Below are 47,415 nucleotides of genomic sequence, written 5' to 3'. Positions count from 1 at the left end.
GGTCGTTAACCTGATCTTCAACTTCTCCGTCACTCAGACCATACCAGGTGCGGAGTAATTCAATCTTGAATAAAACAAGGCTGTCATAGCTGAGCCGGCCAGTAGACTTATAGCCTTTTGTATAAGCCACTTCTATTATAGCACGAATAGGTCCCCAATCAATGATTGTATTTATTTGTGAAAAGAATGTCTGCTTGACCTTTCTTTGCGCAAGGAACATATCAACAAAACTGGGAGAGGGCAACTTCTGTTTCATACAATAAAGGTACAAAAAATATTTAAGAAAGACAAATTATAAGAGGGGTTTTGCAGAGGTCTCATATTATTTCTTGATAATAGCATGCAAATCATAAAGTAATATGGTGCAGATTATCCCGCAATATACCCTTGATTACATCAGCATTCCACTTTCTTCTTGCAGCAAAACTATGCAAACATCCATCCCATAAGAAGTTACTCTTTCATGCATCTCAAGCCCCTCACCGGCACAAGAAACAGCCTAAATCGACTATTGAGCAAAAAAAGTTAGCCAAAAAGTTGTTGTTTTATCAGATAAACACTACCTTTGAGACAGCGAAAAAGAAAAGGACGAGTCGCCCCGCCCTGTTTGTTTTCACAACGGAAAAATCCTTATTGTGACTTGCTTAAATAATATCTGAGTGCAAATATTGGAGTTTTTTACTAAAGAACCAAACAAAATAAAGAAAATATATGAAAACAATTCTTGGCTTAGATTTAGGAACCAACAGCATTGGTTGGGCCAAAGTCATCGTTGATGACAATGAGAATTATTTAAGAGACATTCAACTTGGCAGTCGTATCATCCCCATGAGCCAAGATGTTCTTGGCAAGTTTGACAAAGGAGTAACAGAGTCCCAAACCGCCATCCGAACGAACTTCCGAGGCATTCGACGCCTTAGAGAGCGCACTTTGCAACGCCGCGAGCGCCTCCATCGCGTGCTACACACGTTGCATTGCTTACCTCCTCACTACGATTCGGCCATAGGATGGGACAGGAAGACGCCCACTACTTATGGTAAATTTTTAAATCATGGTGAACCTAAATTGGCATGGGAACGCCGAGGAGACGGCACAATGCAATTTCTTTTCATGGATGCTTTCCATGAGATGATAGCAGACTTCGCTAAATATCAGCCCGCACTCGTTGCTAACGGCAAGAAGGTGCCGCTTGATTGGACGATTTATTACCTGCGTAAGAAAGCACTTACGCAACCCATCAAGAAAGAGGAGCTTGCATGGATTTTGCTCAACTTCAACCAAAAGCGTGGCTATTACCAACTTCGTGGCGAAGAGGATGAAGAGAATGCCGCAAAACATGAAGAATATCATGAGTTGAAAGTGGTTGGCGTTGAAGCCGATGAAGCAGGAAAAGGTGACAACACCTGGTATAATGTAAAGTTAGAGAATGGCTGGATATATCGTCGTCAAAGTAAAATACCCTTAAACGACTGGGTGGGTAAAGTCAGGCCTTTCATTGTGACAACCGAATATGAAAAAGACGGAACAACACCCAAAAAAGATAAAGAAGGCAACGTGAAACATTCCTTCCGCTCACCAGATGAGAAGGATTGGGGGCTGCGAAAGAAACAAACGGAGCACTCATTAGAAGCATCGGGCACGCCTGTTGGCGCTTTTATCTATGACCACCTCTTAAAAGAACCCTCTGATAAAATCCGCGGAAAATTCATCCATACCATCGAGCGTAAATATTACAAACAGGAATTAACAGGCATTCTTCGTGAGCAAAGCAAACACCATGAGGAACTACGCAGCAAGGACATGTTAAAAGCATGCGTCGAAGAGTTATATCCAAACAACCCGCTTCATCGTGAAAGTCTGTTGAAAAAGGACATGCCTTACTTGCTCATAGAGGATCTTATCTTCTACCAACGCCCGCTGAAGAGCAAGAAATCGCTGATTGCAGAGTGCCCCTATGAGGCCTATTCCTATGTGGACAAGGAAACAGGAGAAATGAAACGGCAAGGCATTAAATGTATAGCAAAGTCCAACCCCTACTACCAAGAATTCCGTTTGTGGCAGTTTATAGCCAACTTACGCCTACGCAATCGAGCCGATGATCGCAACGTAACAGCCGAGTATCTGCCTCATCAAGAAGACTATGTTCGCTTGTTTACCTATTTGAACGATAGGAAGGAAATCAATCAAGAGACGCTGTTGAAGGACTTTTTCAAGTTGAAAAAGGTAACGATAGGTGGTGAAAAGGTGTTTCCTATTCGCTGGAACTACATCGAAGACAAAGAAAAGAAATATCCTTGTAATGCAACACGCCACGAACTTCTCTTTGCACTCGACAGAGCTGGCATAGAACATAACTGGTTAAATGATCGAGATTTGGCTTATCGATTGTGGCACTTGCTCTATTCTGTCGACTCTAAAGACGAAACAGAGCGTGCATTGCGCAAGTTAAAAGATGACGATGCTTTCGTTGAATCATTCTTAAAAATTAAGCCCTTCGAGAAAGAATATGGTGCCTATTCAGAGAAAGCCATCAAAAAACTGCTGCCCGTTATGCGGAGAGGAAGTTTATGGAACGAGGCAGACCTCTGTCCTTCTACAAAAGAGAGGATTGCTAATATCTTGCAAGGTACCATTGATGAGAAACTCAAAAAGAAGATAGGCGTGTTTATTTCGTCTTGTCAACAGGTGTCAGACTTTCAAGGACTGCCCGAATGGTTGGCGTGTTATGTGGTATATGGACGCCGTTCTGAAGCTACAGACATACAGCGTTGGGAAACACCCGAACAGCTTTTAGATTATATTCATAAGTTTAAACAATATTCCTTACGCAACCCTATCGTGGAACAATGCATCCTTGAAACCCTCCGTACGGTATATGACATTTGGAAAGAAGCGGGACATATTGATGAAATCCATGTAGAATTAGGCCGAGAAATGAAAAAGACGGCCGAACAACGTGCACATCTCACAGAGAAGGTGCTGCGCAATGAGAACACGAATCTCCGCATCAAGAGTCTGTTGATGGAATTGAAAAACAATGCTGATATAAAGGACGTTCGCCCCCATTCACCGATGCAACAAGAAATCTTACGCATTTATGAGGAAGGCGCTTTGCAAACATTATCGAAGGAAGACGCAGCATTTACCGAGATCACGAAGATTTCAAAAATGGCACAACCCTCCGCAAGTGAGTTGAAAAGGTATCGATTGTGGCTCGAACAAAAATATCGTTCGCCATATACGGGGAAACCGATTGCACTTTCAAAACTTTTCACTTCAGCCTATCAGATTGAGCATATCATTCCTAAAAAACGCTATTTTGACGACTCGTTCTCCAACAAAGTTATCTGTGAAGCAGAAGTAAATAGAGAGAAAGGCAGCATGTTAGCCTATGAATTTATTAAGAAACGTGGTGGCGATGTAATACATTGTACGACTTTAGGTGATGTTACTATCTTGAGCGAAGCTGAATACAAAGCCTTGGTAACAGAATTGTATGCGAATAACACATCGAAGAAAGAGAAGCTACTGATGGAGGATATTCCTCAGGAATTTGTCAACCGACAACTGAATGACAGCCGCTATATCAGCAGGGTGGTGATGACTTTGCTTTCTAATATTGTGCGCATTGAAGGCGAAGAAGAGACCACTTCCAAATTTGTTATTCCGTGTTCGGGAGGCATTACCGACAAACTCAAGAAGGATTGGGGTTTAAATGATGTTTGGAACAATATTGTTTATCCGCGTTTTGAACGCTTGAATGCACTCACCAACACCACTGACTTTGGCCAATGGGAGAACAAAGAAGGGAAACGGGTGTTCCAAACTTCGGTTCCACTTGAGCTGCAACGTGGCTATCAAAAGAAGCGCATCGACCACCGACACCATGCTATGGATGCATTGGTGATTGCCTGTGCCTCACGCAATATCATTAACTATTTGAACAACAAAGAAGCTAATGACCCCACGAAGCAAGAAAATGCGCGAAAACAACTTTGCATTAAAAATCGCATTATCCGCAAACCTTGGGAAACCTTTACGCAGGATGCCTACAAGGCTTTAGATAACATTGTGGTGAGTTTCAAAAACTATGTTCGTGTGATCAATAAAGCCACCAATTATTATGAACGGTATAATGCCAACGGAAAGAAAGTCGTTGACGAACAAAAGGGAGAAGCGATGTGGGCTATTCGAAAGCCTATGCACCAAGGCACAGCCTATGGTCATGTCAACTTGCGGCGCAAAGCTGTCGTTAAGTTGAAAGATGCGTTAGAGAATATTCCTACGATTTGTGATAAGACGCTCCGCCATTATATTCAAGACTTACAGAAAAAGCACTTCAACACCAAGCAATTGCTGGCACATTTTAAAAGCATTAATTACCGCTTAAATAAGCAAGCGGTTGATAAAGTTGAAGTTTGGCAGTATAGTGATGATAAAGAAAAGCTGGCAGCAACGCGGAAACCATTAGACACTTCATTTGATGCAAAGCGCATTGCCACAATCACCGACACAGGCATTCAGAAGATTCTGTTGAACTATCTTCAAGCAAAAGGTGGCGACCCTGCCATCGCTTTTACACCCGAAGGAATTGCCGAAATGAATCAAAACATAGCGATTTATAATGAGGGCAAGCAGCATCAGCCCATCCTAAAGGTAAGGATTGCAAAGCCAATGGGAAAGAAGTTCCCTATAGGACAAACGGGAAATAAAGCCTTTCAATATGTAATAGCAGAAGAAGGTACAAACCTTTACTTTGCTATCTATGAAGATGAAGAGGGCAATAGAACCTATGACACTATTGCACTAAGAGAGGTTGTAGAACGATTGAAGCAGGGACTTACTCCTGTTCCAGAGAAGAGTGAAAAGGGGGTTGCATTGAAATTTTATCTCTCACCCAACGACTTGGTGTATGTACCCACCGCGGATGAACTACTTTCTAAAGCATGTAGTTTAGACAAAAATAGAATTTATAAGATGGTAAGTGCAACAATGAACCGATGTCTCTTCCTACCTCATCGTGTGGCAAAGACGATTTATGACAAGGTTGAGTTCGAGGCTTTAAACAAGATGGAAAGAGCTTTGACTGGAGAAATGATTAAGCCAATTTGCTGGAAAATGGAAGTTGACCGCTTAGGTCACATCGTCAACATCATCAAATAGCCCCCTTAGCTTATGATTAAGAAAACACTTTGCTTTAGCAATCCCATCTATTTGAGCCTACGCCATGCGCAATTAGTGCTCCATCTGCCTGAAGTGGTGCAGAATAACACGCTACCCGAAGCAATGAAAAAAGAAGCTGAGCGTACCATCCCAATAGAAGATATTGGGGTGGTGGTGCTCGATAACCCTCGTATCACGGTAACTTCGGGTGTGTTGGAGGCTCTATTAGACAACAATTGTGCAGTGATTACATGCGACCAAAAGAGTATGCCTGTGGGGTTACTTCTGCCTTTATGCGGCAACAACACGCAAAATGAGCGATTTCGTGCACAAGTAGATGCCTCACTCCCCTTGCGTAAACAACTATGGCAACAAACCATCAAACAGAAAATCTTAAATCAAGAGCATGTTTTACGTACTACTACGGACAAGGAAACCAACTGCATGCGCGTATGGGCAAACGAGGTACGCAGCGGTGATCCGGACAATCTTGAGGCACGAGCAGCCGCCCACTATTGGCGCAATCTATTTCTTGATTATCCTCATTTTGTTCGCGATCGGGAGGGGACTCCGCCCAATAACCTCCTGAATTATGGCTATGCTATCCTGCGTGCTGTCATTGCTCGTGCCTTGGTTGGAAGCGGTTTGTTGCCAACTTTAGGTATCCACCACCACAATCGTTATAATGCTTATTGTTTGGCTGATGATATCATGGAGCCTTATCGCCCATATGTTGATCAACTTGTTATTCAGATACTGAATAAACATAAAGAGGCTTCAGTGCTTACAAAAGAACTAAAAATGGAACTCTTAGGCATTCCGATGCTCGATGTTGTAATGAATGGAAAAAGAAGTCCTCTTATGATTGCTGCACAACAGACAACAGCCTCGTTAGCAAAATGCTTCTCTGGAGAAATACGCCACATCAGTTATCCTGAGCTGTAACCCCACTTATGGTCGACTTTAAACGCTTCAGTGAGTATCGCATTATGTGGATTCTCGTATTCTTTGACTTGCCTACAGAAACCAAGAAGGAAAAGAAAGCCTATATGGATTTTCGGAAAATGCTGATAAAAGATGGTTTTACCATGTTCCAATTCTCTATCTATATTCGCCACTGTGCAAGTATAGAAAATGCAGAAGTGCACATGAAGCGCGTGCAAGTCAGCCTTCCCCAACATGGAATGGTGGGAATGTTATGCATCACCGATAAACAGTTTGCCAACATTCGTCTTTTCTTTGGCGAGAAACCTAAAGCGCCTAACGCACCCGGACAACAATTGGAATTATTCTAAAGGACGTAGGATGGCAAAGATAAAAGCTATCCATCTCCCGATAAAAAAGCTCTGTTAAAAAAGAAAAAATATTTTTATCGCTTACGAACAATCTACCATGCAACCAAGAAATATGGAAAGAAGGCTTCATAAGAAGTTACCTTAATAGAAAACAAAAATCCCACTTCAATGAAGTGGGATTTCGTTTTGTGGTACCATTTTTTATTTTCTTCAACAACCTTATATCCTTTTGATAAACAATAAATTACAAAGAATCAATTGTTGTTGCTACCACAAAGATAGATATTTTTAAGCAAATCACAACCCAGGTGAATAGTGGTAATCAGCAATCTATATTGTTGTTGCTACCACAAAGATAGATATTTTTAAGCAAATCACAACCAATGTTTCAATCATTTCTGCAATATCCTATTGTTGTTGCTACCACAAAGATAGATATTTTTAAGCAAATCACAACGTTTGAAGGACACGATTAATAACTGCACCTATTGTTGTTGCTACCACAAAGATAGATATTTTTAAGCAAATCACAACTAGTTTTTTTACTCATAATCTTTGTTGCTTGTTGTTGTTGCTACCACAAAGATAGATATTTTTAAGCAAATCACAACGCTGCTGATAAGGTTTATGAGCGCGGTAAAGTTGTTGTTGCTACCACAAAGATAGATATTTTTAAGCAAATCACAACCGGTGCAACCGTCGAAAATCTCGTTTTTGTGTTGTTGTTGCTACCACAAAGATAGATATTTTTAAGCAAATCACAACCCACAATAGCCGCTAATGATGTGCGCATTGGTTGTTGTTGCTACCACAAAGATAGATATTTTTAAGCAAATCACAACAGTTCTCGTTCTTCTATATCTACGAGATAAATGTAATTATTACACCATGGGACGAGAGAAAGAATTACAAAAGACAACTGGAGCGTACACCACTGATGCCACACTCTCATCATTATACCCATCACGCGAAGGATTATCTATACTTAGATAGACTCTTAACATGAGAGGCCAGAGAAAACAAAGCTCAGTTGCGGAAAAAGGAAAATGGAAAAGAAGTTCTCAGAGAGCATTGCAAATGTATTATAACCCACCCATCCACCATGGTGTGTTTGGCGCATACCACCAAGGGTAGTCCCCAGTTTCCTCTGCTATCATTAATCTAAGTTCCGCCTTTATCGAGCTTCGTAAGAGAAAAATAAAAAAGCTAATGAGTAACAAGGCTACACCAACAACAAACCGGAAAGCTGTTAGTTCAAAGAAAGGGATAATAAGGAATGAAGGGAATGTAATCCAAAGAATAATGGTGAGCAAAATTCTTGCGCGCACTAACGCCCTCATATAAGCCCCCCTGGACATTTTGTTTTTGTTTATTGTTCTCATATTCTGTTATTTTATAAATGCAAAAATAGCTATTGTTGCTACCACAAAGATAAATCTTTTTAAGCAAATCACAACATAAACTTAGTTGCTTTTCCGTCATCTTGTGTTGTTATTGCAACCACAAAGGTATGATGTGGCAAGCTAAGATAGTCCTTTATAGGAAAGCGTCTACAGCACACACACATCACTTATTGATTATATTTTTCTAAATGGAGTAAGTATTTTCTTAACTATGCTTGTTATAATGATAGCACTGCTGATAGGATGAGTTGCATAACGCAATTGATTTTCAAGAGACTCATGCCACGATGGTGCCCTTATAAATTGTGCGAAAGAAGTGTGTTGTGGTTTATAACTCTCTAAAGTTTTATGCCTACCGAATCACAAGTTACATTGATTGTAGCACAACCTAAGCTATAAGAGATTACTACTTAAATGAGGCATTTTATAATAACACGGAATGAAGATGGCATTTACCATACCTTTCATCACAAGAAAAGGTGTAAGTGGATGCCTTAAAAGCTATATTGATTATTAATTTTCATATTCTAAATATTACTTGATTCAAACAACATGAAATCAACTGTACAAAAGAAAACAAGTCGAAACATACCCTGGAAGAAGTCGCTTTGCGTGGGTATGCTCTTCATTTCGGCCACTCATGTGTGGGCTGAAAATCCACTTCTTCTGGCAGCTTCACTGCCCAGTACGCTTCGTTTTGAAACGATTCTCCCAGCGCCACAACAAACTCATGTTGTAGAGGGAAATGTAACCGACGTGAAAGGCGAGCCGCTTTTGGGGGTTACCGTACGCGTGAAAGGAACGAAAAATGCCGTTGTCACAGATTTAGACGGCCATTTTAAGATTCAAGCATCACGCGATGCCGTATTGGAACTTTCCTATGTGGGCTACACTTCGAAAGAGATCAAGGCCAATACCATCAACAAGCCTATTATTTTGGAAGAAAATTCAAAAGTGCTTAATGAAGTGGTTGTCACTGCCTTAGGTATTAAACGCGCAGAAAAGGCTCTGAGCTATAATGTTCAAAAGGTTACTGCCGACGAACTGACACGCAACAAAGATGCCAACTTTGTGAACTCGTTAGTAGGTAAAGTGGCTGGTGTGCAAATCAATGCGGGTGCTGGAGGTGCAGGAAGTGCTGTCCGTGTTGTGATGCGTGGTACAAAATCTATTGAGAAAAGCAACAATGTCTTGTATGTGATTGATGGTATACCGATGTACAATCATGCTTTTGGTGGTGGTGAAGGTGCCTATTCAACACCTATGGGTTCGGAAAGTTCTGCAGACATCAACCCTGAAGATATTGAAAGCGTGAATATGCTTACTGGTCCATCGGCTGCTGCATTATATGGCAGTGATGCTGCAAATGGTGTTGTCATCATCAACACCAAGCGCGGTAGTAAAGATAAGACGAGTGTCACAGTGAGCAATAGTAGTACTTTCTCTCGTGCTACGTTCCTACCAAAGATACAGAACAGCTATGGTACAAGTTCTGGACTGATGAGTTGGGGAGCCCAGCAAGTGGGTGACTTTGATATTGCGAAATTCTTCAATACAGGTTCCAATATCATTAATTCGATATCGTTGTCAACGGGGAATAGCAAGAACCAGACCTATTTATCCATGTCAACCACAAATGCGAAAGGTATCGTTCCGAAGAACACTTATTCGCGTTATAACTTCACAGCCCGCAATACCACATCGTTCTTAGATGACAAATTGGTATTAGACTTCGGTGCAAACTATATTCTACAGAAGGATGCAAATATGGTGTCGCAGGGTAAATATAACAACCCCTTGCCTGCATTATACCTCTTCCCTCGTGGCGATGACTTTAATGAAATTCGCAACTATGAGCGCTGGGATCCAGTATTGGGCTACATGACGCAGTACTGGCCTTATGGGGAAGGCGTTCATTCACTGCAAAATCCCTACTGGATTCAGAACCGAATGGAGCGCACAACAGACAAGCATCGCTATATGTTGAACGCATCGTTAAAGTGGAACGTATATGACTGGCTAAACGTTGTAGGGCGCGTTCGGGTTGACAATTCTGAATACCGACTACTGAACAAGAACTATGCTTCTACCTTATTAACCATTTCGGATGTGAATGGTGGTTACGGAGATCAGACACAACACGATCGGACACTTTATGGAGACGTGATGGTGAACATCAACAAACGGTTTGGAGAGCACTATAATCTCACGGCTAATATCGGAACATCGATAAAAGACCAGGTGTTTGAAGCTGCTGGAGGTGCAGGTAATCTCCTCCTTGTGAACTTCTTTGCAATGAACAACATCAACTATGCCAACAAGTACAAAACGATACAAGAGGGTTGGCACGATCAGACACAATCTGTCTTCGGGTCGGTAGAGCTCGGCTATAAGGACATGCTTTACCTCACCGTTACTGGACGTAATGACTGGGCATCACAATTGGCCTATTCCGACCAATCATCGTTCTTCTATCCATCTGTCGGCTTATCGGCTGTTGTCTCGAACATGACCAAGCTGCCTGAATGGATAACCTTTGCCAAGGTTCGCGCGTCTTATTCCAACGTAGCATCCGCCTTTGACCGCTTTTTGTCAAACCCCAGTTACCACTTTAACAATCAAACCCACTTGTGGGAGAAGTCCAACGTTGCACCATTAGCACACATGAAGCCTGAGAACACTCGTTCATGGGAGCTTGGTTTGAACACGAAGTTCTTAAAGAACACCATTAACTTGGATGTTACCCTCTACCGCTCCAATACGTACCATCAAACTATTTATGGAAAGACAAGCACATCATCGCTTTACTCTGAGCAGATTGTGCAGAGTGGTAACGTGCAAAACCAAGGAATCGAGCTATCATTAGGATACCGCAACACATTTGGCAGGATAGGTGTTTCCTCGGTTCTCACATATACTTTAAACCAAAATGAAATCAAAGAGTTGTCGAAGGCCAGTGTCAACCAGCAAGGCATTCCAGAGATACAAAAGGCATATCTTGGTGCCAGTTCTGTCGCTCCGCAAGTTATTTTGCGTGAAGGAGGTTCAATGAGTGACATTTATATCAAACATGAACTGAAACGAGATCCAAACGGTAGCATTGCCATCGATCCCTCTTCTGGTAATTTAAGTATGCAGGAGGTGGCACAACATAAGGCTGGCCATTTAGCTCCCAACTATAATATGGGTTGGAACAACTCTATCTCCTATCAAGGTCTCACGCTTGGCTTTGTGCTTTCTGCGCGCGTTGGCGGACTGGCTTACTCTGCCACGCAGGGTATTCTCGACTATTATGGCGGTTCAAAAGCTACTGCCGACGCACGTGATAATGGTGGTATTCCCGTAAACTTTGGCAAGGTTGACGCTAAGAAATACTATCAAACTATCTCCACTGCAGAGGGTGGTTATGGCGCTTATTATCTATATAGCGCTACCAATGTGCGTTTGCAAGAGCTAAGTTTAAGCTATGACCTACCTAAGAAGTGGTTTAGCAATAAGCTCAACCTATCTATAGGCTTATTGGCACGCAATCTATGGATGATTTACTGCAAGGCGCCTTTCGATCCCGAACTGTCGGCTTCTACCAGCAGCAACTATTATCAAGGCGTGGACTATTTCATGCTTCCTTCAACCCGCAACATTGGTTTCAATGTTAAAGTTCAATTCTAATCACAGCATATCCTTATGAAACCTATAAAAAGAATAACCAGCATTGCTCTCCTCATCTTAGGCTTGGCAAGCTGTACAAGCAATTTTGAAGATTATAACACCAATCATTACGCCATTTATAAAGGTGATCCTTCTGTATTACTCCCAGCCATGATGGAGCCTTTGATGTTTGTCCAGCAAAACAATTCACAAATGGTAGACCAAATGGTCGGCGCATTGGGTGGCTATATGACTTGTTCAAACCGCTGGGGCGGCCAAAACTTTGACACATTCAACGCCTCAGAGGGATGGAACGCCTTACCCTTTAACATACCCTTCAAAGGGCTCGTTAACCTCTATAGCATAGAGGAATCAACGCATAAATCGGGGCATTACTGGGCAATGGCCACCCTATTAAAGGCAGCAGTGCTCATGAGAGTAGCTGATTGTTATGGACCTATTCCATACAGTAGCATTGCCAATGGTCAGTTCAATACGGCCTATGAGTCCGTAGAGGATGTTTATACGCACATCATTACCGATCTCACCTCTGCAGCCAACACGCTCTATCAGTATAGCCGTCAATATCCATCATCACGACCCTTGGCTGCCAATGATTTGCTCTATGCAGGTGATTACAGCAAATGGGCACGCTTAGCTAACTCCATTGCCTTACGTGCCGCTGTGCGTATTGGCAACCAAACAGCAGCAGAGCAGATCTGTAATAGCGCCGCGGGGCTCATAGATGCCAATCAATACAATGCATTAATGTCCCCTGGCGTACAAGGTAACCCCTACCAACTGGCATCCACCAGCTGGGGCGACTTGCGTGCAAGCTCATCGATTGTCGACTATATGAATGGTTACAATGACCCACGCTGTAGCGCTTACTTCACAGCGTCGGCATTCGACCCCTCACGTTATATTGGCATGCGAACGGGCGAAGCGTCGTTCCAGAAGAACGATGTAGCCAACTATTCATTGCCCAAGTTTCAAGCTACTTCACCATTACCCATTTGCGTCGCTGCTGAGGTTTCGTTCTTAAAAGCTGAATGTGCGTTGCGCGGTTGGAACGTTGGCGGAACGGCACAAGCCTTTTATGAGCAAGGCATCAAGCTGTCGATGGAGCAATATGGTGTAGACGCAGCAACCATTCAGGCTTATATCCATAATAACACTGCTACCCCTGACGGACATGCCAACGATCCGCGTGGCTCGAAGTATAACTATCACCGCAATACAACGGTTAAGATTGAATGGGATGCCGATGGTAGCGACCATAATTTGGAACGCATTATTACACAGAAATGGATTGCCATCTATCCCATGGGGCTCGAGGCATGGGCTGAATACCGCCGCACAGGGTTCCCCGAGTTAGCACCATCTTTGGATAATCTCAATCCACAAGTCATCACTAACACACAGCGTGGCATGCGACGCTTGCGTTATCCCGACACGGAGCGCGACCTTAACAAGCAGAACTACGAAGCGGCTGTAGGGTTACTAAATGGCACTGATAACGAAGCAACAGACCTGCCATGGGCTAAGAGAAATTAAATCAAAGCACTTGCTTCGCTGCAGCCTGTCGCAACAGCTTTAACCGAAGCAATGCTCACATTTTATCAATAAATAACAGTTTATATTATGCATCATATTTTCAAAGCATTAGGTTTGACAAGTCTTGTGCTATTGACAGCCGCATGTAGCGACTGGACAGAGACCGAAGCACTACAGATGACCCAATACACCAACACGGAGATAGCGAAAAAAGAAACCTATTACCAAGCGCTCAGAGAGTGGAAAAAGAGTCCACACTCCATATCGTTTGGATGGTTCGGTGGCTGGAGTAATCCAGCTGCATCAACTACAAACATGCTGGCCGGACTACCTGATTCCATGGATGTTGTGTCATTATGGGACAACTCCACCAATCTTTCAGAAGGACAAAAGCGCGACCTTGAGTTTGTGCAAAAGGTAAAAGGCACAAAAGTGTTGTACTGCAGTTTCACCAGCTATGTTGGACAAGGAGCAACACCTAAAGCCCACAATGCCGACGAAGCTACCCGACATAAATTCTGGGGATGGGAAGCTGGCAACGCTGAAAAGCAAGAAGCTGCTGTGCGCAAGTACGCCAATGCCATTATCGACACCCTTAGCAAATACAACTATGATGGCTTCGACATCGATTTTGAACCCAATTATGGTTACGGCGGCGAACTGGCGAGCAACTATGAACTCATGCATGTCTTCATCACCGAACTGGCGAAACACATTGGGCCAATGTCGCCTCATCCCGAGAAACTGCTCATCGTGGATGGAGAACCGCAAACGCTTCTGGCCAAGACGGGGCCTTTCATCAGCTATTATGTCATTCAAGCTTACTTCGCGAAGGAAGGGAATTTGGATGGGCGCTTGCTCAATGGCATCGATAAGTTTAAGTCTGTAATGAGTGAAGAGGAAATCACTAACCGTTATGTCATGACCGAAAACTTAGAGAGTGCCATCGATTGCCTGAACGGAGGGTATTCGTATTCTACCCGCGACGGACAGCCCACCCCCTATCGTTCATTAGAAGGCTTTGCACGATGGCAACCGCTCAATGGTTACAGAAAGGGAGGCTTCGGAGCTTATCACATTGACGGCGAAGCTGTTAACACGCCTGCATACAAATACTTCAGGCAAGCCATACAAGCGCAAAACCCCGCAGTGAGATAAAACATTTAACCCGCATGCAACGGCTCTGTCTACATCATGTCGCTACCTGCACAGGGTTGACAGGCCTTAGCATCGCACATCAACAACAATTAAAAGATTAGTTTATGAAATTCATTCGATACATCTTATTATGCAACCTGTTGGCATTCATCGCATGTAATGATGCCGATTATAAGACCATCGACAACAGTGCGTTCATCAATGAGAGCCGCACAAGCACAAGTGCAAAAGTAATCATCACCGATGATGGTGCAACAGCCGAACTCACGCCATGCCTCACAAGAGAGGCACCGCACGACTGCAAACTGAAGTTAGTGGTCGACACAACGCTCCTCCACCAATACAACGAGCAGCAAGGCACAAGCTACGTACCATTGCCCGATGGAGCCTTTTCGATGCCTTCCGAAGTTATTATTCCCAAAGGCGAGTACTCGGTTGACCCTATCAAGATTAATATTCATCCACTCACGCAGGCTATGATTGGTGAAAGCTACGCTATACCCGTGCGACTGGTCAGCGAAGACACTGCTATTCCTGCTATGGCTAAAACAGGTTCCTTTGTCATCACTACCGAGGCTATCATCACTTCAAAACTGCCCCAGTTTACCGGTGCTGCAATGCTCGAAGCTGCAATGCCCAAAGGGGATGAAACCTATAATGAGTATACCATTGAAGTAAAGTTCCAGGTGAGCAACACCTATAATCGCGACCGTGCCGTCTTCATCAACAATGGCAACGGCGAATCCAATTTTGTGTTACTCCGTTTCGAAGATCCGCAGACCGATACTGGCGAGCATAAGGCTCACTCCTTAGTGCAGATTGTAGGACGCAACCGCATCTACATGAACCCTGCCTTTTCATTTGTGCCTAACAAGTGGCAACATTTAGCCCTCACCTGTGACGGCTCTCATTATCGTCTATACATCAATGGCGCCTTTGCGGGCATCAAAGATATTCCTGCAGGAGCGACAACCTTTAAAACGTTCAAATGGTTTACAAAGGGAGACGATCCTTACAGCCGCTGGGGCGCATGTAAAATACTCCTAACAGAGGCACGCGTGTGGTCGGTTTGCCGTACGGAGACGCAAATACAAAAAAACCAGTCAACGGTTAGCCCTAAATCAAAAGGATTAGAGGCTTATTGGCGCTTTAATGAAGGTTCGGGCAACACGTTCAACGACGCCACGGGACATGGACACACGCTCACAACCCATGCCACTCCTATCTGGGTGGATGGTATTAAATCAACTGATGAACAAACCAACTGGCAATAAAACAAAATGACAATGAAACATTTTTATCATATCCTCACTGCAGCTACTTTTGCCTTCACAGGCTTGTCGTTACTCAGTAGCTGCCACAGCGACGACAAAGCTATTGAAGATGAATGGACAGCCACCTACGTTTATTTGCAACGTGTAGACTATCTCACGCCATCACCTAAAACGTTTCGCATTGATCACTCCAGTGAAGGGCTTTCAACAGGCATTGACATGCCGTTTGTAGTGAAAACACAGAAGCCCACCTCACAGGATGTGCGTGTTAATCTTGAATTGCGTGACACCCATGCGCCCAATATAGGGTTACAAATTCAAGACAAGGCAGGCAATAGGCTCACGTCATCACAGGTTGTTATCAAGGCTGGCCAACAATGCTCCGATACACTACGCATCGTAGCCACCAATCTTGAAACACTGAAGACTAACGAACAAAAGGTGAACTTAGCTTTTGATGTAGTGCTCACGGGCATTGAAACCTCGCAAAGCAACACTTTCATCTCGCCACGCACAACAATGAGCGACCTTGCCGCGAAGATTGAAAAAGGTGCACTGCAAAATATGAAGATGGGTACACCTGCTGTCAATGATTTACTTGACCGCACAGATTGGGTCATCACACTGGGAGCTGGAGCCGAGAATAGTGCTGCTAACCTCGTCGATGGCAATTATTGGAGCGATGTTGCACGTAGTGGACAAGGATTTACCATCACCATTGACCTTGGTGCCGAAAAAACCATTCATGGCATCAACACCACGTCATGGGCTTGGACAAGTAATCGCTATGCACCGCAAGAAATTGAGGTTGCCGTGTCTAAAGACAACGCCACATGGACATCATTGGGCACTTTGCTTACTTCGGGCGGCTATCAAGATATAACCTTGCTCAGTCATCCGAAAGCACGCTATCTCAAATATACCATTTTGAAAATGCCTACATCTAATCGTGTCAGCATTGTTGAATTCAATCTCTATGGCACCGATAATTAAGCGACATCAGAGTTACATGTGTACACTTTGAGACATTCAAATTAAAAATGAACTTTGTATTTGGTTTTTAATTATAGTGTTCCTACCGGCCGTGATGGTTAGTAGGAACTTTTTTTCACAGCTTTCCTTTCAGCATTCCCACCATGTTGCAATTTTCTAATCCCTATCGTCCTACCCCACTCGACACTGCCCAATATCCATTTCATAACACATCATGTTTTGTCTCCTGCCTACACTTTTTTTATATTTTCATAAAATCTCTCTCAAAAGTGTGCATGTTTGGTCATGCTTTGCTCAAAAAACAAGCAATCATGCGCCATGTTGACCATCATTTTTTTAAAACACTAAAATTTTAGATAGACTGATATCACTTTTTCTATAAAACAAAAAATTCTTCATGCCCTTTTAGCCTCCATTCTATTAAAACACATCAAAAATATGGCCTTGTCGACAAGGGTCATATTCATTCATGGTCAACTATGTGCCTTGTTGCACATCATTTTGCACTATCCATTCCAACCATGCGCAAGGTTAAACAAGAAATGATCTATTCACATACCATTGTGCAAGGTTAAGTCCTTGCTGTGATGAAAAAACAGCCGTCCTATCACCATTTTAAAAATAATTCAAAAAAAGTTCTGCAAAAATTTGGAAGTTATGGTTATTTTTGATAGTTTTGAGGCAATTATTAACGTGATGTCTGCTAAAGGCATAAACAATTATTACATTTTTTTACATATATGACAAAAAAATCTATTCCAACAACAACAACACTCCCCGAAATGATCAGTTTCAAGGGTGTTAATCATTACGAGTTTCGCAATGGCGTACATGCCGAGTTCCATCGCAATCAGTATGATTTAGTGCGCGCAGTTGACAAAGCTAAAATCGGTGTCACCGATGAGCTATTAAAGCACTGGCTCGACCAAATCAATCTCGAAGATGAGTCTAATCGCCGTGTCGGAATGACAGTCTTTACAAAAGAGGTGCGAAAAAAGGATGCCTTGCGCAACGAGTGTATCTCCACACTATTTAGAAATGTGCATTCTTATAAATTCACACCCATCAAGGCGCAAAAAGAGGCTTATGAGAAGCTATACCCTATCATCAATAGCTATCGAAACATTCAATATGAAGGAATGAATGAGAAAACGGCACACATTAGGGGCTTAGAGATTGATTTAAAGAAACAAGCAGCCTCAATGACGGCATTGCATTTAGATGAGATTTTCACAGCACTGCATGATGCCAATGAAGCTTATCGCGAACTCTGTACAAAACTAATTGATGAAAGCATTGATGCCACGCTACCATCGTCGCGAACGTTACGTGCTGCCACTGATCAAGATTTAAAATTAGTGCGCCATCACATTGACTTAGCTTATTTTGGTGCAACCGATGCCGACACGAAGAAGTTAATCTTAGAGCTGGTAAATAAGATGGACCACGCTGCCACCTTGTCGAAAGCATCTCATCGATTGAGCAAAGCACAACGCAAAGCGGCAGAGATAGAAGAGCTCAAGAAACTTCATAAAACACTGCAGCCATTATATGCTGCATTTGAAGCCAAGAAACAATGGCCCACTGGCAGCTTGCAATTCACCGAGAAAAAGCTAAAAGTGAACAAGAACATCTGTTATCAACTTCAACTCAAAGACAGCGACACCTATGTTTGGGTGCGCATAGAAAAAGATGCACTCGTTGAGGTTGAACTGCCCAAACGGCTTCGCAATAAGCTTATGAATACTGCAAAGGCGGACACAAAGCATGCTGCAAACTCATCTAAAAAAGCTTCCACTGGCACATCTGATCAAGCAAAAGACGATAGAAAGAAGAAAGCTGGCAAGACTGAGAATAAAGCAGAAGGTGGAGAAACGTCAACCGAGACACCTGGAGCATCGCTTGGAGAAGCCACTGTGACACCCAAACCATAGTCGTGCATGGCGTCATGAAGCACCGCTGCACAATGTTGGATTTGTGCTGAAACAATGTAGCAACAAAAGGTTGCATGTAAAATCGTTTTATTTTCAACAAAGGGGATACGCGATGGCGTGTCCCCTTTGTTCATCTATATACATTGCATGCTTTACAAAGCGATAGCCCTGCTGGCACATTAGCCCTGCAGTAAAGAGGCCCTCACTCCTCTATTCAACTATGGTCACCTTGTAACCATTGAATGTTGCACGTTGTTCTGGTGACGGATGCAATAAAAAGATAGGCGTGTCCATCAAGCTATCGTTGGGGAGTGTTTCAACAGCTTGCCATTTCAGCGATAGTCCATCGGCCACATAGCGTGCCAATTGCGTTTTGTCGGCATCGGCTTCTATCGCAATCACTTCCGTGTGGCGATGCGTCAGCGCAAAGAGCAAAGCAAATTCACCCCAACCACTGTTTAACACTACTACGCGCTGAGCCGTGCAAGGTGTGTCAACCCATGCGGCATAGTTAGCAAACTTTGTCAAATTACGCTTCACTTCGCGCACGACTTCGACGCCCTTAAAACGATACTTGTCTAACGTTAGCTGACGATAATAAGCAGCTGTTTCAATCTGTCCAGCTACCTCGCGATACCAGTCCACATAATATTGACGCACCCGCTTGGTGCGCATGGCATAGTCTTCGCCCCATGCTGCATCGGTGGCCATGATGCGTTGCCCTGCGCAAACCGTTATCTTCCCAGCAAAGGCACACCAGCTATTGCGCGGCAGCACTTCGTTCACGCCATGCAATAGCAACGGCACCACATCGACCTGCAATGCCTCGGCCACGTGGAAGGCACCCTTGTGAAAACGCAATATCGACGAGTGGTCGTTGCGCTCACCCTCGGGAAAGAACACGATGCTATAGCCAGCAGAAAGGGATTGCTTCAATTGCTTCAGGTTCAACATTTGGCTGTCAATCAACCGAATGTGGCCAAACCAATCGAACACCTTGCGGATAACAGGGTTAAGACTGGCATGCTCGTTGGCCACGATGAGCAATCGGGGTGATAGCGCCATCACAATGGCAGCATCTAACATGGATTGATGATTGCACACCACCACAGCGGGCTCCTTGAGCACTTTTGCAAGAGCTGGGTCTTCATGCCATGCCACCGTGGGAATGTGTTGCAAGTCATAGCGGAAGAGCCGATGCACCCGTTTCTGAAAACGCTTGCGTTTGCGCGCTGTCGGTTTTGTCAGCACAAAAAGCCTAAAGCCCAAAGCATAGATGTAAACCAGCTGTGCGAAGAAAACAGTGGCCGAGAGCGCCATCACAAGGAACGGCTTCAAGGAATAGGGGCGCCGACGATAATGGCTCTTCGTCCCCACCAAACCGCTATATAAGAGCGGAGGCAGAATATAGGCCATCAGCACCACGGCAAACATACCTACGATTGTTACTTCGGCTAAAGAGTGCAGTGCTGGATGTTTGGCCAAGATGAGCGAACCTATACCGATGAACATAATCAATGCCGAGATGATGATCGATTGCTTATAGGCGGCCAGAAGCTTGCGCCGATAAGCATATTCGTAGCTCACGCCCTCGGTGATGAATATGGTATAGTCGTCGCCCTGCCCAAAGATGAAGGTGGCGAGAATGACATTGACAATATTAAACTGAATATTGAGCAGTGACATGATTCCTAAAATCCAAACCCAGCTGACCGCCATCGGGAGAAACGATAATAATGCCAATTCAATGCTGCCAAAGGAGAACCACAAGAAAAAGAACACAATGAGTGCACACGCCCAGCCAATGTAATTGAAGTTATTGGACAAATTGTTGGCCAACGCGGAGTTCATAGACTTCACATCAAAACTATAGCACGTGTCACCCGTGAACTGTTTTTCAATCTTAGCTACTTCCTGAGGGGCAACATCCAACACGTTGACAATGCTAAATGTGCCTGCAATGCTGTCGTGACTCAAGTTTCCCTGAAAGGCAGTCGTGGTTAAAGGCGCAAAGGAGGAAGGAGGAAGGGGCATGAACTTGCCGTTGAACATCACTTCGAAGTCGTAGAACGAATCGGGCGCAAAGCCTGCCTTCATGCCCTCACGGCGCAAGACATCCGGCAAATCCTTATGCTGCTGGCGAAAGGTGTCCCACAGCTTTAGCCGGCGCACTTGCTCCGCGTTGGAGGTAAGGAAGGGCGCGCAGGTGGACAGGGTGGAACCTTTCATGTGGTGTTGCACCTGCTCTAAAGCCGGTTGCAACAATTGGTTATGTTGCAAGGCCTCATCCATGGTCATGCCGTGCGCTACGACGTAGACCTTTTCGGTGGTGGTATCGCGTTGCAACAAGGTTTGAAAATAGCGCATATCGGCCTTTTGCTCTTCGGTCATGTAGTTGATGTGGCTCATATCGGCATCAAACTTTGTCTGCAGGCTGAAATAACCCAATACTCCTGTGAGCAGCGCTATCGCCCATACAACCCCTCGTTTGCGTTCCAATGAAATGTCGGTGAAACGGGCAAAGCGACCCCATGGTTTTGCCTTAACCGGTTTCACCACGTGGGGAAGATAGATGAGCACCAAGAGAATGGTGCCCACCAAGAGGAACGAACTGAAGAGCCCCAAGTCGCGCAGTGCCACCGACTGCAATGGAACCAATGCCAAAAAGGCGCCCACAGTGGTCACGTTGCCAACGAGCAAAGGCACCGTAATTTCCTTTAGTGCACTGCGAACGGTGGAGGTATGCGATAGATGGGAGATGAAATGCAAGGGGTAATTGATGGCTATGCCCAGAATAACCGACGAGATGCCAATGACTATTACTGACACGTGATCGTGTACCAACGCCAATCCCCCCATGGCGAACAACCATCCCCAGGCCACAGCTAAGACAATGAGGAGCAGGTTTTTAAGTCGTCGGAAGGTGAGGAAGAGCAACATGGTGATGAGAAGGATGGCCAACGTTACCGACAAGAGGCTATCGGTCTTGATTTGTGTAGCGTTTCCAACGGCAATCACCGGTCCGCCTGTCAAGTGCACTTCGAGCGCGGGTTGGCTCTGCTTTACCTTGGCCGCTTGCGCTTTGAGCAAGGCGATGAGCTGTGTATTGTGCTCCGTTTCGCTCGAGCCAAAGGGCGACTCAACCATCACAATGGCCCGTTTCATATCGGGTGAGAAGATGTAGCCGTCATAAAGTTCGTAGTTGAGCGAGAGATGGCGCTGTTGCAGTTTGCCCACGACGGGGGTAAAGAGGCCCAAAGGGTCGCGCTGGATGTTACTGGTGAGCATGTTGCCAGTGGGGAACATCAACATACGCTTGTCCTCTTGCAGTTGACGCGCTGCAAAGCCTGGATCACGCAAGAGACTGTCCATGCGATGATAGTCATGAGGGGTGAGGAATAGCGGCATGTAGCGGTAGACAAAGTCCACCACCTGTTGCATTTTCTCCATGTCGACTTGTGCCGTCAGCTGTCGCGCTATGCCTGCCGTATCAGCGGCCTGAAGGTTGGTTGTGAAGCGTTCTATCGCTGAAACCATTGCATCGGCATCTGTCTTTTGCCCTTTCTTTGCCTGAAAGATGACAAAGATTTTATTGGCTCCCGAAATATCTTGATAAACCTTTAACCCGCTTTGGTGGGTTGAGCTAAGTGGAAGAAAATCCGAGATGTCTTCTTTGTATTGCAACGTCAGCACCAATGCTACCAAGAGTGCTGTTGTTACAAGAAAAGAAAATAGGCGCATGGCACGGTGCATGCGCAAGAAATCATAAACTTTTAGTACTACTGAAACCATACTATTATCATTCAATTCGTCATAGGCCACTCTTCTCGAGTGGCCTTCATGGTCATGCTATCCTGTTTACAGCATCGACGCCTCAACAGGATTGGCGTAAATGCCCAAAAAAATATCTTTCAATTGGTCGAGATTGCACGTGTCATATTGATCTAAAGCGGCCAAGTGCTGTAGGAACAACGCCTGTTCTTCGGGCGTGTATAACGCTGCAAAACGTTGGCTGCCATACCGCAAATCGTGTGCTATATAGTTGTTGGGATACAACTGATAGGCCTTATGAATGCGCTGATCAATGAGCTTGGCAACAGCCTTATGGTACTCATTATTGGTTAACGCCTCTAATCTTGTGAGTTCTGCCACGGCAATAGGTTCGCAAATTTCAATGTGTACACGTCCTTTCGGTGCGATGATTCCCGTGAGGATACTGTTAAGGTCTTCACCGGGTTTCTTGGTGTAGCGCATGCTCTGCGATTCATAGAGTTCCAAGGCTTTAAGCACGTCACACGGCTCCCATTCATACGATATCGCAATCGGGACGATGTGCAAATCGGCCAAAGCTTTGATTTTATCGCTGCTCTCACTCATGCAAAACATCTTGATGATGCCTTGGTCTGTGGTGTCATAACCATCTTTCGTGCGTCCATTGCGCTGTGCTATCCACACACTCTGTTGCTTCTCGGCGATGGTGTAGCGGATATATTCTGAAAGGTGAAGCGAACTGCGGTAAAAATCCTTCACGCTACCACCGGGACGCTCCACTCTAAACATCTTGTTGCATTTGCCAATGTCGATGATTAACTGACTCATCATCAAGTTGGCACCGAACGTAATCTCGGTAGTGTCAAAATCCTGCGTGACCAGGAAATACTGCAACAAACTCGAATCCAACATGATGTCGCGATGGTTGGACACATAGAGATACGATTGCGTGGGGCTCAATTGTTGCAAGCCATCACACGAAAACGCTGTGATACTGTTGGCAATCACCTGCTCATTGACCTTGCGCATAGTCTCCGTTTGAAAGTCTTTCACTGTTCGATAGCTGGCTATGCGCTTCCGCACGTCTTCTAACGACTCATCGGGGTAAACGTAAGATGCCAATAGGGGCAGGGAGCTACTCTCGGCGATACGCGCCATCGCAGCGGGAATCTCGTCCTCATAATATGGACGGATGTCATCAAACTTGGGGTTCTTTTGCATATCTTTTCATAAAAGGATGTTCATTGGGTTGTCGTTTTGCTGGTCATTCACCTTTCCATAGTTGTGAAAGCCAAGCCAGAAACGATTGCTTCCATGTGCGACACTCCGCGCTTCCTCTCGTTTCGGAAGCACCAAAGCCATGACCACCCGTGCGGTATTGATAGTACACATGAGGTACATGCTGTGCCGTTAGGGCAGAGTCAAGTAATATAGCGTTGTGGTAGTCCACAATGGGGTCATCGATGCAGTTTGCCAGAAATATGGGTGGACACACACGCGTCACTTGCCTTTCTAAGGAGAGCGAATCACGAAGGCCGTGGTTGCGCACCCTACTTTCGCCCATGAGTGCCCTTCGAGAACGTTTGTGCACGCATGATGCCGACATTGTTACCACAGGATAGAGTGATGCAATGAAGGCCGGACGATCGTGTTTGCCAAAAAACAAACCGCCCGATACAACCAAATGGCCGCCCGCCGAGAAGCCCATCGCTCCAATCTTTGTCGTGTCGACGTTCCATCGCTCGGCATGTTGCTTGACATAGCGAATGGCTTGTCGAAGGTCGTCTTGTGGGTCGGGGTAACGGTTGCCCCGCCATATCCAACGATAATGGGTGACGAAGGCCGGCACATAAGCGGTGCGATAGCGCAACACAAAAGCAGTGATGCCATTGCGCTGTAACCACGCTCCTACGTCCTTACCCTCTGCCTTCATGTCGTGCCAAAAGTAGCTCCCACCCGGACACACGATGATCGCAGGGCGCTTTTGACCTTGTGCGAGGTAAGGGGTAAGCCAAACCTTTGCCTTGCAGGCCGTATTTTGCCAAATGTTCTCTTGCCCTTTAGTCGAGACGAGCGTCATTGCGAGGCACAGAAAGAGTACTATTCGCTGTTTCATGATTGAGTTGATTCAAAACATAGTTGCGCCCTAAGATGGCTTCACAAGTTTGGATGGCTGTTAAGGGCACACCGCAAAACCCATGAAGGTTATTGTTTTGCCCTGTAAGGAACAAGTTGCTCACTTTTGTCACTACGGGCAGCTGTGACAAAGCCAAATTGTTATAATCTTTGCTATACCCACAGATTCCACCCTCCTTTGCGCCATAGAAATCGCGAATGGTCAGGGGTGAAGCCGTGTTAACCGCCTCAATGCAAGTTGAAAATCCCGGGTGAAGCACTTCGACCATGGCCAAGAGTTGGTTGCATTGCTGCTCCTTCCACTGCCGATAGTCCGCCGTGCGATGCCCTATCGTTGTCTGTTCCCATGCTTTCACCTGCGAGAATGCCATAGGTGCCGTTACTAACACCTTCGACGCGAAGCCCCCTTGCCCTTCATTTGGTGGGGTCATGAAGAGAAAGCCCAAGGGCCACGGCTTGTCGTCGCGTCCGAACTGCCAAATGTCTGCATAGCGCGTCATGAAATACTCCGAATGATTGATGTAAGGGAAGCTGTTTGGCTTGAGTTTCACGTAAAGCGAGAAAGCAGAGTAAGAGTTTGGAATGGCTTCCAAACGGGTGCGATAGGCCTTCGTAAAGGCATCGCTGTCAATCACCTTGAGCAATGCGCAAGGGTGAATGGCCGAGATGTAATATTCTGCTTCGAAATGCTGTCCGTTGGCCGTTTCCACGCAGGTCACCTGCCTATCTGTTACGCCAATGTGCGTCACTTCGGTTGCTCCCAGCACCTTTCCTCCATGCCGTTGTATGGTTTCGGCTAAGAGATGGGCAAAGCGTAGACTACCGCCCACAAAACGACTTGGCCCATTGATGTAGAGCACCGAAATGATGGCATGGACGTAAGCGGGGGTCTGTTGCGTACGTCCACCATATAAAGGGTTCATATAAGCCAAGACACTGCGCAGTTTCTTATCGTTGATATATTGTGCGATAAAGGCCTCGGCCGACATGTTAAACTGCGCCGAGTGCATGGGTATCAAGTCTTTCGAAGGACGAAGATAGAACAAGTCTACCTCTTCGGAAAGACGAAACAAAGCCTCAACGTAGGCCTTTAGCCCGTCATGCTCATGTGGGAACTGCCGCGCAAGGGTCTCCACGAACGTGTCTTTCCCCTCAGCAATGGTATAATAGCGCTGGTCTTCGGCAAAGTAAAGCCGATCTGTGCAGTCATGGTCCACATCCCTCACGCATACTTGATCGATGATTCCCAAATAGGAGCACAGCCGATAGATGTTGCCACCGGGGCGCATGCCTCCTATGATATGCATGCCTGTGTCAAAGTCTTCATCCCACATGCGGAAGGACTGTAATCCACCTCCTATGATCTTGTTCTTTTCCAAAACGGTGACTTCAAGCCCTTCCTTTGCCAAGATGGCGCCCGAAAACAGGCCACCTAAGCCACCTCCTATAATCAAAACACGTTGTTTCATTCGCCTTGGTTGCTTTGAATAATCTGATCGTAAATGGTCTTTGCGGTTACAAACTCGCTACAAGTGACTATCGAACCCACCAAGACACCCAACATGCCATGCGAGTTGATATTCTGTCCCGTCAAGAAAAGGTTGGGCACCTTCGTGCGTTGGGGCACGCGTCCCGCTGCACCGAGATGAATATCTTTTGCAATGCCATACATCGAACCGCCCTCTGTTCCAGTGTAATCATAATAGGTCAGAGGCGTCGCGGTGGTATAACGCACAAGATTTTGACGAATGTCGGGGAACTCTTTGGCCAAAGCGTCGAGCAACAACTCGGCCTTTCGCCGCTTGAAAGCCTCATAATCGTCACCGCGTCGACCCACTTTCGTCCCCCACCAGGGTTGCAAATCCTCCATCTGCATGTAAGAAAGAATGACGCCTGTATGGGCGAACTTCGGCGCGTGCTCATGACAAAAGTGCATATAAAGGTAGCCTTTGGGCCAGGTCTCTTCTGTATAGTGCTCACAATTCCACGGCGTGTCACCAGCATAACCATAAAAGTTGTGATTCATATACGGCACCACGCCAGGCTTAAACTCCAAGTAAACCGAAAAGCCTCCTACGGTTTGCGGCATGGCATGAATGCGCTTACGAAAAGCGGGCCGAATGAGTTTCGTGTCTAAAAGTTCCAATGTGCGCATGGGATGAATGGCCGACACAACCGCATCGGCAGCCATAAAGCAGTCATCATTCACCACCACACCCGTCGCTTTCGCCTCATCACACACAATCTTCGTTACCTTTTGCCGCGTCTTCACCGTGCCGCCATAACGCAAAATGGTATTCTTCAGTGAGGTTGCAATGCTGTCACTGCCTTCCACCACACGCGCAGCACTCTGGTTATAGAAGTCCATGATGAACGCATGTGTAGAGAAAGGCGTCTTACCTTGTTCGGCTGCATAGAGCGGAAGATTGCCAACCAACACTCGTTTCAGCAGTTCATCATCGAAAAGCTCATCCAAAACGTCGTCGATAGCGCGCAGCTGAAACTCAGTATTGATAGCTGCATCCGACTCGGCGTATTTCAATGAGTGAAGCGAAGAGGCTCCAGCCACCCTACTGACTAAATCGAAATAGCGTGCCAGTGCATCACGTTGCCGTGGAAAATATGCGCTCATTGTTTCAATAAATGGCTCGCGCCCATTTGCAAAGCGAAACCGTTCACCCTGTAACGCCACGACATCATAACCGCTTTGATCCAAGAAAGACAAAGACACATCGGTGTCCAATTCCAAATAGTTCATCAGTTTTCTTAGCGTCTGCCCCGGCACAACACTTCCAATAAAGTGCATCCCTGTTTCATACTTTGCACCATAACGCGAAAAGCATTGCAGACACCCACCTATCTGTTGGCCTTGTTCCAACACCGTCACCTGATAGCCATTCTTTGCCAGGATGACGCCCGTCGAGAGACCACCTAAGCCGCTTCCTATAACCACTACTTTCTTCTGTCTCATATCTTAACAGTTCTTTTCAAACTCATCGCAGAGAGTGTTATACTTCTCTACATAGCGTTTGCGCATCCATTTTGCCTGTTCCATTGGTGAACCAATGGCTTGCAGTTGCGCTTGCGTCATAGTTTCATCCACTTCTAAATAGATGGGACTCCGATGAAGGGAGTATTTCGTCTTAGGCAAGCGCCGTCCCGTGCCATATAAGAACATGGGTGTAATGCCCAAATGCAATTGCTCGGCAATGTAAAAAGCACCACGATGGAAACGCGATATGCAACAGTCAGCCGAACGCGTCCCCTCGGGATAGAGCGCTATGCTATAGCCGCGGTCAACCAACGAACGCAACTTCGGTAACAAAGCATCAATCCCCTCGGTCACCGTCTGATATTCTGCATGACGAATAACATAGCCATAAAAAGGATTTCTCCACACCCATTGATTGGTTAAAAAGACTACCTTTGGTGTTAATATGAGCTGACAGATCAAGTCTAAGTGCGACTGGTGGTTACAAATCAGCACCGAGGGCTTATCAAAGTCCACCTGTTTGGCTATGCAACAACTAAACTCTCCGCCAGGAATGCCATGTTTCAACACGATGATTCGCGCAATATTATAAATCAAGCGATGTAAATTGAGTCGTTTTTCCTCCGTCATCTTTCCCCATTTCAGGTAGAGATAAGCCAACGGTGTCACAACGAAAAACGAGAAGAAGGAAAAGATAAAAAGTGAATAAACTGTGCGAACCATGCGCACGATTCCACAAGCCAACCGACAAGGCAGTCCATAAACGACGGCTAAAAAACACAGCACTGTGTTGAGAATGGTAATCCGTAGAAAGTCTTTATAAGGACGGAAATGGCTCACACGCTCCTCCTTGGGCGGATAATAGACATCGACAGGTATCGAAACGAGCGGCACACCATGCCACGAAGCCAACACCATCAACGCTAACTCCGCTTCGTAACGGGAAGGCATCGCACGCAGATAGCGCAGCTTCTTGATGGGATAAAGGCGATAACCCGTCTGCGTATCAGCCAACCATTTACCCGTTTGCACAAAGAACCAGAAGTTGGAAAAGCGATTGGCAAAGCTGCTACCACTCGAGCGTTCCACACCATTTAAGTCGCGTTCGCCCACGATGAGTGCTCCGGGATGTGCAATATTCGCTTGCAGAAATGAAGGAATGTCTTTTGCATAATGCTGTCCGTCGGCATCAAGGGTTATGGCATAGGCAAACGATAGCACCTTCGCCCTCTCAAAACCTTGCCGCAACGCATAGCCTTTCCCGCGGTTATGCTCATACGAGACCAACGTGATGCCCGAAATCTCTGACAAGATTTGAGCCGTACGATCGGTGCTTCCGTCATTCACCACAATCACATCGGCACAATATTCCTGGGCACTTTCAACCACTTGCCTCACCGTCTGCTCATTGTTGTACGTGGGGATGATGACACAAATTCCACGAGCCCGCAGGCGTTCCTTCAACGTTTCCTGTTCTATTCCTTGCATGGTTGGCATGTAAAAGACAACTTCGCATAGCCCGTTGTGCCCGAGACAACATTCACTTTGGCCTTCACTGTTCCATCGGGCTGCTCCTCTATACCTGAGAACTGATACACGATCTTTTCCGTTTCAGTAGGTGTTAATACCAAAAGAAATTTCACATTCTTCACGCCACACAATGCCAACGACCGATGAAGCGCCTCGCTCAACAGCTCGCAAGCCATCTGAAGAATGCACACACCCGGTGTAATCGGTTCGCCGGGAAAGTGGGCCTGATAGATGAAATGCTGTGCATTGAGCGCAATTTCATAAGTCGCCCGGGGCAAATCAACGCTGGCCTGTGCGATGTGATAAAAGTCATTCTTCAAGATCATCGGCTGCCTCCTTCTTCAATTCTTCACGCATCGGGGTGAACACGTAGGTCAATTTATACTTTTTGTCTTCATAAAGTGTGTCGCCTTTTGCCAACGACTGCAATAGCATACGCAAATCATTGCGCAACACTTTGCGAATATACCATTTATCCATTAACGCCATGGCATGCACAATCTCCACCTTGTCTTTTCGCTCGTGATAGCGGAAATCGAGTGCCGAAAAGCCAAACTCATTGAACAGGCTCCCCACAATCCCCGTCGAATCGCGCACCATCATGCACACGCCACTCACATATCCCTTCGGCATCGTAATCATGGCTTGATAGCTTTTGCGTGCACCAAGGGTGTCGGGCAATAGGTTTTGAGCGGCCATGCCACATGAAAGGCCACTCAACAAGACGATACTAATGAATCGAAAACACTTGTGCATTGAGCGGCGCATTGGTCTTAATGTTCTTCAACTGAATGGTGGTTTGGTCGCCATTCTTTTCAAATAGTTTCACCATCGACACCATCATCTGGGCCTGATGAAAACTAATTTGTATCTTTTGAAACAGCTGTTTCATGTTCGAACGCAAAGGAACGAGCGTGGCCACCCACTCCCCTTTGCCTTGTTGCATCGTCACTTTAAAATCTTTTTCATCGGTGAGACACTTGCCTAAAACGCTATTCATCATGATACGCGCAATCTCTTTAAACATTTTGTTCTGCTGCACGTCAATCACATCACTCCGCTTCTCGTTGCGAAGCATCACCTTTGCGCCATTCAACACAAAGGTGTAGTTGTAAGGACTCACGTATTGCCAACACAGTTTGTCACTCTTTTGGTAATACATCTTCCCCTTCGACACCATCTTTTGGTTCAACAACTTCAGCGATTTGGTTTGCACAAAGTCGCATTGCATGCTTTGCAGCTGTGCCGCAACTTGGTTTACCTTGGCCTTTACCTCACTTTCGGTCATCGTTTGCGCATGCAGTGGCAAAAACATCAACCACAACAAGCTCCATAAAAACAGGCTTTTCTTCATTTGTCTCTTTTCCTTTCTCTGTTTAAATAAGGGCGCCTCTTCATCGGGCGATGAAAAAACAACCCAACATGATCAACGCCACTCCCATCCATTTCATACCATTTACCGACTCATGGAAAAACACCATGGCCGACAAAAGCGCAAAAACATAGCTCAAACTAATCATCGGATAAGCCATGCTCAAAGGGTAACGCTTCACAATATACATCCACAACACCGTGCTGCCACCAAAAAGTAGTCCACTCAAAGCAAACTGCCAGTTGGGCAAAAGCGACCACAAAAACGCACGATTAAACCCAAACGGTGCCAACTTCGATAGCCCAAACTTCAAAAACACCTGCCCGCCAGCGAGCAAAGCACTCTGAACAACAGACAAAATAATCAGTCTCCACATGTCAACACCATTGCTATGGCCGTATATTCGGCCGGTTCTTGTTCGCCCAAACGCGCCAACAACTGACGATAAAGGGCGGTGGTTTCATCGTGATAGCCCACCAACACACTGCGACATGCACCCGATTGCAACAGCAACTCGGCATCTTTCAGCGCCCACTCCAACGACTTTTCACCCTGTGTGTAGGTTGCATTATATCCATGACAGCCCAATTTAATGGCAATGGTGCTGCCGATAGTGTTATGGGTGCTCTGCATAAAGAGCGTAGGGCTCACACTGTCTTCGCCCTGTTGCACCATGTCGAGCAGCATCTTCTCTGAATTTTCTAAACAACCCAAGCTCGTTGCAGTGATAATAGCATCAGGAACAGCAATTCCTGCCTCCTCTAAAGCCAACATAGAAGTGAGCACTGCACGGCGCATCAAACCGCTCATGCGACGCAGTTCCATGGGTTTCACAAAACGTTTGATTTCTGAGGGGTCGGCAATGTCCGCCATATTGACACGCGATTTGGTGCGAATGGTACGACAATTCGCGATAGATTGCTCACCAATTTGCTGCACTTTACTCGGCAAAGAGAAAAGCAGTGAGGTGTCGTTACCGCCAAATCCAAACGAATTGCACAACACATGCTGCAACGAGCAGGCTTTATTCACCGCCAAAGGCACAATGCCATCGGGCATTTCTGTGTGCCATCCGATGTTCATCGGCGCCAATTCGTGCTGCATAGCCAGCAGACAAATCACAGCTTCTATGCTCCCCGACGCACTCGTTGTGTGCCCTGTGAAGCCCTTTGTGCTTGAAATCAAAGGCTGATGGACACCAAACACCCGCCGAATGGCTTGGCTCTCACTGGCATCATTGTTGGGTGTTCCCGTGCCATGTGCATTGATATAATCTACTTCTTCTGGCGCAACACCCGCCATCTTCAACGCCGCTTCCATGGCAAGATAAGCACCTTGCCCGTCATCCGACGACGCTGTTTGGTGAAAAGCATCACAGGCATTGCCGTAACCCGTGAGACAGGCCCGCACGGTTGCATGGCGTTGAGCCACCGATGAGGCCGACTCCAACACCACATAGGCGGCACCTTCGCCCAAATTTAAACCCGCACGATGGGCATCAAAGGGCTTACAAGGGGCTTGGTCGAGTATCATCAGCGAATGGAAACCTGCAAAATGGAAACGCGAAAGCGCCTCTGTTCCGCCCGCAACCACGATGTCGGCCTCACCATGTGCAATCAATCGTGCCCCCAACATCAAGGCATTGGCTGCCGAAGAACATGCTGTGGAGAGTGTTGTGCACGCAGTAAAGCAGCCAAAATGGTCGGCTATCAGCTGTGTTGTGCTGCCCCCATCATGCGTTTTGATGCAGTCTGCATCGCCTCTCCCGACAGATAGGTCGGCAATGTGTTGCTCGGTGATGTCCATTCCGCCCACCGTTGTACCCGAGATGAGCACCACGCGCCGGCTTTTCAAATGCGGTTCTGACGAAAGTAGCCCTGCATCGGCGAGTGATTCGCGCACAGCCAACATGCCCAACAGCACCGTTCGGCTCACTTCCTCTGACGCATCAATGCCCAATGCCGCCTTCATCTCGTCATTAGACAGGGGCACTTCGCCCACAGGAAGCTCGCGATGGGTTGACAAAAGATATTTCATCGGCCCAATACCCCGCCGTTGCTGCACAATCGATTGCCACACTTCGGCCTGATTACAGCCGATAGATGAAACAATTCCTGCGCCTGTTATAGCTACTCCTCGCGTCATAATGGTGTACAAAAGGCAGTGTTACCGGGTACGATGTTGCTGCACATAGGCGGCAATCGTTGCCACACTCTTGAAGATTTCCTTGCCCGCAGCGGGGTTTTCTAACTTGATGCCGTAGTTCTTTTCTAACAAAACAATCAGTTCCAATGCATCTATTGAGTCTAATCCCAACCCTTCATCGCCAAACAAAGGTGCGTCTGCGTCGATGTCTTCGGGCGTCATCTCTTCTAAATTCAAAGCCTTAATGATGGCTTTCTTCAATTCTAAGACTAATTCTTCCATATCGTTTGAATGTTCTTTTTATATTCGTTGTATAATAAATAGGTGGGCTTCATAGTGGTTTTCCGACCAATAATCAAGCCAACCTGTAAGCAAACTATCAAGATTGGTGCCTGCAAAAGTCGCCGAGACGACCTCATTGAAGAGCTTCTCACTGCGCCTCTCCCAACAATAAAAGGAGGTTTCGCCATGGCATTGCTGCTGAATGGCCACCTCACCTGTCACAATATTGGGCAACGTATAGACGAAATGAGCAGGACTGGGATAGTAGTTTTCGGCATCAGCAATCGTAGCATAATAGCACTTATCGGTGCTGATAGACGACGACTGATTGAAAAACACTATGCCACGTCGACTACCTGCAAAAGCATCCTCATGGGCTTCGGCCTGCAAAAGCAACGCTGAAGCCACAAAACCCAATTTGCTTAGCCCATCCATCTTGTAGAACTTGGGATAGCTGTCAAGATGGGTTTTATAGAGAGCTGTGAGCGGTTCGTCCTCATTCGCGTCGAAAGCAATGGCTTTTCCATCGCATATACACCTTTGAGGAGAGAGTATCAATTCGTGCATCACGCGTACATCAGGCCGCAACACCGTCGCAACTGCATCATGCTTCGGCTGCAAACGTTCCATCCTTAAAGCGGCATTACAGCCCCCAAAGCCCGAAAGCATCTTCACAAAAGCTTGCTTTTGCGTAGAAATAGCATCCGCCTGCACATGGATTTTACCCGAAACGCCCAACGCATGAAAGCCTCTTGTGCCTAAAAGGGTATGCTGTTCTAACGCAAAGGCCGTGAGTACTGTTTCTAAAACACCTGCACACCCAAGAGTATGGCCATAGGTTCCTTTCAACGCATTGACGGGAACTTGCGACAAACCTGCACGCATGATGGCCATCGACTCCATCTGATCGTTGAAGAATGTGGCGGTACCATGGGCGTTAATCACGGCTAAAGCATCGGCTTCTTGCCCTGCAACAACATCGCATAGAGCCAAATAAGCACCTTCACCTTGCTTGGATGGTGCACTGATGTGGTAGGCATCGTTGTGAATACTACCAGCCATGAGTGCCCAAAGGGGCTGCTTAGAAGACACGATGTCACCGTGTTGCAACACCATCGTGGCAGCACCTTCGCCCAAATTCAACCCCAACCGCTCGGCATCAAAGGGGCGACAAGGTTGCAAAGAGAGGGCATGAAAAGCGTGAAAACCCGACAAAATGAAGGGCGATTGCACGTCAACACCACAGACAACAGCGGTGTCATAGGCGCCCGTTTGCAACAAACGCTGTGCTAAAATCAAAGCCGAAGCGCCCGAGATGCAGGCATTACACACCACAATAGGCTCGGTCTTGAAACCGAAATAATGGGCGATATGTGCCGCAGCAAGGCCTAGTTCTATGCGCTTTTGCTCATCTTCACTGCACGAAAGCAATTCAATATTGCCCTTGGTCGTACTTAAAATGAAAATAATTCGGGGGGAATGGAGGTCGATAGGCACTTGTTTTAAGGCACGTTGTATCGACTGAATGGCCAACGATTCGAAACGGGTCATGCCTTCAAGCATCAGCATTTGCCATTGCTCCTCACTGAAAAGTGAGCCACAACAGGCATCATGCATACGCGTTCCGGGCGCATAAGGTCGTAACATGGATTGGCCTTTCAACACCGAAACATAGTTCTCTTCGGTTGAAAAGCCTAACGGTGAGACGATATTATGAGCAACTTGATAGACCATTATAGCTGATTCCACTTCTTTTTCCACTCAAGATAGAATGGAGGATTATCCCAAACAAGCTGATAATTCGTATCCATAAACACCTGAACACTGTGGCCTATAGCCAGCAAACGCTCATCCTCTGGGTCGCGAATTTCATAATCAAACACCACTTTTGCAGCCTCCGTAGGACGATAAATAATATCAACTCGCGGATGCATTCCATAGCGAATGGGCTGCTTGTATTGGAAATTAAGTTCCACTAATGGGGCAAAATAACCATGATTGAAATAGTTTTGATAGTCTAAACCATAGTCTTCACCAAACTTTTCGCGCGCATCTTCAAAATAAAGTGGGTAGGAGCCATGCCAAACCACATTCATAGAATCGACCTCACTGAAACGAATGTCTAAGACTTTTGATGACTTTAGTTCTTTCATTTACGCTCCTCCTCCTTTACAGCTATCTTCATTTCGGCGGTAACGAGCACTTCTTCATCACACACTACCTGCGCTTTGGCTAACGTCATACCAAACACTTCCTCTATCACCTCAACGATAGTTGTAATCCGTTCACCCACTTTCGGCAGCCGATAGATATCCAAATTGCGGATAGCACCAATGAAACCAATCTGTATTCCACGCTGCAACACATACTGATTTACATAACCTATGCGCGCAGCACACGTTTGAGCGATGTTCTCTATGAGCCCACTTGCAGAGAATGTACCTGCATTTGTGAAGATATTCTCAGCCGAAATGAGGGTCTCTGTAATGGTCTTTCGTGCATCAAAGAACGTTAGTTTCCCCACCATTACAAATGGAGGCTGTTGCGGTAACAGCGTTTTGATGTCAAGGGTGCGTAGGAATTTCTCCTGAGGATGTAAGTAATCGATGGTCATTGTGCCCAAAAATCAAAGTAATTATACCATTGCAAGGGATAGCGTTTCACCGTCTTTTCCAAGCAATCAACATAAGCTTGTGCCAGTTCTTCTACCTGTTGGCGACGCGATGCGGCCTTATCATAAACCAATGGATGCACAAAGATGGTGTAACCTCGCCAAGATGTCTTCATCACTTGTATGGAAACAACATCCAATCCCCCAATAACGGCGACGCTAAAAGGCCCCAATGGCAAGCGAATGGGAGCAGATAGGAAGGTAGCGGCTATCGTTTTAGAGGATCCCCAACGCCGATCGGCCACCAAACTAACAATTTCTCCCCGCTTAAATACCTGGTCAATGGCAAACAGATGATCCATATTCGCTCCCACAGGAATCATGCAAATGTTGCTGTTGCCCAGCATTTCGTTGCGTCGTTCCATTAAAGATGCCTTCTCACCTGCATAAACTAAGGCGTTGATGCGCTTCTCTTTGGCCTGCAAAGTGTAGCCCGCAAGCTCATAATTTCCCACATGTGCACTCAATTGCACAAAGCCTTCGGGACGCTTTAACAACGCTTCGTAATGCGCATAGCCTTCAATATGCACTTGAAAATGCTTGCCGGCATACATCGCAAACTTATCAATCACCGCCTCGGCAAACAGACAATGGTTGACATACGTGCCCCAAATGGCACGCCATCGACCATACTTCATGCGATGACGAAGATAAGAATAGATGACTTTTCGGCTTGGACGGACGAGTAAACAAACGGGAATGACGAAACAATAGGCAAAGACATAGAGCACCCTTACATCGATAAAACGCAACATCTTGATGAGATAATGGTGCATTTTCTCGCTGCCAAAGGTCTGTCCTTGCCATTGCTTTTCCGCCATAAGCACTTTCTTTCTACCCTACTTTGCTTTCAATGTAATCACAAAATTGGCTTAATGTGGTCACACCTGCCATCTCTTCGGGTTTGATTTTGAAGCCAAAATTCTTCTCAACAATCACAACAATGTCGACAAAGTCAAGGCTATCAATGCCCAAATCGTCTTTCAATTTTGCTTCAGGAGCAATCTTTTCTTCATCAATTTCGAGGTCATCTATCAAGAAGGCCTTTACTTTCTCTTCAATTTCTGTTCTGTTCATACCTATATTTAGTTATTTTAAATCATCTTGTTCGCACCATTTTCACTTCACACCGCAGCCAACTTACACACCAAAATGCTGTGTCCCTGGCCCAAATGGTCGTGAATCTGTTCAATTTCTAAGCCTGCTTCGTGAATACAAGTCTCCATATCTTCGGTGTTATACATTTTACTATTGCCATTCGCTATGGCCGTAAAATAGAGACTTGTCATCGTTAAGCAGAACGCAGCGGGTTCAAATCGCTGCCTATCCCACAACGTTTCCATGATGAAAAGCCGTGAGTCGGCATTCATGGCACGACGTGATCGTCGCAAAATTCCCACGATTTCGTCCATACTAAAGCAGTCTAGGAACTGGCTCATCCAGATGGCATCGGCCGGCTTTTCGGGGAATAATTGCGCATCATCCAACAGGTTAATGCCATAACCTTGTATGCGGTCACATCCTTTCTTGCCTGCAATCTGCGCTTGCATCATCTTGATTTGCTGGGGAAGGTCTAAGATGGTCACCTGCACATCGACATCATAATCCACACAACGCAAGGCCCATCGCCCTGTGTTGCCGCCCACATCATAGAGCGTTTTGGGATGATAGGTGCCAAAAACAATCGCTAAAGCCTCATCAAAAGAGTGGTCGGAATAGAAATGATCGAAGCCAAACCAACTCTTTTTCACATTATCCGGCAGTTCGGAGAGCGCTTCATAAACCGTCGGCCAATCGCCAAAATGCTTCAAACCGGCAGGCTTTCCTGTGGTTAAAGCCTCTTCTAAATGAAACCAACCCTCATAGTTCACATCGTGATTGAAATCAAGATTGACACGTGTCGCAGGGTCATTAAGCAGAAACCAACCCGTTTTCGACAATGAATAGCGGTCTGTCTCTGGGTCTATAAGCACTGTCCCAATACACAAAGAGGCCTCTAATAGACATTTAACTGCATAGTCTGACAGCTTCGTTTCACGGCAAATGTCAGCGCGTGTAAGCCCCTTTTCGCTCTCACGAAGCAGACTTAAGATGCCAAACTTCACCATTAAGCGCGACGCTTGAAACACGATCGGTCCCCAAGCGATAAACTCTGCCAAGCGTTGTGCCTCTTTTGCCGAGCGTGTTTCTTCCGTATATTGTTTTAAAGCAGGTGACAATTTCATGCGCTTGCCCTTATTTCTTAGCTTTCTTAATGAGCTTTACAATCTGTTCAGCCAATTCTCTGTAGGTTTCTACACGACGCTTTTCGTTGCCATAGCCTGCACCTGCCACACCATCAACATCGATAACAGCAAATGGTTGCTTGTCATTCGCTGCATAAACCTTCACCAATCCACTCATATGTGCATCGCCAGCGCCCATGCCAAACATAACAGATACGCCCGTACTACCATAGTGGAAGTCTTTTACTTCGACTACAAATCTATATTTTGCATCACGCTTTTCAGTCGTAATCTTTGCGTCTTTGCTCTTGTCATTGAAGCGTTCTGCAAAGTTTTCTTCAGCCGTTTGCAACTCTTTTTGATAATCACGTTGCCATTCAGCACCCTTCTCTTTCAAGAAAGCCTGCACTTCTTTTCCTTCTAAAGTGGCGTGACTGTAATCCCAAACCATATAGATTTTTTCTTTCACACCTTTGAGTTCTGCCAACGAACCACTCTTCACGGTGACATCAGCTTTTGCAAACACACCTGCAACGCTGCACATCAAACCTGCCAATACCAATAAAATCTTTTTCATAACCTATTTTATTTAAACGTTATACTTATATGAATTACGCTTCGATTCAACCGTTCTCATCACTCACTTTCTTAATGACCAAAGCCGAGTTTGTACCCCCAAAGCCAAAAGAATTGCTCAAAACGGTGTTCACCTCCATGTCAATGGTCTTCGCGGTGAGATTAATTTTCTCGGAATATTCGTCCCGATGCTCCAAATTAATATTAGGTGCAACGAAATGATGTTGCATCATCAAGATAGAATAAACAATCTCACTGGCACCCGCCATCCAACATTCATGCCCCGTCATCGACTTGGTTGAGCTGATGAACGCACGCTCATCGTGGAACAGTTTAGCCAAAGCAATGGCCTCATACATATCGCCTTGATGGGTAGAAGTGGCATGCGCATTGATATAATCAATATCGCTCGGTGCCACCTTTGCATCCTTCATGGCACGCGTCATAGCAATTACACTGCCTTTATCACTGGGTTCTGAGATGCCACCGCCATTGCTTGAGAAGCCATAACCCACCACTTCAGCCAAAATGGTGGCTCCACGTGCCACAGCATGTTCATAGTCTTCGAGCACCAAAGCAGCTGCACCGCCACTCGGAATAAGCCCATCGCGGTCGCGATCAAACGGACGGCTGGCCTTAGTTGGCTCGTCCATGTGAACCGAAAAAGCGCCCAGTGCATCGAAAGAGGCCATAGAATAGTAATTCGTTTCTTGTGCACCACCACACAACACCAAGTCTTGCAAGCCCTGTTTAATCATCATATAGCCCAAACCTATAGAGTGACTGCCACTCGCACAAGCCGAACTGATGGTGAAGTTAACGCCTCTTAAATGAAAGATGGTGCTGAGATTCATGTTCACAGTGGAGTTCATCGACTGGAAAATGAGCCCATAACCCAACATCGCCGAGTCGTGTTTCTCGTCCATAATCTTAGCAGCTTCAATCACAGGTTTTGCCGAAGAGTCGTTGCCAAAGATGCAACCCACCTCGTTTTGCAGCAGATAGTCGTCGTTAATCTTTGCTTGCTCGAAAGCCTGCAAACTCGCCATGTAGGCATATTGTGCCTCTTCTGACATGCCCGCCCGCGTGTGACGATCGAGCATTTGCTTGGTAATGACCGGTGTTTCAACGATGCCTGTCAGCCCCGATCGGTAGCCATAGGTGAGCCGTTCGGGCTGAAGTCCGATGCCCGACGTACCATTATATAATGCATTTTTTACTGTTTCGAGATTTGTTCCTAAGCACGACCAAATGCCCATGCCCGTTATTACCACGCGTCTTTCCATTTACTTTTCGTTTATGTATATAATCCTCCGTTAATGTTAATCACCTCACCCGTGATATAGGCCGCCTCATCCGACACCAAGAATGCTACCGCTGCGGCCACCTCTTCGGCTGTTCCAAACCGTCCAACCGGCACCAGCTTCTTCAGTTCTTCTTGCGGAAGGTCTTTCGTCATGTCAGTTTCTATGAACCCGGGAGCCACGGCATTGACCGTGATTTGACGCGGAGCCACCTCCTGTGCCAAGGCTTTCGTGGCACCAATGAGTGCAGCTTTGGCAGCGCTGTAATTGCTCTGACCGGCCAATCCCTTCACTCCCGAGAGCGAAGCCATGTTGACTATGCGACCACCACGGCGTCGAGGCATCATGTGTTTGAGCAACCTTCGGGTCAAATAGAAATAGCCATTGAGGGTAGTATCTAACACCTCGTGCCATTCTTTATCGCTCATCATAAAGAGGACATTATCTTTTCGAATGCCGGCATTATTCACCAACACGGCTATATAGTCATCAGGATGTGCCGATTCCCATGCATCTAAAGCCGCTTCGATGGCTGTTCCGTCGGCTGCATTGAACGGCATCAACTCGGCTTGTCCACCATTTGCAATGATGGTTGCCACCACCTCTTCGGCCGCTTCTTTATTCTTTAAATAGTTGATGAGCACCGGATAGCCCATTTTCGCTAATCGAATGGCAATGGCTTTGCCTATTCCTCGCGACGAACCTGTTACTAATGCATATTTCATTTGTTCACCTCGGTATTAACTATTCAACAATATAGTTTTTTGAAAGTTAAATATTGGTGCAAAGATAAGAAAAAGAAAACAATTACAAAGAAGTTTAATTGAAATATTTCACACGTGCTTTTCGCGCCACCATGCGCCACATTTCTCACCCCATTCATCTGTCATTCAATCTTAGAATAGTCACTTTTCAATACCCAATAGTTATTAAGGTTCTTATAATTTTTGTTTGGCTATAGACCTAACAGACAGCTCCACTCAAGAAAGGATTACAAACTTGCCCCATAAAGAAGCCCATTTTACTAAGCAATCTGCATGAGATTGTTACATAATATGATAGCAATTGCGACAGAAAATGCACCACTTTACAAAGCATGTAAAAGGAACATGACATTGCATAACTGCTAAGAGAAGAGTCGGTATTAATCGCTACACATAAAACTTGGACGAGACAAAATGGCACATCCTGCATTCCTATTCCGACAATACCCTCTACGCACTTCCAAAATGATAAACGCAAAAAGGCCCTATACAAACTACTTCTTTGAAAGATTTACAGCATTTCGTAAATCGCATGCGATGAAATTGGCATAGTTTTTGTATCTTTGTAAGCGTAAGAAGAAAATCATACACTATAGAATAGAAACAAAAAAGAAGGTAAAAGATGGAAAGTATTCAGAACAAACAATATGGCGGTGAGCGTCCTCTATTTGGTATTCATGACACAAGATTGGAACATATTACCATCACGGATGGCGAGTCGGGCATTAAATGCTGCAAGAATGTGGAGTGTCATGACTCGAAATTCTATGGCAAATATCCTTGGTGGCACGTTGATGGCAGCGTGATTACAAATTGTTATTTTGCGCCTGAGAGCCGTTCGGCTATTTGGTACAGCCAAAACATGGTAATGAAAGACTCGGTTATTGATGGACCAAAGTTCTTTCGTGAGATGGAAAACCTCAGTTTAGAGCGTGTAACCATTAATGATGCCGACGAGACCTTTTGGAAAGTAAAGGGCATCAAGATTAAAGATGTGACGCTACACGATGGCACTTACCCCTTTATGTTCTGCGAGGATATCTATGTAGATGGGCTGACAAGCGACAGCAAATACATCTTTCAATATTGCAAAAACGTAGAAGTTCACCATGCCAATATCACAACGAAAGATAGTTTTTGGGAATGCGAGAATGTGGTTGTCTACGATAGTGTGCTTGATGGTGAGTACTTAGCTTGGCACTCTAAGAATATAAAATTGGTGCGTTGTCACATCAAAGGTGAACAGCCATTGTGCTATTTGGATGGCATTGTGTTAGAAGACTGCACGTTTGATGCCGAGTGTGACCGCACATTTGAAGATAGCAGACACATTGATGCGTCGATAAAGGGCAGCATTACGGAAATTAAAAACCCGATTAGCGGGCGGATTGTGGCCGACGAGATTGGCAGAATCACTTATAATGCATTTGCAAAAGGTAAGGATTGCGTGATTGAAACGAGGAAATAAACGGCAATGGAACCATTTGATTTTGATAAAATCATCCCGCGACGGGGCACAAATTCCTACAAATGGGATGAACCAAACGATGCCGATGTGCTCCCTATGTGGGTGGCAGACATGGACTTTCCCACGGCACCTTGCATCATTAACGCCTTAAAAAAGCGCGTTGAGCATGGCATTTTTGGCTATACTTTTGTCCCCGATAGCTATTACGAAGCGCTGATTCATTGGTTTGAGCGGCGTCATGGGTGGCATATTCAGCGCGAAGAGGTGCTCTATACCACAGGCGTTGTGCCGTCCATCGCCTGTGCTTTAAAGGCTTTAACGTTGCCTGGTGAGAAAGTGTTGGTGCAAACTCCTGTCTATAATTGTTTCTTCTCATCGATTAAGAACTGTGGATGTGAGGTGGCAGAGAACCCTCTCCGCCGTGAAAAGGACAGCTATGTCATCGATTTTGACGACTTCGAACGTAAGTGTTCGGATGAGAAAACCACCGTGTTTTTGCTTTGCAATCCGCATAATCCGTCGGGACGTGTGTGGACAAAAGCAGAATTGCAACGCATGAACGACATCTGTTTGCGACATGATGTGCGGGTGATTGCCGATGAGATTCATGGCGAACTCATCATGCCGGGCTATCGTTTTCAGCCTTTTGCTGCGGTGAATGAGGCGTGCAAAGCCAACAGTGTGGTGCTCAACTCGCCCACAAAGGCTTTTAATATTGCGGGATTGCAGATTGCAAACATCATTTGTAGTGATGCAAGGTTGCGCAGAAAGATTGACCGAGCCATTAATATCAATGAGGTTTGTGACGTCAATCCATTCGGCGTTATCGCGCTACAAGCGGCCTATAATGAAGGAGAAGCTTGGCTCGATGCACTCAATATTTACTTGCATGAGAACTATCTCACGCTAAAATCCTTTATTCATGAAGAGCTTCCTGCACTGGAAGTGTGTCGTTTAGAAGGCACTTATTTGGCCTGGGTAGACATTCATCGCACGGGATTAACGGCCGATGATGCCTGTGAGAAGCTACTGCATGAGGCAAAACTCATGCTGAATAGTGGTACGATGTATGGCGAGAAACAAGGTGGACACTACCTGAGAATTAATCTGGCATGCCCAAAAGCTACGCTTGTTGAGGGCTTACACCGACTCAAGAAAGTGTTGGCTTCGGAGACAAATAACCCAAAGAGATAGGCATTTATCCTGCGATAGCGCTCTAAAAAGTGTGGTTTCTCCTGATGATGTATCAGGAGAGACCACACTTTTTATACGGCAGTAAGTTCCCCTGTGACCGAATTGATGATGAAACCGCGCACGGAAACATCATGAGGAACTAAGGGATGGTGCTGAATAACATCAACAGTATGGCGCACAGATGCCTCGGTATCGTGGAAACCTTCCAACCATTCGTTGAGGTTTATGCCACTTCGGCGAATGGTTTCCAACGTAGAATCGGCAATACCTCGTGCTTTCATGTGTGCATGAAATGCGTCATAGTGCATGTGACAGGCACCACATTCTGAATGAGCCACCACCATAATCTCATTCACTCCCAACTCAAAAATAGCTACAATGAGGCTGCGCATGGCCGAATCGAAAGGCGAAATGACCAAGCCTCCGGCATTCTTAATGAACTTAGCATCGCCATTTTTGAGACCTAAAGCGGCCGGAAGCAGCTCGGTTAAACGCGTATCCATGCACGAAAGCACAGCCAAATGCTTGTCGGGATATTTGGAAGTGATATACTTTTCGTAACCTTTCGCGGCTACAAACTGCTGATTATATTGGAGAATTTCATCTATCATAGCTTGTCATGTGATGGGTTTCTCATCCTGAAACCCGTTATAAAAGAAAGCAAAAGGGCGGACACTGCTTGCGCAATGCTCACCCTTTTACAGAACTGTTAACCATAAAGTTACCGCTATTTATTGCGTAACGAGCGACTTTGTGTCGCGCGCAATAACGATTTCTTCATCAGTAGGTACAACAACAACTTTCACTTTGCTGTCAGGAGTAGAAATGATGGCTTCCTCACCATGAATGGTTGCATTCTTTTCTACATCGATCTTAATACCCATATACTCAAGACCTGCACAGGCTTTCTCACGTGTTCCCGTTTGATTCTCGCCCACACCGGCCGTAAAGACAATGGCATCTACACCGCCAAGTGCTGCAGCATAAGCACCAATATATTTCTTAATGCGATAGTCATACATCTTCATCGCCAGCAAAGCACGCTCATTTCCATCTTTAGCGGCTTGCTCTATATCGCGCATATCGCTTGAAATTCCGGTAATTCCTACCACGCCACTCTTCTTGTTTAGATACTCAGACATCTCGTGAGGTGTCATGTTTAGCTTCCTCATAAGATAAGTAACTGCCGACGGATCTATATCACCACAGCGCGTACCCATCATCAAACCAGCCAACGGAGTGAGCCCCATTGAGGTGTCAATTACCTTTCCATTGCGCACAGCTGCTACGCTTGCACCGTTGCCTATGTGGCAAGTTATGATCTTAGAATGGTGACTATCCAAGCCTAAGATTTCGCAAACGCGCTGCGATACATAACGATGTGAGGTGCCATGGAAGCCATAACGACGCACATGGTATTGCTCATAAAGGTTGTAAGGGATGGCATACAGATAAGCATAATCGGGCATGGTGCTATGGAAAGCATTGTCAAACACACACACTTGTGGTGTGTTAGGCATCAACTCATCCACGGCTTTAATGCCTTTTAAATGCCCAGCATTGTGCACAGGTGCAAGATCACAGAGGCTTTCTATATCCTTTTCAACCTGCGGAGTGCAAATAACACTCTCCGTATAGATATCACCTCCTTGCACGATACGATGGCCTACGGCATCTATTTCATCAAGACTTTTGATAGCACCAAACGTTGGATTGAGCAAACAATCAAACACAAGGCCAACGCCTTCCTTATGGGTAGGCAGGTCAGCCATAATAGTTTTCTTCTCACCATTGGGCAATTTCACCTTGATAAAGGCATTATCTATGCCAATTCTCTCGACACCTCCTTGTGCCAACACCGACTCATTGTCCATGTTGTAGAGCTTATACTTGATAGAACTGCTCCCACAATTTAAGACTAATACGTTCATAAGTGGATTTAATGTGATATGTGATATGTTGAATTTGAATTACTTTTCAGACCTTTTGTGTAGCAAATGATGCTCCACTCCAAACCTTTTCCTCCTAATTATTCTTTGCTTCTTGCGCCTGACAAGCTGTGATAGCAATCATATAATAAATGTCTTCTACCGAACATCCACGACTTAAATCGTTCACAGGACGTGCAATTCCTTGTAAAATCGGGCCGATAGCTTTGGCATTTCCCAAGCGTTGTACGAGCTTATAGGCAATGTTTCCAACCTCAAGATTGGGCACAACAAGCACATTTGCCCTACCAGCAATCGCGCTACCCGGTGCTTTTGTTGCCGCAACGGACGGCACTAAAGCAGCATCTGTCTGCAATTCACCGTCGATATCTAACGTCGGATCTAACGTCTTTGCTATCTTTGTTGCTTCAACAACCTTATCCACTACCTCATGAGAGGCACTTCCCTTTGTTGAAAAGCTCAACATAGCCACACGCGGATCATCAAAACCTGCTACACATTTTGCAGTCTCTGCCGTACAAATAGCTATCTGAGCCAATTGATTTGCATCGGGAACTGGCGTCACAGCCACGTCACCCATGAACACAACGCCATCGTTTCCATATTGCTTTTGTGTGGTAACTAAGAGCAAACCACCACTGATACACGTAATACCTGGGCGGCATTTGATAATCTGAAGAGCAGGTCTTAACGTCTCAGCCGTGGTGCTTAACGCCCCACTTATCTGTCCATCGGCACCATTTGTCTTAATAATCATGCAACCTAAATAAAGATTATTCGTGGTAACCAATTGGCGTGCTTGCTCCAAAGTCATCCCCTTCTTCTTACGAAGTTCACATAAAAGTGCAGCATACTCTTCACTTTTAGGATTGTTTTGAGGATCAATAACGGTTCCTTTCCCGATGTTTTGCAGGCCCCATTGTGCTGCAAGCTGTTGGATTTTCGTTGGATTACCGATTAAAATAATATCGGCTAAGTCGTCAGCCAATGCACAATCAGCTGCACGAAGCGTGCGTTCCTCTTCTGCTTCTGGAAGCACAATGCGCTGTTTATCAGCCTTTGCGCGCGCTACAATCTGCTGTAATAATTCCATTTTTTATATTGCTTATAAAATATTTCACATGTTCTTGTTATCATAGCAACACTTAAAATTGCCATTTCTACTTTGCAAATTTAGTGAATTTTATTGAACGTTGTTGGATAAGCAATTTAAAAAAACTAAAAATCAAGATAATTCTGTCGTTAAAATCTGTTCTAATGCTTCCGCAGACAGACGCAGATAGAACTGTCCTCCCATAGCAATACTGATACGACCTGTCTCTTCACTCACCACAATAGCTATTGCATCGCTATCCTGACTAATACCCATTGCCGCACGATGCCGCAAACCTAATTCCTTCGGAATATTCAAATCGTGGCTCACAGGCAAAATACATCCAGCAGCTTTAATACGTTTTTGCGAGATAATCATTGCGCCATCATGTAACGGAGAGTTCTTGAAAAAGATGTTTTCAATGAGCCTTTGATTAATATTGGCATCGATTCTATCGCCCGTATCTACAATATCATCAAGTGGAGAGGCTCGTTCGATGACTATTAGTGCGCCTACTTTCTCCTTACCCATACTCATACAAGCCAACACAATAGGCACTATCATCTGGCGTGTCTCTTCACTTTGTCGCGCTTTCTTGTGCCCTTCAAATAACCGTGCCAAGCGTTTAAACTGCTGACGTGCACCTAAAGAATACAGAAAACGACGAATCTCTTCTTGGAAGAGCACAATCAATGCTAAAGCACCTACACCTACCAACTTATCAAGAATAGCACCTAAAAGTCGCATTTCAAGTACTTGGCTGACAAAAAGCCAAACTAAAACAAACACGATGACACCTATAAAGATATTCAACGAGCGACTTTCTTTCATCAAACGATAAATGTAATAGAGCAACAACGCTACTAAAACAATATCTATGACATCCTTAATTCCAAAATCAAAAGGCATCGTAAAACTAATTTTTCAAGTTGTTTTATATCCTATTTTAATCTATTTCCACCCACGACAGAGCCTATTTCTGCGAAATGATAATCCCTATTCCAAATACTATCTACACAAAATATGTCTCCGTTTTACTCACCATCCTCACATTTTTATTCATTCTCCACTTGACAAACTTTGTTGCATTGCTAAACTAATCTTCACCGTTTCCACAGCTTCAGCTACGTCGTGCACCCGCAAAATGTTAGCTCCTTTCATCAAACTTGCGGCATGGATGGCCGTCGTTCCATTCAAAGCGGTCGACGCATCGCCACCCACTAACTGGTAAATCATACGTTTACGCGACACACCTATTAGTAAAGGAAGTTCCAAAGCATGCAGCTCTTCCACCCCATTGAGCACAGCATAATTCTGCTGTAAGTCCTTTCCAAAGCCAAAACCCGGGTCAAGAATAATATCTTTCACCCCTCGTTCACGTAATTGTTGCACTTCCTTTGCAAATGAAAGTATCATGTCGTTGAGATTCGATTTCACCGACATTAAGATATAGGGAACCTGCAACTGACCCACCACATCAAACATATTCTCCGTTTCATGAATAGGAACATTGGCAAT

At 45.5% G+C, this 47,415-nt stretch carries 38 protein-coding genes, 1 pseudogene and 1 CRISPR repeat array; of the genes and pseudogenes, 11 read left to right on the top strand and 28 right to left on the bottom strand.

Features of this window, described 5'->3' with window-relative positions; genetic code table 11:
* Nucleotides 1-256, bottom strand: a pseudogene (locus X919_RS0110170) (IS5/IS1182 family transposase); the annotation flags it as partial.
* Between the two features lie 455 nt (nucleotides 257-711).
* Here X919_RS0110170 and cas9 point away from each other — a divergent pair.
* From cas9 to cas2, 3 genes are read left to right on the top strand one after another with little or no spacing between them, the layout of a single operon-like run.
* A complete protein-coding gene (cas9, locus tag X919_RS0110165) occupies nucleotides 712-5,163 on the top strand; it encodes a type II CRISPR RNA-guided endonuclease Cas9 (RefSeq protein ID WP_028900028.1) in 4,452 nt (1,483 codons plus the stop codon).
* Between the two features lie 12 nt (nucleotides 5,164-5,175).
* Nucleotides 5,176-6,108 (top strand): type II CRISPR-associated endonuclease Cas1, encoded by a 933-nt coding sequence (cas1, locus tag X919_RS0110160; protein ID WP_028900027.1) that lies wholly within the window; start codon nucleotides 5,176-5,178, stop codon nucleotides 6,106-6,108.
* 44 nt (nucleotides 6,109-6,152) lie between these two features.
* Nucleotides 6,153-6,458 carry a CRISPR-associated endonuclease Cas2 gene (cas2, locus tag X919_RS0110155; protein WP_081759460.1) on the top strand — a complete coding sequence of 102 codons (306 nt, stop codon included), beginning with the start codon at nucleotides 6,153-6,155 and terminating at the stop codon, nucleotides 6,456-6,458.
* 258 nt (nucleotides 6,459-6,716) lie between these two features.
* A CRISPR array of direct repeats spans nucleotides 6,717-7,300; the repeat unit is 46 nt; unit sequence TTGTTGTTGCTACCACAAAGATAGATATTTTTAAGCAAATCACAAC.
* A gap of 240 nt (nucleotides 7,301-7,540) precedes the next feature.
* On the opposite strand, the gene X919_RS16640 is transcribed toward cas2, so the two are convergent.
* Nucleotides 7,541-7,840 carry a hypothetical protein gene (locus X919_RS16640; RefSeq protein ID WP_155949709.1) on the bottom strand — a complete coding sequence of 100 codons (300 nt, stop codon included), beginning with the start codon at nucleotides 7,838-7,840 and terminating at the stop codon, nucleotides 7,541-7,543.
* Between the two features lie 573 nt (nucleotides 7,841-8,413).
* On the opposite strand from X919_RS16640, the gene X919_RS0110145 reads away from it, so the two are divergent.
* The 6 genes from X919_RS0110145 (at nucleotide 8,414) to X919_RS0110110 (ending at nucleotide 18,425) form a co-directional block, all read left to right on the top strand.
* Nucleotides 8,414-11,530, top strand: a complete 3,117-nt coding sequence (locus X919_RS0110145; RefSeq protein WP_028900024.1) for a SusC/RagA family TonB-linked outer membrane protein — start codon at nucleotides 8,414-8,416, stop codon at nucleotides 11,528-11,530.
* A gap of 15 nt (nucleotides 11,531-11,545) precedes the next feature.
* The gene (locus tag X919_RS0110140) at nucleotides 11,546-13,066 is read left to right on the top strand and encodes a SusD/RagB family nutrient-binding outer membrane lipoprotein (protein ID WP_036917808.1); all 1,521 of its coding nucleotides are present in this window, start codon (nucleotides 11,546-11,548) and stop codon (nucleotides 13,064-13,066) included.
* Between the two features lie 87 nt (nucleotides 13,067-13,153).
* On the top strand, nucleotides 13,154-14,224 hold the full coding sequence (locus tag X919_RS0110135) for a glycoside hydrolase family 18 (protein WP_028900022.1): 1,071 nt from the start codon (nucleotides 13,154-13,156) through the stop codon (nucleotides 14,222-14,224).
* Between the two features lie 104 nt (nucleotides 14,225-14,328).
* Complete coding sequence (locus X919_RS0110130) at nucleotides 14,329-15,498, top strand: BT_3987 domain-containing protein (RefSeq protein WP_028900021.1); 1,170 nt, start codon at nucleotides 14,329-14,331, stop codon at nucleotides 15,496-15,498.
* 12 nt (nucleotides 15,499-15,510) lie between these two features.
* Entirely contained in the window at nucleotides 15,511-16,491 is a 981-nt protein-coding gene (locus X919_RS0110125) for a DUF4999 domain-containing protein (RefSeq protein ID WP_028900020.1), read from the top strand.
* A 740-nt stretch (nucleotides 16,492-17,231) separates the two neighbouring features.
* Nucleotides 17,232-18,425, top strand: coding sequence for a DUF6261 family protein (locus tag X919_RS0110110; protein WP_028900019.1), 1,194 nt, complete (start codon nucleotides 17,232-17,234; stop codon nucleotides 18,423-18,425).
* A 210-nt stretch (nucleotides 18,426-18,635) separates the two neighbouring features.
* Here X919_RS0110110 and X919_RS0110105 read toward each other — a convergent pair whose 3' ends face one another.
* The 21 genes from X919_RS0110105 to fabG form a co-directional block, all read right to left on the bottom strand.
* On the bottom strand, nucleotides 18,636-22,217 hold the full coding sequence (locus X919_RS0110105; RefSeq protein WP_028900018.1) for a 1-acyl-sn-glycerol-3-phosphate acyltransferase: 3,582 nt from the start codon (nucleotides 22,215-22,217) through the stop codon (nucleotides 18,636-18,638).
* A 66-nt stretch (nucleotides 22,218-22,283) separates the two neighbouring features.
* The gene (locus X919_RS0110100; RefSeq protein WP_028900017.1) at nucleotides 22,284-23,417 is read right to left on the bottom strand and encodes a lysophospholipid acyltransferase family protein; all 1,134 of its coding nucleotides are present in this window, start codon (nucleotides 23,415-23,417) and stop codon (nucleotides 22,284-22,286) included.
* Nucleotides 23,418-23,460: 43 nt separating this feature from the next.
* On the bottom strand, nucleotides 23,461-24,312 hold the full coding sequence (locus X919_RS0110095) for an alpha/beta hydrolase (RefSeq protein WP_028900016.1): 852 nt from the start codon (nucleotides 24,310-24,312) through the stop codon (nucleotides 23,461-23,463).
* Entirely contained in the window at nucleotides 24,257-25,801 is a 1,545-nt protein-coding gene (locus X919_RS0110090; protein ID WP_028900015.1) for a phytoene desaturase family protein, read from the bottom strand. The genes X919_RS0110095 and X919_RS0110090 overlap by 56 nt, the downstream gene beginning before the upstream one ends.
* Complete coding sequence (locus X919_RS0110085) at nucleotides 25,798-27,303, bottom strand: phytoene desaturase family protein (protein WP_028900014.1); 1,506 nt, start codon at nucleotides 27,301-27,303, stop codon at nucleotides 25,798-25,800. Before X919_RS0110085 ends, X919_RS0110090 begins: the two co-directional genes overlap by 4 nt.
* A 3-nt stretch (nucleotides 27,304-27,306) precedes the next feature.
* The gene (locus X919_RS0110080) at nucleotides 27,307-28,812 is read right to left on the bottom strand and encodes a glycosyltransferase (RefSeq protein WP_172642730.1); all 1,506 of its coding nucleotides are present in this window, start codon (nucleotides 28,810-28,812) and stop codon (nucleotides 27,307-27,309) included.
* Nucleotides 28,800-29,180, bottom strand: a complete 381-nt coding sequence (locus X919_RS0110075) for a hotdog family protein (RefSeq protein ID WP_028900012.1) — start codon at nucleotides 29,178-29,180, stop codon at nucleotides 28,800-28,802. Before X919_RS0110075 ends, X919_RS0110080 begins: the two co-directional genes overlap by 13 nt.
* Nucleotides 29,164-29,610 carry a hypothetical protein gene (locus X919_RS0110070; RefSeq protein WP_028900011.1) on the bottom strand — a complete coding sequence of 149 codons (447 nt, stop codon included), beginning with the start codon at nucleotides 29,608-29,610 and terminating at the stop codon, nucleotides 29,164-29,166. Before X919_RS0110070 ends, X919_RS0110075 begins: the two co-directional genes overlap by 17 nt.
* A complete protein-coding gene (locus X919_RS0110065) occupies nucleotides 29,585-30,208 on the bottom strand; it encodes a flexirubin biosynthesis/transport protein LolA2 (RefSeq protein WP_028900010.1) in 624 nt (207 codons plus the stop codon). The genes X919_RS0110070 and X919_RS0110065 overlap by 26 nt, the downstream gene beginning before the upstream one ends.
* 40 nt (nucleotides 30,209-30,248) lie before the next feature.
* Nucleotides 30,249-30,602, bottom strand: a complete 354-nt coding sequence (locus tag X919_RS0110060) for an EamA family transporter (RefSeq protein WP_025069749.1) — start codon at nucleotides 30,600-30,602, stop codon at nucleotides 30,249-30,251.
* Nucleotides 30,590-32,371 (bottom strand): beta-ketoacyl synthase N-terminal-like domain-containing protein, encoded by a 1,782-nt coding sequence (locus X919_RS0110055; protein WP_028900009.1) that lies wholly within the window; start codon nucleotides 32,369-32,371, stop codon nucleotides 30,590-30,592. Before X919_RS0110055 ends, X919_RS0110060 begins: the two co-directional genes overlap by 13 nt.
* A 21-nt stretch (nucleotides 32,372-32,392) precedes the next feature.
* The gene (locus X919_RS0110050) at nucleotides 32,393-32,653 is read right to left on the bottom strand and encodes a phosphopantetheine-binding protein (RefSeq protein ID WP_028900008.1); all 261 of its coding nucleotides are present in this window, start codon (nucleotides 32,651-32,653) and stop codon (nucleotides 32,393-32,395) included.
* 18 nt (nucleotides 32,654-32,671) lie between these two features.
* Complete coding sequence (locus X919_RS0110045; RefSeq protein ID WP_253270127.1) at nucleotides 32,672-34,402, bottom strand: beta-ketoacyl synthase N-terminal-like domain-containing protein; 1,731 nt, start codon at nucleotides 34,400-34,402, stop codon at nucleotides 32,672-32,674.
* On the bottom strand, nucleotides 34,387-34,806 hold the full coding sequence (locus X919_RS0110040; RefSeq protein ID WP_028900006.1) for an acyl-CoA thioesterase: 420 nt from the start codon (nucleotides 34,804-34,806) through the stop codon (nucleotides 34,387-34,389). The genes X919_RS0110045 and X919_RS0110040 overlap by 16 nt, the downstream gene beginning before the upstream one ends.
* On the bottom strand, nucleotides 34,803-35,267 hold the full coding sequence (locus X919_RS0110035) for a hotdog family protein (RefSeq protein WP_028900005.1): 465 nt from the start codon (nucleotides 35,265-35,267) through the stop codon (nucleotides 34,803-34,805). The genes X919_RS0110040 and X919_RS0110035 overlap by 4 nt, the downstream gene beginning before the upstream one ends.
* The gene (locus X919_RS0110030) at nucleotides 35,264-36,145 is read right to left on the bottom strand and encodes a lysophospholipid acyltransferase family protein (RefSeq protein WP_172642729.1); all 882 of its coding nucleotides are present in this window, start codon (nucleotides 36,143-36,145) and stop codon (nucleotides 35,264-35,266) included. Before X919_RS0110030 ends, X919_RS0110035 begins: the two co-directional genes overlap by 4 nt.
* Before the next feature lie 13 nt (nucleotides 36,146-36,158).
* The gene (locus X919_RS0110025; RefSeq protein ID WP_004380752.1) at nucleotides 36,159-36,401 is read right to left on the bottom strand and encodes an acyl carrier protein; all 243 of its coding nucleotides are present in this window, start codon (nucleotides 36,399-36,401) and stop codon (nucleotides 36,159-36,161) included.
* Nucleotides 36,402-36,448: 47 nt separating this feature from the next.
* On the bottom strand, nucleotides 36,449-37,549 hold the full coding sequence (locus X919_RS0110020; RefSeq protein ID WP_028900003.1) for a FlxJ family methyltransferase: 1,101 nt from the start codon (nucleotides 37,547-37,549) through the stop codon (nucleotides 36,449-36,451).
* 10 nt (nucleotides 37,550-37,559) lie between these two features.
* The gene (locus tag X919_RS0110015; protein WP_028900002.1) at nucleotides 37,560-38,126 is read right to left on the bottom strand and encodes a hypothetical protein; all 567 of its coding nucleotides are present in this window, start codon (nucleotides 38,124-38,126) and stop codon (nucleotides 37,560-37,562) included.
* A gap of 46 nt (nucleotides 38,127-38,172) precedes the next feature.
* Nucleotides 38,173-39,411, bottom strand: coding sequence for a beta-ketoacyl-[acyl-carrier-protein] synthase family protein (locus X919_RS0110010; protein ID WP_028900001.1), 1,239 nt, complete (start codon nucleotides 39,409-39,411; stop codon nucleotides 38,173-38,175).
* 11 nt (nucleotides 39,412-39,422) lie between these two features.
* Nucleotides 39,423-40,154: a flexirubin biosynthesis SDR family reductase FlxB gene (fabG, locus tag X919_RS0110005; protein WP_028900000.1), complete on the bottom strand. Its 732-nt coding sequence runs from the start codon at nucleotides 40,152-40,154 to the stop codon at nucleotides 39,423-39,425.
* Between the two features lie 661 nt (nucleotides 40,155-40,815).
* Between fabG and X919_RS0110000 the strand changes: the two genes are divergently transcribed.
* On the top strand, nucleotides 40,816-41,661 hold the full coding sequence (locus tag X919_RS0110000; RefSeq protein WP_028899999.1) for a DUF3737 family protein: 846 nt from the start codon (nucleotides 40,816-40,818) through the stop codon (nucleotides 41,659-41,661).
* 6 nt (nucleotides 41,662-41,667) lie between these two features.
* Nucleotides 41,668-42,855, top strand: coding sequence for a MalY/PatB family protein (locus tag X919_RS0109995; RefSeq protein ID WP_028899998.1), 1,188 nt, complete (start codon nucleotides 41,668-41,670; stop codon nucleotides 42,853-42,855).
* A 71-nt stretch (nucleotides 42,856-42,926) separates the two neighbouring features.
* Here X919_RS0109995 and X919_RS0109990 read toward each other — a convergent pair whose 3' ends face one another.
* The 5 genes from X919_RS0109990 to X919_RS17270 all read right to left on the bottom strand — a co-directional run.
* On the bottom strand, nucleotides 42,927-43,466 hold the full coding sequence (locus tag X919_RS0109990; protein WP_028899997.1) for a beta-class carbonic anhydrase: 540 nt from the start codon (nucleotides 43,464-43,466) through the stop codon (nucleotides 42,927-42,929).
* 120 nt (nucleotides 43,467-43,586) lie between these two features.
* A complete protein-coding gene (locus tag X919_RS0109985; RefSeq protein ID WP_028899996.1) occupies nucleotides 43,587-44,786 on the bottom strand; it encodes an acetate kinase in 1,200 nt (399 codons plus the stop codon).
* Between the two features lie 94 nt (nucleotides 44,787-44,880).
* Nucleotides 44,881-45,897 carry a phosphate acetyltransferase gene (pta, locus tag X919_RS0109980; RefSeq protein ID WP_028899995.1) on the bottom strand — a complete coding sequence of 339 codons (1,017 nt, stop codon included), beginning with the start codon at nucleotides 45,895-45,897 and terminating at the stop codon, nucleotides 44,881-44,883.
* 132 nt (nucleotides 45,898-46,029) lie between these two features.
* Entirely contained in the window at nucleotides 46,030-46,806 is a 777-nt protein-coding gene (gene cdaA / locus X919_RS0109975; protein WP_028899994.1) for a diadenylate cyclase CdaA, read from the bottom strand.
* Nucleotides 46,807-46,956: 150 nt separating this feature from the next.
* Nucleotides 46,957-47,415, bottom strand: a 459-nt coding sequence (locus tag X919_RS17270; RefSeq protein ID WP_253270126.1) for a dihydropteroate synthase, incomplete at its 5' end; no start/stop codon positions are given.

It is taken from the genome of Prevotella sp. HJM029 (assembly GCF_000599605.1).
GTDB lineage: Bacteria > Bacteroidota > Bacteroidia > Bacteroidales > Bacteroidaceae > Prevotella.
The sequence above is the reverse complement of the archived record's forward strand: the minus strand, read 5'-3'. Positions and strand labels throughout refer to the sequence as shown.

Excerpts from the sequence above, each read along its gene's own strand:
- cas9 (WP_028900028.1), top strand. The coding sequence starts at position 712 with ATGAAAACAATTCTTGGCTTAGATTTAGGAACCAACAGCATTGGTTGG.
- cas1 (WP_028900027.1), top strand. The coding sequence starts at position 5,176 with ATGATTAAGAAAACACTTTGCTTTAGCAATCCCATCTATTTGAGCCTA.
- cas2 (WP_081759460.1), top strand. The coding sequence starts at position 6,153 with ATGTGGATTCTCGTATTCTTTGACTTGCCTACAGAAACCAAGAAGGAA.
- X919_RS16640 (WP_155949709.1), bottom strand. The coding sequence starts at position 7,840 with ATGAGAACAATAAACAAAAACAAAATGTCCAGGGGGGCTTATATGAGG.
- X919_RS0110145 (WP_028900024.1), top strand. The coding sequence starts at position 8,414 with ATGAAATCAACTGTACAAAAGAAAACAAGTCGAAACATACCCTGGAAG.
- X919_RS0110140 (WP_036917808.1), top strand. The coding sequence starts at position 11,546 with ATGAAACCTATAAAAAGAATAACCAGCATTGCTCTCCTCATCTTAGGC.
- X919_RS0110135 (WP_028900022.1), top strand. The coding sequence starts at position 13,154 with ATGCATCATATTTTCAAAGCATTAGGTTTGACAAGTCTTGTGCTATTG.
- X919_RS0110130 (WP_028900021.1), top strand. The coding sequence starts at position 14,329 with ATGAAATTCATTCGATACATCTTATTATGCAACCTGTTGGCATTCATC.
- X919_RS0110125 (WP_028900020.1), top strand. The coding sequence starts at position 15,511 with ATGAAACATTTTTATCATATCCTCACTGCAGCTACTTTTGCCTTCACA.
- X919_RS0110110 (WP_028900019.1), top strand. The coding sequence starts at position 17,232 with ATGACAAAAAAATCTATTCCAACAACAACAACACTCCCCGAAATGATC.
- X919_RS0110105 (WP_028900018.1), bottom strand. The coding sequence starts at position 22,217 with ATGGTTTCAGTAGTACTAAAAGTTTATGATTTCTTGCGCATGCACCGT.
- X919_RS0110100 (WP_028900017.1), bottom strand. The coding sequence starts at position 23,417 with ATGCAAAAGAACCCCAAGTTTGATGACATCCGTCCATATTATGAGGAC.
- X919_RS0110095 (WP_028900016.1), bottom strand. The coding sequence starts at position 24,312 with ATGAAACAGCGAATAGTACTCTTTCTGTGCCTCGCAATGACGCTCGTC.
- X919_RS0110090 (WP_028900015.1), bottom strand. The coding sequence starts at position 25,801 with ATGAAACAACGTGTTTTGATTATAGGAGGTGGCTTAGGTGGCCTGTTT.
- X919_RS0110085 (WP_028900014.1), bottom strand. The coding sequence starts at position 27,303 with ATGAGACAGAAGAAAGTAGTGGTTATAGGAAGCGGCTTAGGTGGTCTC.
- X919_RS0110080 (WP_172642730.1), bottom strand. The coding sequence starts at position 28,812 with ATGCAAGGAATAGAACAGGAAACGTTGAAGGAACGCCTGCGGGCTCGT.
- X919_RS0110075 (WP_028900012.1), bottom strand. The coding sequence starts at position 29,180 with ATGATCTTGAAGAATGACTTTTATCACATCGCACAGGCCAGCGTTGAT.
- X919_RS0110070 (WP_028900011.1), bottom strand. The coding sequence starts at position 29,610 with ATGCACAAGTGTTTTCGATTCATTAGTATCGTCTTGTTGAGTGGCCTT.
- X919_RS0110065 (WP_028900010.1), bottom strand. The coding sequence starts at position 30,208 with ATGAAGAAAAGCCTGTTTTTATGGAGCTTGTTGTGGTTGATGTTTTTG.
- X919_RS0110060 (WP_025069749.1), bottom strand. The coding sequence starts at position 30,602 with ATGTGGAGACTGATTATTTTGTCTGTTGTTCAGAGTGCTTTGCTCGCT.
- X919_RS0110055 (WP_028900009.1), bottom strand. The coding sequence starts at position 32,371 with ATGACGCGAGGAGTAGCTATAACAGGCGCAGGAATTGTTTCATCTATC.
- X919_RS0110050 (WP_028900008.1), bottom strand. The coding sequence starts at position 32,653 with ATGGAAGAATTAGTCTTAGAATTGAAGAAAGCCATCATTAAGGCTTTG.
- X919_RS0110040 (WP_028900006.1), bottom strand. The coding sequence starts at position 34,806 with ATGAAAGAACTAAAGTCATCAAAAGTCTTAGACATTCGTTTCAGTGAG.
- X919_RS0110035 (WP_028900005.1), bottom strand. The coding sequence starts at position 35,267 with ATGACCATCGATTACTTACATCCTCAGGAGAAATTCCTACGCACCCTT.
- X919_RS0110030 (WP_172642729.1), bottom strand. The coding sequence starts at position 36,145 with ATGGCGGAAAAGCAATGGCAAGGACAGACCTTTGGCAGCGAGAAAATG.
- X919_RS0110025 (WP_004380752.1), bottom strand. The coding sequence starts at position 36,401 with ATGAACAGAACAGAAATTGAAGAGAAAGTAAAGGCCTTCTTGATAGAT.
- X919_RS0110020 (WP_028900003.1), bottom strand. The coding sequence starts at position 37,549 with ATGAAATTGTCACCTGCTTTAAAACAATATACGGAAGAAACACGCTCG.
- X919_RS0110015 (WP_028900002.1), bottom strand. The coding sequence starts at position 38,126 with ATGAAAAAGATTTTATTGGTATTGGCAGGTTTGATGTGCAGCGTTGCA.
- X919_RS0110010 (WP_028900001.1), bottom strand. The coding sequence starts at position 39,411 with ATGGAAAGACGCGTGGTAATAACGGGCATGGGCATTTGGTCGTGCTTA.
- fabG (WP_028900000.1), bottom strand. The coding sequence starts at position 40,154 with ATGAAATATGCATTAGTAACAGGTTCGTCGCGAGGAATAGGCAAAGCC.
- X919_RS0110000 (WP_028899999.1), top strand. The coding sequence starts at position 40,816 with ATGGAAAGTATTCAGAACAAACAATATGGCGGTGAGCGTCCTCTATTT.
- X919_RS0109995 (WP_028899998.1), top strand. The coding sequence starts at position 41,668 with ATGGAACCATTTGATTTTGATAAAATCATCCCGCGACGGGGCACAAAT.
- X919_RS0109990 (WP_028899997.1), bottom strand. The coding sequence starts at position 43,466 with ATGATAGATGAAATTCTCCAATATAATCAGCAGTTTGTAGCCGCGAAA.
- X919_RS0109985 (WP_028899996.1), bottom strand. The coding sequence starts at position 44,786 with ATGAACGTATTAGTCTTAAATTGTGGGAGCAGTTCTATCAAGTATAAG.
- pta (WP_028899995.1), bottom strand. The coding sequence starts at position 45,897 with ATGGAATTATTACAGCAGATTGTAGCGCGCGCAAAGGCTGATAAACAG.
- cdaA (WP_028899994.1), bottom strand. The coding sequence starts at position 46,806 with ATGCCTTTTGATTTTGGAATTAAGGATGTCATAGATATTGTTTTAGTA.